The 57,671-nt window shown below is 69.5% G+C and carries 46 protein-coding genes, 1 tRNA gene and 2 pseudogenes (2 of these 49 cut by a window edge); 18 read left to right on the top strand and 31 right to left on the bottom strand.

Annotation, left to right across the window (positions count from 1 at the left end):
- Positions 1-4,483: the start of a type I polyketide synthase gene (locus TPAU_RS06590; RefSeq protein WP_013125982.1), read on the bottom strand. It extends 4,826 nt beyond the left edge of the window; the window shows 4,483 of its 9,309 coding nt (coding positions 1-4,483); the start codon lies at positions 4,481-4,483; its stop codon lies off the left edge, out of view.
- 318 nt (positions 4,484-4,801) lie between these two features.
- Between TPAU_RS06590 and TPAU_RS06585 the strand changes: the two genes are divergently transcribed.
- Entirely contained in the window at positions 4,802-5,623 is an 822-nt protein-coding gene (locus TPAU_RS06585) for an SIR2 family NAD-dependent protein deacylase (protein WP_013125981.1), read from the top strand.
- On the opposite strand, the gene TPAU_RS23695 is transcribed toward TPAU_RS06585, so the two are convergent.
- Positions 5,598-6,863 carry a hypothetical protein gene (locus tag TPAU_RS23695; protein WP_049825795.1) on the bottom strand — a complete coding sequence of 422 codons (1,266 nt, stop codon included), beginning with the start codon at positions 6,861-6,863 and terminating at the stop codon, positions 5,598-5,600. The genes TPAU_RS06585 and TPAU_RS23695 overlap by 26 nt on opposite strands.
- Before the next feature lie 180 nt (positions 6,864-7,043).
- On the opposite strand from TPAU_RS23695, the gene TPAU_RS06575 reads away from it, so the two are divergent.
- From TPAU_RS06575 to TPAU_RS06565, 3 genes are all read left to right on the top strand, one after another.
- Positions 7,044-7,424: a hypothetical protein gene (locus TPAU_RS06575; RefSeq protein WP_013125979.1), complete on the top strand. Its 381-nt coding sequence runs from the start codon at positions 7,044-7,046 to the stop codon at positions 7,422-7,424.
- Positions 7,424-8,005 carry a DUF3558 domain-containing protein gene (locus TPAU_RS06570; RefSeq protein WP_013125978.1) on the top strand — a complete coding sequence of 194 codons (582 nt, stop codon included), beginning with the start codon at positions 7,424-7,426 and terminating at the stop codon, positions 8,003-8,005. Before TPAU_RS06575 ends, TPAU_RS06570 begins: the two co-directional genes overlap by 1 nt.
- Before the next feature lie 66 nt (positions 8,006-8,071).
- Entirely contained in the window at positions 8,072-8,878 is an 807-nt protein-coding gene (locus TPAU_RS06565) for a shikimate 5-dehydrogenase (RefSeq protein WP_041944325.1), read from the top strand.
- Positions 8,879-8,881: 3 nt separating this feature from the next.
- Here TPAU_RS06565 and TPAU_RS06560 read toward each other — a convergent pair whose 3' ends face one another.
- Entirely contained in the window at positions 8,882-10,333 is a 1,452-nt protein-coding gene (locus TPAU_RS06560; protein WP_013125976.1) for an NAD-dependent succinate-semialdehyde dehydrogenase, read from the bottom strand.
- Positions 10,330-11,736: a 4-aminobutyrate--2-oxoglutarate transaminase gene (gene gabT, locus TPAU_RS06555; RefSeq protein ID WP_083773785.1), complete on the bottom strand. Its 1,407-nt coding sequence runs from the start codon at positions 11,734-11,736 to the stop codon at positions 10,330-10,332. Before gabT ends, TPAU_RS06560 begins: the two co-directional genes overlap by 4 nt.
- Before the next feature lie 73 nt (positions 11,737-11,809).
- Here gabT and TPAU_RS06550 point away from each other — a divergent pair, with 73 nt between their 5' ends.
- Positions 11,810-13,285, top strand: a complete 1,476-nt coding sequence (locus TPAU_RS06550; RefSeq protein ID WP_013125974.1) for a PucR family transcriptional regulator — start codon at positions 11,810-11,812, stop codon at positions 13,283-13,285.
- A 1-nt stretch (position 13,286) separates the two neighbouring features.
- On the opposite strand, the gene TPAU_RS06545 is transcribed toward TPAU_RS06550, so the two are convergent.
- Together TPAU_RS06545 and TPAU_RS06540 are read right to left on the bottom strand one after the other, a co-directional pair.
- The gene (locus TPAU_RS06545) at positions 13,287-17,519 is read right to left on the bottom strand and encodes an AAA domain-containing protein (RefSeq protein WP_013125973.1); all 4,233 of its coding nucleotides are present in this window, start codon (positions 17,517-17,519) and stop codon (positions 13,287-13,289) included.
- A 136-nt stretch (positions 17,520-17,655) separates the two neighbouring features.
- The gene (locus tag TPAU_RS06540; protein ID WP_013125972.1) at positions 17,656-19,464 is read right to left on the bottom strand and encodes a DEAD/DEAH box helicase; all 1,809 of its coding nucleotides are present in this window, start codon (positions 19,462-19,464) and stop codon (positions 17,656-17,658) included.
- Between the two features lie 107 nt (positions 19,465-19,571).
- On the opposite strand from TPAU_RS06540, the gene TPAU_RS06535 reads away from it, so the two are divergent.
- From TPAU_RS06535 to TPAU_RS21830, 3 genes are all read left to right on the top strand, one after another.
- A complete protein-coding gene (locus TPAU_RS06535) occupies positions 19,572-21,347 on the top strand; it encodes an AMP-dependent synthetase/ligase (RefSeq protein ID WP_013125971.1) in 1,776 nt (591 codons plus the stop codon).
- Positions 21,348-21,562: 215 nt separating this feature from the next.
- Positions 21,563-23,116, top strand: coding sequence for an endonuclease/exonuclease/phosphatase family protein (locus TPAU_RS06530; RefSeq protein WP_013125970.1), 1,554 nt, complete (start codon positions 21,563-21,565; stop codon positions 23,114-23,116).
- Positions 23,117-23,317: 201 nt separating this feature from the next.
- Positions 23,318-25,009, top strand: coding sequence for an endonuclease/exonuclease/phosphatase family protein (locus TPAU_RS21830; RefSeq protein ID WP_013125969.1), 1,692 nt, complete (start codon positions 23,318-23,320; stop codon positions 25,007-25,009).
- A 61-nt stretch (positions 25,010-25,070) separates the two neighbouring features.
- On the opposite strand, the gene TPAU_RS06520 is transcribed toward TPAU_RS21830, so the two are convergent.
- Positions 25,071-25,448 carry a DUF3817 domain-containing protein gene (locus tag TPAU_RS06520; RefSeq protein WP_013125968.1) on the bottom strand — a complete coding sequence of 126 codons (378 nt, stop codon included), beginning with the start codon at positions 25,446-25,448 and terminating at the stop codon, positions 25,071-25,073.
- A complete protein-coding gene (locus tag TPAU_RS06515) occupies positions 25,445-25,918 on the bottom strand; it encodes a hypothetical protein (RefSeq protein WP_049825950.1) in 474 nt (157 codons plus the stop codon). Before TPAU_RS06515 ends, TPAU_RS06520 begins: the two co-directional genes overlap by 4 nt.
- 79 nt (positions 25,919-25,997) lie before the next feature.
- Here TPAU_RS06515 and TPAU_RS06510 point away from each other — a divergent pair.
- Positions 25,998-26,079: transfer RNA gene (locus tag TPAU_RS06510), tRNA-Leu, on the top strand.
- Between the two features lie 591 nt (positions 26,080-26,670).
- Complete coding sequence (locus tag TPAU_RS22680) at positions 26,671-28,251, top strand: RodZ family helix-turn-helix domain-containing protein (protein ID WP_147291064.1); 1,581 nt, start codon at positions 26,671-26,673, stop codon at positions 28,249-28,251.
- A gap of 68 nt (positions 28,252-28,319) precedes the next feature.
- Here the strand turns inward: TPAU_RS22680 and TPAU_RS06500 are convergent, their stop codons facing one another.
- The 12 genes and pseudogenes from TPAU_RS06500 to clpS all read right to left on the bottom strand — a co-directional run bounded on the left by TPAU_RS06500 (position 28,320) and on the right by clpS (position 36,765).
- Positions 28,320-28,550, bottom strand: a complete 231-nt coding sequence (locus TPAU_RS06500; RefSeq protein ID WP_013125965.1) for a hypothetical protein — start codon at positions 28,548-28,550, stop codon at positions 28,320-28,322.
- Positions 28,547-29,812 carry a S8 family serine peptidase gene (locus TPAU_RS06495; protein ID WP_013125964.1) on the bottom strand — a complete coding sequence of 422 codons (1,266 nt, stop codon included), beginning with the start codon at positions 29,810-29,812 and terminating at the stop codon, positions 28,547-28,549. Before TPAU_RS06495 ends, TPAU_RS06500 begins: the two co-directional genes overlap by 4 nt.
- A gap of 111 nt (positions 29,813-29,923) precedes the next feature.
- Positions 29,924-31,111: an LCP family protein gene (locus TPAU_RS06490; RefSeq protein ID WP_049825949.1), complete on the bottom strand. Its 1,188-nt coding sequence runs from the start codon at positions 31,109-31,111 to the stop codon at positions 29,924-29,926.
- An 84-nt stretch (positions 31,112-31,195) separates the two neighbouring features.
- A complete protein-coding gene (locus TPAU_RS06485) occupies positions 31,196-31,819 on the bottom strand; it encodes a non-canonical purine NTP pyrophosphatase (RefSeq protein WP_013125962.1) in 624 nt (207 codons plus the stop codon).
- Positions 31,816-32,598, bottom strand: a complete 783-nt coding sequence (gene rph, locus TPAU_RS06480) for a ribonuclease PH (protein ID WP_013125961.1) — start codon at positions 32,596-32,598, stop codon at positions 31,816-31,818. Before rph ends, TPAU_RS06485 begins: the two co-directional genes overlap by 4 nt.
- Positions 32,599-32,631: 33 nt before the next feature.
- A pseudogene (locus TPAU_RS06475) lies at positions 32,632-33,391 on the bottom strand (cyclic nucleotide-degrading phosphodiesterase).
- A 28-nt stretch (positions 33,392-33,419) separates the two neighbouring features.
- Positions 33,420-34,076, bottom strand: a complete 657-nt coding sequence (locus tag TPAU_RS06470; RefSeq protein WP_013125960.1) for a rhomboid family intramembrane serine protease — start codon at positions 34,074-34,076, stop codon at positions 33,420-33,422.
- 30 nt (positions 34,077-34,106) lie between these two features.
- On the bottom strand, positions 34,107-35,093 hold the full coding sequence (locus tag TPAU_RS06465) for a PLP-dependent cysteine synthase family protein (RefSeq protein WP_013125959.1): 987 nt from the start codon (positions 35,091-35,093) through the stop codon (positions 34,107-34,109).
- Between the two features lie 7 nt (positions 35,094-35,100).
- The gene (locus tag TPAU_RS06460; protein ID WP_013125958.1) at positions 35,101-35,373 is read right to left on the bottom strand and encodes a MoaD/ThiS family protein; all 273 of its coding nucleotides are present in this window, start codon (positions 35,371-35,373) and stop codon (positions 35,101-35,103) included.
- Positions 35,373-35,798 carry a M67 family metallopeptidase gene (locus TPAU_RS06455; RefSeq protein ID WP_013125957.1) on the bottom strand — a complete coding sequence of 142 codons (426 nt, stop codon included), beginning with the start codon at positions 35,796-35,798 and terminating at the stop codon, positions 35,373-35,375. The genes TPAU_RS06460 and TPAU_RS06455 overlap by 1 nt, the downstream gene beginning before the upstream one ends.
- Positions 35,799-35,826: 28 nt before the next feature.
- Positions 35,827-36,435 (bottom strand): DUF2017 domain-containing protein, encoded by a 609-nt coding sequence (locus TPAU_RS06450; protein WP_013125956.1) that lies wholly within the window; start codon positions 36,433-36,435, stop codon positions 35,827-35,829.
- Positions 36,436-36,765 (bottom strand): ATP-dependent Clp protease adapter ClpS, encoded by a 330-nt coding sequence (gene clpS / locus TPAU_RS06445; RefSeq protein ID WP_013125955.1) that lies wholly within the window; start codon positions 36,763-36,765, stop codon positions 36,436-36,438.
- A 24-nt stretch (positions 36,766-36,789) separates the two neighbouring features.
- Between clpS and TPAU_RS06440 the strand changes: the two genes are divergently transcribed.
- The gene (locus TPAU_RS06440) at positions 36,790-38,151 is read left to right on the top strand and encodes a nicotinate phosphoribosyltransferase (RefSeq protein ID WP_425358566.1); all 1,362 of its coding nucleotides are present in this window, start codon (positions 36,790-36,792) and stop codon (positions 38,149-38,151) included.
- Complete coding sequence (locus tag TPAU_RS06435; protein ID WP_013125953.1) at positions 38,148-38,720, top strand: isochorismatase family protein; 573 nt, start codon at positions 38,148-38,150, stop codon at positions 38,718-38,720. Before TPAU_RS06440 ends, TPAU_RS06435 begins: the two co-directional genes overlap by 4 nt.
- A 27-nt stretch (positions 38,721-38,747) precedes the next feature.
- Here TPAU_RS06435 and TPAU_RS06430 read toward each other — a convergent pair whose 3' ends face one another.
- Genes TPAU_RS06430 through TPAU_RS06420 form a run of 3 tightly spaced genes read right to left on the bottom strand, consistent with a single transcriptional unit; the run spans position 38,748 to position 41,056 of the window.
- Positions 38,748-39,944: an oxygenase MpaB family protein gene (locus TPAU_RS06430; RefSeq protein ID WP_013125952.1), complete on the bottom strand. Its 1,197-nt coding sequence runs from the start codon at positions 39,942-39,944 to the stop codon at positions 38,748-38,750.
- 41 nt (positions 39,945-39,985) lie between these two features.
- Positions 39,986-40,675 carry a TetR/AcrR family transcriptional regulator gene (locus TPAU_RS06425; protein WP_013125951.1) on the bottom strand — a complete coding sequence of 230 codons (690 nt, stop codon included), beginning with the start codon at positions 40,673-40,675 and terminating at the stop codon, positions 39,986-39,988.
- Positions 40,676-40,696: 21 nt separating this feature from the next.
- Positions 40,697-41,056, bottom strand: coding sequence for a nuclear transport factor 2 family protein (locus TPAU_RS06420; RefSeq protein WP_013125950.1), 360 nt, complete (start codon positions 41,054-41,056; stop codon positions 40,697-40,699).
- Positions 41,057-41,126: 70 nt separating this feature from the next.
- Here TPAU_RS06420 and TPAU_RS06415 point away from each other — a divergent pair, with 70 nt between their 5' ends.
- The 5 genes from TPAU_RS06415 (at position 41,127) to TPAU_RS06395 (ending at position 49,103) form a co-directional block, all read left to right on the top strand.
- A complete protein-coding gene (locus TPAU_RS06415) occupies positions 41,127-41,999 on the top strand; it encodes a LysR family transcriptional regulator (RefSeq protein ID WP_013125949.1) in 873 nt (290 codons plus the stop codon).
- A 74-nt stretch (positions 42,000-42,073) separates the two neighbouring features.
- Positions 42,074-44,107, top strand: coding sequence for an ATP-dependent DNA helicase (locus tag TPAU_RS06410; RefSeq protein ID WP_013125948.1), 2,034 nt, complete (start codon positions 42,074-42,076; stop codon positions 44,105-44,107).
- A 63-nt stretch (positions 44,108-44,170) separates the two neighbouring features.
- Positions 44,171-46,171: an alpha-1,4-glucan--maltose-1-phosphate maltosyltransferase gene (locus TPAU_RS06405; RefSeq protein ID WP_013125947.1), complete on the top strand. Its 2,001-nt coding sequence runs from the start codon at positions 44,171-44,173 to the stop codon at positions 46,169-46,171.
- Positions 46,171-48,375: a 1,4-alpha-glucan branching protein GlgB gene (gene glgB / locus TPAU_RS06400; RefSeq protein WP_013125946.1), complete on the top strand. Its 2,205-nt coding sequence runs from the start codon at positions 46,171-46,173 to the stop codon at positions 48,373-48,375. Before TPAU_RS06405 ends, glgB begins: the two co-directional genes overlap by 1 nt.
- Positions 48,375-49,103, top strand: a complete 729-nt coding sequence (locus tag TPAU_RS06395) for an MBL fold metallo-hydrolase (protein ID WP_013125945.1) — start codon at positions 48,375-48,377, stop codon at positions 49,101-49,103. The genes glgB and TPAU_RS06395 overlap by 1 nt, the downstream gene beginning before the upstream one ends.
- Here TPAU_RS06395 and TPAU_RS06390 read toward each other — a convergent pair.
- Positions 49,100-50,496, bottom strand: a pseudogene (locus TPAU_RS06390) (malate:quinone oxidoreductase). The gene TPAU_RS06395 and the pseudogene TPAU_RS06390 sit on opposite strands and share 4 nt — an antisense overlap.
- Before the next feature lie 84 nt (positions 50,497-50,580).
- On the opposite strand from TPAU_RS06390, the gene TPAU_RS06385 reads away from it, so the two are divergent.
- A complete protein-coding gene (locus TPAU_RS06385) occupies positions 50,581-51,456 on the top strand; it encodes a LysR substrate-binding domain-containing protein (protein ID WP_013125944.1) in 876 nt (291 codons plus the stop codon).
- Here the strand turns inward: TPAU_RS06385 and TPAU_RS06380 are convergent, their stop codons facing one another.
- The 7 genes from TPAU_RS06380 to TPAU_RS06350 all read right to left on the bottom strand — a co-directional run.
- The gene (locus TPAU_RS06380; protein WP_013125943.1) at positions 51,457-51,951 is read right to left on the bottom strand and encodes a lipoprotein LpqH; all 495 of its coding nucleotides are present in this window, start codon (positions 51,949-51,951) and stop codon (positions 51,457-51,459) included.
- Between the two features lie 24 nt (positions 51,952-51,975).
- On the bottom strand, positions 51,976-53,394 hold the full coding sequence (locus tag TPAU_RS06375; RefSeq protein ID WP_013125942.1) for an acyl-CoA synthetase: 1,419 nt from the start codon (positions 53,392-53,394) through the stop codon (positions 51,976-51,978).
- Positions 53,395-53,513: 119 nt separating this feature from the next.
- Positions 53,514-54,470, bottom strand: coding sequence for an alpha/beta hydrolase (locus tag TPAU_RS06370; RefSeq protein WP_013125941.1), 957 nt, complete (start codon positions 54,468-54,470; stop codon positions 53,514-53,516).
- A 126-nt stretch (positions 54,471-54,596) separates the two neighbouring features.
- Positions 54,597-55,421 (bottom strand): carbohydrate ABC transporter permease, encoded by an 825-nt coding sequence (locus TPAU_RS06365; protein WP_013125940.1) that lies wholly within the window; start codon positions 55,419-55,421, stop codon positions 54,597-54,599.
- On the bottom strand, positions 55,418-56,284 hold the full coding sequence (locus TPAU_RS06360; RefSeq protein WP_218022106.1) for a carbohydrate ABC transporter permease: 867 nt from the start codon (positions 56,282-56,284) through the stop codon (positions 55,418-55,420). The genes TPAU_RS06365 and TPAU_RS06360 overlap by 4 nt, the downstream gene beginning before the upstream one ends.
- 59 nt (positions 56,285-56,343) lie before the next feature.
- Complete coding sequence (locus TPAU_RS06355; RefSeq protein WP_013125938.1) at positions 56,344-57,582, bottom strand: ABC transporter substrate-binding protein; 1,239 nt, start codon at positions 57,580-57,582, stop codon at positions 56,344-56,346.
- An 80-nt stretch (positions 57,583-57,662) separates the two neighbouring features.
- Positions 57,663-57,671, bottom strand: the end of a protein-coding gene (locus TPAU_RS06350) for a tetratricopeptide repeat protein (RefSeq protein WP_013125937.1). It continues 963 nt past the right edge of the window; only the last 9 of its 972 coding nucleotides appear in the window; its start codon lies off the right edge, out of view — the gene reads right to left on this strand; the stop codon is at positions 57,663-57,665.

The following is a 57,671-nucleotide window of genomic DNA, read 5'->3' as shown; positions in this document are numbered from 1 at the left end:
GCATGATGCGGCCGCGGTGGAACACGGTCTCCAGGATGGTGCCCAGCGGCAGTACCCCGGCCGACGCGAGCGCGTTGTACTCACCCACCGAGTGGCCTGCGATGATCGGATCATCCACGCGGGCACCGATCTCGGTGAGTTCGGCCAGCTGTGCACAGGCCACGGTGGCCATCGCGACCTGGGTGAACTCGGTGAGGTACAGCACCCCGTCGGGATGGGTGTAGACGGTGCCGTTGGCCCGAATCGACAGCGGATTGTCGCGGACCACGGCGAGGATGGAGAAGCCGAGATTCTCGCGGGTGTGCTCGTCGGCGGCGTCCCAGACCTCGCGGGCGGCCTTGCTGCGCGAGCGCTGGGCCAAGCCCATACCCTTGCCCTGAATGCCCTGGCCGGGGAAGACGTAGGCGGTGACGGCCGGGAAGGCCACGGCGGAGGCGGCCATCACCAGGTTCTCGCCCACGCGGGCGCTGATCTCGAGCAGCTCGCCGCCGCGGTCGATACCCACGCGCTCGACGGTGAACTGCACCTCGTCGCCGGGGAGCACCATGCCCAGGAAACGGGTGGTCCAGCCGCGAAGTTTACGGTGCATCACATCGCCGTTGGAGGCGGACGTGACCTGCTGCGCGGCGGCCGAGAGCCACATGCCGTGCACGATCGGGCCGGGCAGGCCTGCGAGCGACGCGGCGACCTGGCTGGTGTGAATCGGGTTGTGATCGCCGGAGACTGCGGCGAAGCCGCTCATGTCCTGCGGGGCCTGCACGGTGACCTGCCGGACCCGCTTGCGCGGCGTCTCGGTGGCGGTCTCACCGCGGGCACCGCCGGCGGGCTGCGGGTCGGCCAGCTCTGCCTCGCCGGTGCGGCCACGGATCGCGAACCGCTCGGTCATGGTGACCGCGGGGGCATCGGTGCCGGCTGCGCGCACATCGATGCCGACGGTGACCACGGTGCCGATGTCGGTGGCGGTCACGTCTTCGAGCGTGGCGGTGGCGCGGTACGAGCCCGGCGCGGGGTTGGCGGCCAGCTCGATGGCGTGATCGAGGTGAACCAGGTCCAGCATGCCCTCGACGACGGGGCGTCCCTCTGCGGTCTTCGCGGCGCCGACCACGGCGAACGACGCCGGCCAGCACAGGCCGACGAAGGCGTCCGGCACGGCCAGCTGCTCGTCTCCGTAGAGGGCGGACAGCCCCACGGGGAGACTGTCCGCGGTGATGGCCGCGTGATCGGCGGCGTCCTCCGCGCGGAAGTCGAAATCGATGGTGGCAGCGCCGTCGTGGACTGCCGGCAGATCGCCGGCGGCGGCCAATGCGACGAGTGCGGACATGGCCTCGCTGGCCTCGCCGAGCTCGATGACGGGGACACCGCCATCGGCGCAGCTGTCCGGAACCTCGATCGGGATCACCAATTCGGTACCCGAGACCGGAATCTCGAGGCGCACCGAGTTCGGGCCGGTCACGCGGACCCGGGCGCCGGTGTCGGGCTGCAGGGCGACGGACTCGTCCCCCTCACCGTGGATCGCCCAGGTGCTGCCCGCACCCAGTCGCGCGATGGGGCTGTGCACGAGCCGTCCGGCCCACAGCACGTTGGTGGCGGCGAGGGCTCGGGCGAGCGGCACGGACTCGACACCGGGCACCACACGGCGACCGGCGACGGCCTCGGCGCGCTCCCCCGCGTTCGTGCGCCGGCGCACCAGTTCGGCCTCGAACCGGTTCAGCAGTTCGCCGACCGGCTCGTCGACGCGGGTGATTCCGGCGACGGCCTCCGGGCCGGGGATGATGCACACCTCGTCGGCGGTGTAGCGAGGCGAGTGCGCCTGCCACAGTGAGTCCGAACGCCACCACCGGCGCACATCCTTGTCGATCACCGGCACGAAGTTGACCGGCTTTCCGGGGGTGCGGCACAGCGAGACGAAGAACGGGACGTCGGCCGGGTGCAGGCGGGTGGACGCGGCGTCCGGATAACGCTGCAACAGAGCGTCGAACGCGGCGTAGGCATCGTCGGTGGCGGTGACATCGGCGAACGCGGTCTCGATCGGGCCCCGGTCCTCAGCGGCGAGGCGGGCCTCGGCGCGGTGCAGCATCGAGAGGAACCGGTCCTGATGGGTGATGTCGAGCCAGCCGTAGTCGCCGAACCGCTCCGGGTCGGCGGCGGCCACCTGGGCGCGGGTGCCCACGGAGAGTTCGAGGTAGCGCTCGAGCCACTGGGCGTAGGTCATGGCGTCGACGTCGCCGAAGAACGGCTTGGCGGTACCGGCCATGGCGGCGACGATCTCGTCGCGGCGCTCGGCCACGGCGTCTCCATCGCCGGCCACCTCGTCGAGGAGGCGGCCGCATGCGGAGGCGGTGTTGTCGATCTCGTGGATGTCGGCACCGAGCTGGCTGCGGCCGGACGCCATGCCACCGCCCGCGTGACCCGCCCCGATCCAGTCGGGGGTGCCGGGGATCTCGGCGAGCATCCGCTTGACGTCGTCGGAGGTGGCGGCTTCCAGGGTGGCCATCGCCGCGGTGCCGACGAGGATGCCGTCGACCGGCATCGCCGGGGCGCCGTACTTGCGCGACCATTCGCCGGACAGGTACTCGGCAGCGAGTTCGGGGGTACCGATGCCGCCTCCCACGGCCAGCACCACATTGCCACGGTCACGCAGCTCGGCGTACGTCGAGAGCAGGAGTTCGTCGAGGTCTTCCCAGGAGTGGTGACCACCGGCCTTTCCACCCTCGACGTGCACGATCACCGGGTAGCGGGGAACCTCGGCGGCGATCCGTGCGACCTGGCGGATCTGCTCGACAGTGCCGGGCTTGAAGGCGACGTACCGCATGCCCGCGTCGGTGAGCTCCTCGACGAGGGCAGTGGCCTCCTCGAGCTCCGGGATGCCTGCGGTGATGATCACGCCGTCGAGCGGGGCGCCCGCGGCGCGGGCCTTCTGCACGATGCGCTTGCCACCGAGCTGGAGCTTCCACAGGTAAGGGTCGAGGAACAGCGAGTTGAACTGCGCAGCGCGGCCGGGCTCGAGCAACGCGGTGAGCTTGGCGATGTTGTCGGCGAAGATGGGCTCGGTGACCTGACCGCCGCCGGCGAGTTCGGCCCAGTGGCCAGCGTTCGCGGCTGCGGCGACGATGCCCGGATCGACGGTGGTCGGGGTCATTCCGGCGAGCAGGATCGGGCTGCGGCCGGTGAGCTCGGTGAACCGGGTGGAGAGCACGGTGCGGCCGTCGGGCAACGCGACCAGCCGCGGCCCGAACTCCGACCAGGCCAGCGGAAGTTCAGGAATACCTCCGGGGGAGAACAGGTTCCGTGCGCCTCGCAGGGTGGTCGCGGGCACCAGTCCCACGCCGCGGCCACGTGCGGGCGCCGCGGCGAGACGGGTCGCCAGATCCTCGGGGCCCAGATCGATCAGCCAGCGCGCGCCCTTGGCGATCGCGGCATCGACATCGGCGACCCAGTCGACCGGCTCGACGAGCACGGCGGCGGCCAGGCGGCCGGCCTTCTCGGCGTCGAGGCCGCAGCGCTCGGCCCACTCGGTGACCAGCGCGACGCCATCGGCGAGCGCGGGATGGTGGAAACCGATGTCGACCGGGACGTCCTCGAACTTGGGGGCGAACGCCGCGCCGCCGGTGAGCTTGTCCTTGCGCTGCGCCTCCTCGGTCTCGGCGACGGACTCGCAGTACTCGCGGAAACCGTTGAGCAGCTTGGGGGTGCCGGTGAGCACGAACGCGGTGCGACTATTACGGACCGCGAGCACGGGGCCGCAGGCGTCGAAAGCGACGGTAGCGGTGAAGTCGGCGAGGAGTTGCTCGAGCTTGTCCTGACGGACGCCGGACACCGACATCATCGGGGTCGCACCGCCGAGCGCGACGAGGCCCTTGCGCCGGGCGACGACACGGCCGGCGGCACCGATCAGTCGAGCGATGGCGAGCAGGTCGCCTTCGGCTCCACGGGAGGCGAACGCGGCGACGGCGAGCTGGCCCTGCGAGTGGCCGATGGCGGCGACCGGCGGAACGTCCCACGGATCGAGGCCCTGGGCCTCGAGGCCGTACAGCGCCACGAGCTGGCTGAACAGGACGCCGGGGACCGAGAAGACGGCACCGTCGACCTGCGGGGCAAGGGGCCGGCGCGATTGAGTGGCAGCCTGGGCGGGCTCGTCGCCCTCCTCGTCGGTGGTCTCGGCCTCGGAGGCGGCGATCGAGGCGTCGCGCCACCGCATCGGGTCGAAGGTGAGGGCTTGGGCGCGCAAGAGCTCGGCCCGCACCGGTTCGAGTGCGCTGTCAGCGCGCGAGACGAAGCCATCGAAGAGCTCGCGGTACTCCGGATCGTCCGCCAGGCCGGTCTGCTCAAGCAGCGAGACGAGACCGGCGAGCCACGGGCCGCCCTGGCCGCCGAAGATCAGCGCGTACTGCTCGCCGGACGCCAGCCTGTCCACGAGCGCATCGTTCGAACGGGGGTTCTTGGCGGTGCGGGCGTGGGCGGTGACGAAGTCGTCGACAGTCATGAATCTCCTCGTGAAGAGCTCGATGCGCGCCAATTCGGCGGCACGTCCGCGACCGGCTCGCGGAAACCCGTATTCCATGAGACCACAGGTTCGACGGTGCCTCTGACGTGCGCGAATGTAACTCCCGGGTATACCCGCCAGTAAGTTATGAAAACCGATTCATGGGTGTATTCGGAGGCCAATACACCCATGAATCAATGCAGGTGAAAACAGCCGTGATGCCGATCACCGATGTTTCCCGCCGGTAGCAGTTGTTATCGAATCGTTACCTTGTGCGCGGGGGTCCGCCGACCCCTCCCCGGTCGGTAGGCTGAACCGATGCAGCCCGGAATGCGCCCTTCCGACCGACCTGCGCCAGTTCCCGTCGATCCAGCCGTCACCGAACTGGTCCGCGACGCGGAATCCATCGTCGTGCTCACCGGAGCCGGGATGAGCGCGGAATCCGGGATCGCCACGTTCCGCGAGGCGCAGACCGGTCTGTGGGCACGCTACGACCCCGAGGAGATCGCCTCGGTGGATGCGTGGACCCGCGACAGCGCACTGGTATGGGGGTGGTACCAGTGGCGCGGATACATCGCACGGCAGGCCGAGCCGAACAACGGTCACATCGCGCTCGCCGAACTGGGCACGCGGCGCAGCGTCTCGATCGTCACCCAGAACATCGATGACCTGCATGAGCGTGCGGGCTCGGAGGTGACAGCGCACTTACACGGCAGCCTCTTCGCGCCGCGGTGTGAATACTGCGGCACGCCCTATCTCGGCTCCGATGCCGAGATCCGGGCGACCGACGGCGAGCCCACCCCGGAGATGCGGGTCACCCCGCCCACCTGCATGCAGTGCCTCTCGCAGGTGCGCCCCGGCATCGTCTGGTTCGGCGAGCCGCTGCCGATGGAGGCCTGGGGCCGCGCGGAGGCCGCGGTGATCGCCGCGGATCTGGTGTTGGTGATCGGCACATCGGGGCTGGTGTACCCGGCTGCGCGGCTACCGGAGATGGCGCTGGAGGCCGGCATTCCGGTGGTGGAGATCAACCCGGAGCCCACCCCGCTGAGCGCGCGGGCCACCGTCGCCTGGAATACGACGGCCGCGACCGGGCTTCCGGCGCTGGTGGCCGCGGTTACTTCCGGCGCGGCTCACCCCTGACCGGAGGTTCCGGCCTGCGCACCACCTCGGCCGCACCATCGGACCGCCACTCCCCGATCACGCCCGGCCCCACCAGCGGCAGTCCACCGATGATCTCCTCGCCGTTCGCTCGGTCGATGAGATAGCCGGGAGTCCGGTGTCGTCCGTCGCCCTGCCCTCGCTGGCCCGCTCCCGCGCCTGCGGGAACGCCGCCGACGGACGTCGACGGACGCGCACCCGTTGTCGACGCACCCGCCACAGCGGCAGGCGCCGTCCCCCGTACCGCGGTGGAATCGGATCGCAATCCGAGTGGAGATGCGGTGGTGCCGCCGACGCCGCCTCGCATCCCGCCCCCGCCGAGTGAACCCCGCCCCGCGGCACCGCCGGTCGACGTCGACCCGGCCGACGAGAGCAGCGGGGCGATTCCGGCGCCGGACTCGTAGGGCTCGGGGTCGGTCGAGGGGTCGTCGGTCGACGTGGGAAGGCCTGCATCATCGAACCCGCCGCCGTCGATGCCGGTTCCGGTGCTCGACGGTGCGCCCGCTCCGCCCGTCGGTCCCCCACCCGGGCCGCTGCCGCCGGAATCGGTGGAACCGGCCAGCGTCTCGTCCTGGGCTGCTGCGGTGCTCCTGCTTCCGCGATCCGTTCCCGCCTCGGCGGCGGGTGTCCCCGCCGTGCCGCCACCCGATTCATCGCCGCCGCCCGGCGCGGACGACCCCGGTGCCGGTATCGACCCCTCCGGTGGTCGCTCGCCACTGCTCGTGCCACCACCGATCCCTCCGGCACTGTCCCCGAGGTCGATACTGGCCGGGACGACCTTGGTTCCCAGTGGCATGGTGCTGCCGTCCGATTGCAGTGGCACCGTGTAGATCGCCCGGATCTCCGGGGCGGCCTGGGCGACGACGCTGTCTCTGCCGAGAATGTCCACGACGCTCACGATGTTCGCGTCCCGCCAGCTGAGCTCGGGTTCGCGGAGATCGCGGAACCGGGTATTGGTTCGACGGGCCGCCTGCCCCAACACGCCCAATTGCGTGACGGTTTGCCGAGCTTCCCGATCCACCTGGTAGGAGTCACGGGCGTAACGACCGAGGTGCGAGTAGATGCCGACGGCCGCGTCACCGGTCCACCGGGGCGAGATCGCCGCGACATCACGTTCGAGCTCCGCAATGCTCTGCGCGTGAGACGCCCCCGCCTGGCCGATCGCGCGAGCGTCCGCATCGACGCCATCGCCGGACATCGCCCGGACGATCTCACGAATCATCCGGGCTGACATCCCCTCCCAGGGCGATGAGCCGATGTCCCGAAATCCCTCCATAACCATTGGACGCACCACGCACCCATCCGGTTCCACGCTCACGAAACACCGGGAACCACCGGGCTGTCTGGTGCGTCCAATTCATGACAGGCGTAGGCAGTGGTGTGCTGATACGGAGGAGCGAGCATGGCTGATGGTGAACTGGCGCAGATCATCGACGCAGCACACGAGGCGATCAAGGGCCGTCCGAGCATGGTGCTCGACGGCAATCCGCACGAGGAACTCGCCCGCGCCCTGGAGCGACATGCCACGAGGCTGGACGAGGCAGCGAAGGGCCTAGAAGAGGTAGGTCAGGTCAACCATCTCGGTCCGACACGGGAAGGTGAAGCGGCCACATACAACATTCGACTCGGCGCCGTCGAGCACGAGCGGTCATTACACCGGACCTACCTCGCCCAGGCCGTCGAGGCCCGATCTTTAGCCTCGAGCATCCGCGAGACCGGCCGCCGCATACTACGCACCGAGGGTTTCAGCCAGGCCGATATCAGCCGCGTGATCGGCAACTAATGCGCTTTCTGCTGATCGCAGTCGCCTGTGCCGCCCTCGTCAGCGGCTGCGCAACCGCAGTTCCGGGTGAGCCCATCGCAACCGGTAGTTCTCGTGCGTCAACGAAACCACTGCCCTTCACTCCCACGATCAAGAACCGCACCAACGATCGCAACGATGGAACCACCTTCGAACCCTGCACCGCCTACACCGACGCAGACCTCCTTCCCCTCGATATCAACCCCGGATCGATTCGTGACGCGGCGCAGGTGGACGCCGCCAATTACCGAGGCTGCCGGTGGAACGCCAACGACTACACAGCCCGCAGCGGCGGCGGTCAATACTCCCAGATCGTGGGCTTGACAATGACTCTCGAGCAATACAAGCGCTCCATGAAGACCCTGCGCTGGCAACCGGACCGACAAGCCCATGGCCGGACCATCGCCTACGCACCGGAGAACAACTACTGCTCGGCCTCGTTCTCCTCGGAACGGGCCATCGTCGTGACCATCGCATCGTCGACCAACCCTTCTCCCGGCAACCAGGCCGAATGCGAGCGCGCGATCGCCTTCGCCTCGCTCGCGGCCTCCAAGGCCCCGTGACGCCGGCGCGCTCCCACATTCGCCCCGGGACGACCTAGGGTTGAGCTCGTGAGCGCCACCGTCGCAATGCCCGACCGCGACACCGTGCTGTGTATGTCGCTGTCCGGCCGCCCCAGCAACATCGGCACCCGGTTCCACAACTATCTGTACCGCGAACTGGGCCTGAACTACCTGTACAAAGCCTTCACCACCACCGACCTACCGGCGGCCATCGGCGGCGTGCGCGCCCTCGGAATCCGCGGTTGCGCGATCTCGATGCCGTTCAAGGAGGCGGTGATCGAGTTGATCGACGTGATGGAGCCCTCGGCCGCGGCGATCGACTCGGTGAACACCATCGTCAACGAGAACGGTGTGCTGCACGCCTACAACACCGACTACGCAGCGATCGCCTCGCTGCTGGCATCGAACGCCGTTGATCCGGCGCTGCCGGTGGCGGTCGCCGGGTCGGGCGGTATGGCGAAGGCGGTGGTCGCCGCGCTGCGCGATCACGGCTGTACCGACGTCACCGTGGTGGCACGCAACCCCGCGACCGGCGGGGCGCTGGCCGACCAGTACGGGTTCCGGCATACGACCGACGCGCCCGACGACGCCCGGGTCCTGATCAACGCCACCCCGGTAGGCATGGACGGCGGGCCCGCGAGCACCGATCTCGCCTTCCCGCAGGCGCTGATCGACACCGCCGACACCGTCTTCGACGTGGTGGCGATGCCGCCCGAGACGCCGTTCGTTCGCGCCGGCCGCGCCGCCGGGAAGACGGTGATCACCGGAGCCGAGGTGATCGCGCTGCAGGCCGCTGAGCAATTCGTGCTCTACACCGGCGTGCGGCCCGACCCGGAGCTGATCCGCACCGCCTCGGAGTTCTCCCGTTCCTGATGCCTACACCGCGGGCAACGCCAGGTACTTGACGTTGAGGTACTCGCCGATACCTTCGGAACCGCCTTCCGCGCCGATCCCGGAGGCCTTGACACCGCCGAAGGGAGCCGCCGGATCGGAGATGAGGCCGCGGTTCACGCCCACCATGCCGGACCGGAGCCCGGCGCCGACGCGCTGCACGCGCGCGGCGTCGCGGGTGTAGAAGTAGGCCGCGAGGCCGTATTCGGTGTCGTTGGCCTCCGCGACTGCGGCGGCCTCGTCGGTGAACCCGCGCACGGTGACGACGGGGCCGAAGATCTCCTCACGCAGGATGCGTGCATCGGCGGGAACCTGGTCGAGCACCGTCGGGGCGTAGAAGTGGCCGGGTCCGTCGATCGCGGCGCCGCCGGTGCGGAGCACGGCACCGTCGGCCACCGCCTCGTCGACCAGCGCGGCAACGGTGGTGCGCTGCTTCTCGGAGATGAGCGGTCCGATCTCGCTGTCCGCGTGGGCTCCCGGCCCGACGGTGAGCGCCGCGATCCGTTCGGTGAGCCGCTCGACGAACTCGGCACGCACGGACTCGTGCACCAGGAAGCGATTGGCTGCGGTGCAGGCCTGCCCGCCGTTGCGCATCTTGGCGAGCATCGCGCCATCGAGCGCAGCATCGAGATCGGCGTCCTCGAAGACCAGGAACGGAGCATTGCCGCCGAGTTCCATGGACGTCCGCAGAACGCCGGGTGCGGCCGCCGCCAACAGCTTCCGACCCACGGCGGTGGAGCCGGTGAAGGTGATCTTGGCGAGGTCGGGTTCGGCGAACAGGGCATCGGAGACGGCGACGGGCGAACTGCACGGCAGCACCGACAGCACCCCGTCGGGCAGACCGGCTTCGGTGAGCACCCGCGCCAGCAGCAGGGCGGTGAGCGGAGTCTCGGCCGCCGGCTTGACGATCATGGTGTTACCGGCCGCAAGCGCAGGTCCCACCTTGCGGGTGATCATGGCCAGCGGAAAGTTCCACGGCGTCACGGCGTAGCAGAGCCCGACGGGCTCGTGCGTCACGACGATCTGGCCGGTGCCCGCGGGAGCCGCTGCGGTGCGGCCGTTGATCCGCACGGCCTCCTCGGCGAACCATTCCAGGAATCCGGCGCCGTAGGCCACCTCGCCACGGCTATCAGCGAGGGGCTTGCCCATCTCCGCTGTGATCACGGCGGCGAACTCCTCCGCGCGATCGGTGACGGCATCGAAGGCGCGGCGCAGAATGCGCGAGCGCTCACGCGCCGGGGTGGCACGCCACTCGTCGGCCACGGTGTGCGCGGCTGCGACCGCGGCGCGGGCATCGTCGGCGCCGGCGTCGGCGACCCGGGCGATCACGGCGCCGGTGGCGGGGTCGGTCACGTCGAAAGTCGCGCCGGTTGCCGCGGGACGCTCCGACCCGCCGAGCGCGAGGCCGTACACGGTGAGGGTCTGCAGATCGGTCACGCGGGCACCCCGGCCTCAGCGCGGATGGCGGCGGCGAGTACGGCGACACCGTCGGCGAGGGTGTCCTCGCCGATCACCAGCGGCGGCAGCAGCCGGATCACATTGCCGTACGTGCCGCAGGTGAGCACCAGCACGCCCTGCTTGAGGCAGGCCGCGGCGACCGCCTTTGTGATCGCGGCATCGGGGGTCACACCGTCCGGGCCGACGAACTCGATCGCGAGCATCAGCCCGCGGCCGCGCACATCGCCGACGGCGGGGACCGTGGCGGCCAGCTCCTGCAGCGTGGCCTTCGTACGGGCGCCGAGCTCCGCGGCGCGACCGGGCAGATCGAGCTCGCGCATGCGGCCGATCGCGGCGAGGGCCGCGGCGCAGGCGACGGGGTTGCCCCCGTAGGTGCCGCCGAGGCCACCGGGATGCACCGCGTCCATGAGTTCGGCGCGGCCCACCACCGCCGACAGCGGCATACCGCCGGCGATGCCCTTGGCCAGTGTGATGAGGTCGGGCACCACGCCCTCCTCCTCGCAGGCGAACCAGCGGCCGGTGCGGCCGAAGCCGGTCTGCACCTCGTCGGCGATGAAGACGACGCCGTTCTCGCGGCACCAGGCTGCGAGGGCGGGCAGGAATCCCGGTGCAGGGTCGATGAAGCCGCCCTCGCCCTGGATCGGCTCGATGATCACGGCGGCCACCTGGTCACCACCGATCTGCTTCTCGATCGCGGTGATCGCGCGGGCGGCGGCCTCGGCCCCGGTGAGCCCCTCGGGATCGCGGAACGGGTACGACATCGGCATCCGGTACACCTCGGACGCGAACGGGCCGAAGCCGTGCTTGTAGGGCATGGACTTCGCGGTGAGCGCCATCGTGAGGTTGGTGCGGCCGTGGTAGGCGTGATCGAAGGCGACCACGGCGTTGCGGCCGGTGGCGTGGCGCGCGACCTTCACGGCGTTCTCCACCGCTTCGGCACCGGAGTTGAAGAGCACCGCCCGGCGCGGACCGTCGCCGGGTGTGAGCGCCACCAGCTGCTCGGCGACGGCGATGTACTCCTCGTAGGGCGTCACCATGAAGCAGGTGTGGGTGAATCGGGCCGCCTGCCGGGCGATGGCCTCGGCGACGGCCGGATCGCTGGCGCCCACATTGGTGACGGCGATACCCGCGCCCAGGTCGATGAGGCTATTGCCGTCCACGTCGACGACCACACCGCCGTCGGCATCCGCGGCGTACACCGGTGCGGTGGATGCGACACCGGCCGGGATCACGGCCGCGCGGCGCTCGGCGAGCGCCCGCGAGGCCGGCCCCGGGAGTTCGGTGCGGAGCTCGCGGACCTGGGGCAGGCGGTGGTCGATCGTGGGCACGGGGCCTCCTGGCGTCGTGGGCTCGCGGGCGGCGAGCACGTTCCCTGTGAGCATCCACCACGTAGGCGGTCCGCGCACCGGACGATTCGTCTATCTAGTAGGCCTCAAACACGCCATGATGTACAGCATGACGACCACCGTGTCCTGGCTCGCCCGCCTGCCCGGTCTGCGCCTACGGGTGCGTGCCGGCAGTCGGTTCCTGCGCCGCGACATCCGACACGTGCAGACGATCGAGCACGCCGAGCCGTTCGAGTGGCTCTCCGGCGGAGAGCTGGTCCTGACCACCGGTGTCAGTCTCGCAGCCGGTGCCGATCGCGTCGAGTACGTGCATCGAATGGCCGAATCCGGCATCGCGGCATTGGGTTTCGGCGTGGGACTGTCGTTTCCGACGATTCCGGACGACCTGCTCGCCGCCGCCGACGAGGTGGGGCTTGCGGTCCTGGAAGTTCCGCGCTCGACACCCTTCGAGGCCGTCTCCCGAGCGGTGCTGGATCAGTTGGCCGTCGCTCGCTACGACGCACTGCTGCGCGCCGCCCGGGCCCAACCACGGATGACCCGAGCCATGCTCGCCGACGGCGCCGGAGCCCTGGTGCGTGAGCTCGCCGGTGCGCTCGACGGTCGCGTCGCGGTGCTGGACGGGTCGGGGGGCATCGTCGCTGCTCATCCATCCGGGTTCGCACCGGACTCCCTCCCTACGGCCACCGCGGACGCGCTCACGAGCACCGACTCCGGCGGCACATCGGTAACGGTGCTGGCCATCGGACGCCGGTCCGAGCACGGCCGGCTCGTGCTCGCCGGCGCACAGCCGCCGGGGCCGGAGAGCCAGATCCTGCTCGGGCATGCCGCGTCGCTATTGGCGCTGGATGCGGCGAAGCCGGACCGGGTGAGAGCCGCGCAGGACCGGGTGGACGCAGCCGCGCTGGCACTCGCCCTGGAGCACGGGAGCACGACGGGACTCGAATCCGCGCTGGGCCCTGACGGACTGGTCCGGGTGCTGACGTTGCGCTCCCCCGACGCGGCGACCGCCCACTCAGTGGCGACCGCCGTGGTCGCCGCCCTCGGCGCCGCACGCCGCCCCGGGTACGTGCACCGCGAGGATGCCCGAGTCCACGTGCTCGGACCGTCGAGCCTCGACGCGGATACCGCCGACCGCGTCCTGTCTGCGCTGCCCTCCGGTGATCGCGCGCGCTTCACCGCCGGCCTCAGCGCCCCCTATCCACCCGAGGCGATCCGGGCCGCCGCCGATGCGGCGACGATCCTCGCCGGCACCGCCGAACGCGGAGGCCCCGTGGCCGATTCGACCGATGGAGCGGGCGCACTCCTGCTCGCCCCCGGACCGGTTCGCGACGCGCTGACCCGGGTGGCAGAGCACCTGCTGCGACCACTGCGCGAGCACGACCAGATGCATGGCACCGCGCTCGTGGAGTCGTTGCGCGCCTATCTGGAGGCGAACGGGAACTGGGAGGCCGCGGCGGCCGCCGCCGGGGTACACCGGCACACGCTGCGCGCCCGGATCGGGCGCATCGAGTCACTGCTGGGCAGCGACCTGTCGTCGGCACGGGTCCGAGCAGAGCTGGTGTTGACGCTCGCCGCCGGGGCCTGACCTACTCGGTGTCGATGTCGAGGCCCACGGGCTCCCATACCTCGACACTGCCGTCGGTCGCCTTCTCCCCCACGGTGAGAGCGCGTTGCAGCGTGAGCGGCTGGACGCCACGGCGATCGAGCGCCTGCAACACCACCGCCATCGCGGCGTCGGGGTCGGTGAGGAACACCGACTCGCGGACCCTCACGAACTCCCAGCCGCAACGGCGCAGCTCGCGCTCGCGCTCGATATCGGAACGGGCCTGCTCCGGCGTCGACGCGAAGTCGGCACCGTCGCATTCCACTGCGAGCCGGCCGTTCTCGCCGGTCACCACGAGGTCGATCACCCGGTTGTTCACGGTGACCTTGGGATTGACGTGGTATCCCATATCGCGCAGCCGGACGAACACCTGCTGCTCGAAGAGATTGTCGAAGGGTTCGACCCGGCGGTCGGTGGGGACATCGGCAGGCATCGGCTGCGCCACCTCGACATCCGCGCGGGTCACGTACCGCAGCAGCGAAGCCCGCAGGTCGTTCGGCTTGAGGTCGTCCTCGCCCACCGACGTGAACAGCCACAACTGGTCGCGGGCGCGCGAGGCCGCGACGTTGAACCGGCGCTGGAAGTCGCGCCCGGTCAGCGCCCGGAACCGGTAGTCCGGCGCGACCACCATCGAGAGCATGACGACATCGCGCTCGTCGCCCTGGAAGTCGGGCGGAGTGCCCACCCGCAGCCGACGGGCGTCCCACTCGTCCGGATCGATGGCCGCGCGCAGCCGCCGATACAGCTCATCGACCTGCCCCTGTCCCTGGAGCGCGATCACGCCGAAGGTGCGCCCGGTGTAGGCCGGATCGGCGAAGCATGCCACCAACTGATCCACGATCGCCTGCGCCTCGCGCGGATTGCTGATCCGAGCTCCCTCGCCGACCACCTCGGCGTCGTCGACATGGGTCACCCGCAGCGGCACCGGGCGGTCGGCACCGTAGTGCCGCACCGGGATCAGCGGTGCGTCGGAATAGAACTGAAGCGAGCTGAAGTCGATGATCTCCGGCATGCAGCGGAAGTGTTCACGCAACCGCACGGTGTGCCCGAACCGGGTGCGTAGCAAGGTGAACAGGCTCGAACGCGGGGTGAGCGAGTCACGCAGGTACGGCGGAATATCGGGTAGCTGCGCGTCCAGGCGAGCGAAAACATCATCGAGGCTGATACCGGTGAACGCCGAGGGGGCGCACTGGTTCTCATCGCCCACCACGATCACCCGCGGGGCGAGCCACAGCAGGAACGAGCTGGTGATATCGGCCTGACTGGCCTCGTCGACGATCACCACGTCGAAGGCGTTGGGCTCGGGCGAGATCGAGGCGACCACCTGCGAGATCGGCATGATCCACGCGGGCACCGCCGATTGCGCCTGGCGCATCGCCTCGCGGGCAGCCACTCGGAAACGCTCGGCGTGACGGCCGGAACCGCGGCCGATCGAGGCAACGTGATCCCGGTAGGCGTGGAGCGCCTGGATCTCCTCGAAGGTCATGCGGCGCAGGCACTGCCGCCACGCACTCGCGGTGGCGATGCGGGTGGTGTAGTGCGCCACATCCTGTTCAGCGGCCTGGAGATCGGCCTCGAGTTGCGCGTCGTCGGCGGGGTGCACGCGGGCGGCGGCCCACATCACCGCGCGTCGCCACGACCAGGCCTTGGTCATCTCGGGAACGCGAGTGTCCCAGACCGGATCGTCGGCGGTGCGGGCCATCAGGTCGAACAGAGCCGGCGCCTTGGTCCGCAAGCGCAGCGCGAGCAGGTCGAGGGCCCCGCGGTCGTCCCGCTCGGTGCGAGCGGCGTCCCACGCGCGCCGGGCGTCGCGGATCGGGCCGTACCGGTACTGCCGCAACGCCGCCACCAGGGCATCGCCCTCGGGCGACGGTCCGCGCTCGACGATCTCCTGCACCCGCAGGCGCACGGTGTCGAGCCGACTGTAGGCCTCGCGGGCGCCCGCGGCAGCCGAGATGGCGACCACCTGTTCGGCGACCGACTCCACCTCATCGAGGTCCTTCGGCCGGGGCGAGTTCTCGGACAGGCGCTGCATGGCTTGCACCATCCGGTCGCGCTCACCCACCAGACGCACGACGGTGCGCGCACGCAGGAGCTGATCGGCGGCCTGACTGAGTCGTTCGCTGCGGCCGCGTGCGGAGCCGTTGCCGGTGGGATCGGCCACCGGTGCCTCGAGTCCCAGAGCCGCGAGCACCGTCGCCACGCGTCCGATCGCGTCCTCCACCACCAGGTGACGCTCAGCGGCGAGCAGGAAGTCGCGGTCCGCCCCCTCGTCGCCATCGACGACGATGCCCAGACCGGTCTGTTCGAAAGCCTTCTGCTCGGGCTTGCGGAACCGCTTGCGCGGCTCGTTGCCGTCCGCGAGGAAGCGGGCGTACCGCTCGATCGCAGCGCGGTCATTGGCGTCGGGGGTGTCACTGAGCTCGACGGCGGCACCGTCGAGCTCGACATCGGCGGCACGGGCGATCGCGATCTGATCCTCGAGCCCGACGAGCCGGGAGGCGAGGTGCGCGCGGGTGCCGATGAGCATGTCCTCGGCGAGCAATTGCGCCGACGGCGGGAACCGCCGGACCCGATCGATGAGTTCGGTGATGATGTCGGCACGGGCCTTGATCACGCTGAGCTGATCGGCGTCGACGCCGCCGAGCACGTGCGCCAGCGCACCCTCGCCGTCGACCGATTCGGCGAGCGGCGAATCGGCGAGCGTCGCGGTGAGCTGCTCGAGGTCGTCCACGTCCGGAACCTCCGCGGAGAGGTCCGGGAGGCTGTGCGCGAGGCGGCGGGAGAACAGATCGTCGTTGCGGCGCAACAGGTCCACGAGTCGACCGAACTCGCGGGTGTCGAGCGGAGGCACCGTCCCGTCGATCGGGCCGGGTAGCCACGAGTACTCGTCGGCGTCGCGGCGCACCTGCGCCACCACGTCGGCGGGCTTGCCCGCGTAGGTCGTGCTCAGGAAGTCGGAGTCCTCCGTCTCCGCGGTGCGCAGTGACCACACCTCACGGAGCAGATCCTCGCGGCGGTCGATCGCGCGGTCGCGCTTGGCGCGCAGATCACGCAACTCAGCGTCGGCGAGGGCCTCGGAATACGTGGACTTGCGGGTCGCGATCTCGGTGACCGAGGCGGCGAGCGAGGCGGATCCGTCTTTGGTGACGTCGGTGACGGAGACGACGAGCTGGCGCAGCTCGGGCGGCAGCTTGTCCTCCAGGACGGCGAGCGCCTGCGCCTTCTCGGACACCACCAGCACACGTTGCCCCTTGGCGAGCAGCGCGGCCAGCAGGTTGGCGATCGTGTGCGTCTTGCCGGTGCCGGGCGGGCCCTCGACCACGACGCCGGTGTCGCCGCCCATGTGCGCGAGGATGTCGCGCTGCTCCACGTTGGAGGGCAGCACGTAGTACGCCTCATCGAGCAGCTCTGCCGGGCTGATCGCCCCGATCTCGTCGAGCATGGCGAGCCGCTCGTCGGCATCGACGGCCTCGACCAGTTGGGCCAGGCCCACCGGCACGGTGCGCCCGGGGTCGGACACATCGGCCTTCATGGCGTCGTAGAAACCGAGCAGCGGCGCCGAACCGCGCGTGCGCAGCACCAGCGCCGGCGCGAAGTCGATGTGCGCGCCGCCGTCACGGGACGCCGCTCCGAGCCACTTCTCGGTGAACTCCTCGCACGCAGGGTCGAGCACGGTACGCACCGACTCGCGGAGCTCGTCCTGCAGTTCGGCGGAACCCGACAGATCGAACGAGGGCAGCCCGGCGAGCAGCAGCGAGTCCTCGACCCGCGGCACCGAGTCGCGCGGCAGCACCACCGAGAGCTTGCGGCCGCGACGGTCGCGTTCGAGGAGTACCGGCTGGGTAAGCAGGTGCGCACGAATGCGGGTGTCTCCGTCGCGGGCGGTGAGCAGACCGGAGGCGAGCACGAGCTCGACCGACTCCGGGTGATCGGTCAGCTCATCGAAGACTCGCAGCAGCCGTGAATGCGGGGAATCCGGGCCGTCGGCCGTCTGACGCGGCACCGTGAAGATGGTGCCGCCCGGCTTGGTATCGGCGTCCCAGCTCTCCGTCAGGGCACCGTCGCCGGTCAGGGGCAGCACGGCGAGGTGGTCGTCGAGATCACGCGCGACCACGGACCGCGACCGGATCAGCTCGTCCAGGTACTGCAGTAGCCGGACGACACGATCCCGACGGCCGCCCGGGCCGTCGCCCTGTTCATCGGCGGCGGTCATCGCATTCCTTCGGTCTCGGGTCGGCGGGTGCCGACACCTGATCGCGACCGGCTACGGAAAGCCGGCCGAGGCGGCCCGCACTGGGACTACACCTTGACTAGAGGTTAATGCATACCGCCGCGAAGCCGACAGGTCATTACCTCTTGCGACCCGCGCGGAACCGCTGCTTGCCGCCGGACGGTCGGCCCGTGGGGGCTCCCGGGTCGACCTCCAGGTTGATCAACTGGCCGGAGATACGCGTGCGCTCGAGGGCGTCGAAGACCTCGCGCGGCAGGTCGTCGGGCAGCTCGACGATGCTGTGGTCGGGCCGGATACTGATGTGCCCGAAATCGCTGCGTCGCAGCCCGCCCTCGTTCGCGATGGCACCGACGATGGCCGAGGGGGTGGCGTGCTGACGCTTGCCCACGGCGATCCGGTACGGCGCCATCGGCCGGCCGGTCTTGCGATGCACCGACGGCTCGCGGTCCCGGTCACGGTCCCGCCGACCCCTGCCGCGGTCGTCGCGATCACCGAAATCACGATCCTTGCGGTCGCGGGAATTGCGCTCGCGCTCGGGCGGATCGGGCTGCAGGAGGAAGGAGGAGCCATCGCGCGATTGGAGCGCCAGAGCGGCGGCCAAGTCGACCAGCGGCACGTCGTTGGCACCCACGTAGTCCTCGATCAGGCGGCGGAACATCTGCAGGTGATCATTGGAGAGGTTCTCGGTGATCGACTCGCCGAACTTCTCCACGCGGTGCGCGTTGACGTCTTCGACCGAGGGCAGCCCGATCTCCGTGAGTGGCTGCCGGGTCGCCTTCTCGATCGCGCGCAGCAGGTGCCGCTCGCGCGGCGTCACGAACAGCAGCGCATCGCCCTTGCGGCCGGCGCGACCGGTGCGGCCGATGCGGTGCACGTAGGACTCGGTGTCGTGCGGGATGTCGTAGTTCACGACGTGGCTGATCCGCTCGACGTCGAGGCCGCGGGCGGCGACATCGGTCGCGACGAGGATGTCGACCTTGCCGTCCTTGAGCTGGCCGATGGTGCGCTCACGCTGGGCCTGCACGATGTCACCGTTGATCGCGGCGGCGGCGTGCCCGCGGGCGCGCAGCTTCTCGGCGAGTTCCTCGGTGGCCGACTTGGTGCGGACGAAGATGATCATCCCGTCGAACTCCTCCACCTCCAGCAGGCGGGTGAGAGCGTCGAGCTTGCGCTGATGCGCGACCTGGAGGTAGCGCTGAGTGATGTTGGAGCCGGTCGCGGTCTTGGCCTTGACGCTGATCTCGACCGGATCATGCAGGTACTTCTTGGCGATCTTGCGGATCGCGGGCGGCATGGTGGCCGAGAAGAGAGCCACCTGCTTGAACTCCGGGGTGTCGGCGAGGATGCGCTCGACATCCTCCTGGAACCCCATGGTGAGCATCTCGTCGGCCTCGTCGAGCACGAGGAACTCGAGGTTCGACAGGTCGAGCGTGCCCTTCTCGAGGTGGTCGATCACGCGCCCCGGGGTGCCGACGATGATCTGCGCGCCGCGGCGCAGGCCGGACAGCTGCACGCCGTAGCTCTGGCCGCCGTAGATCGGCAGCACGGTGATGTTCGGCATGTGCACGGCGTACTTGCCGAAGGCCTCGGAGACCTGGAGCGCGAGCTCGCGGGTGGGTGCGAGGACCAGGGCCTGCGGTGTGCGGCTCTCGCCGTCGATCTTGGACAGCACGGGCACGGCGAACGCCGCGGTCTTGCCGGTACCGGTCTGCGCGAGACCCACGACGTCGTTGCCGGCCAGCAGCGGCGGAATGGTGGCGGCCTGGATGGGTGACGGATTCTCGTAGCCGACCTCGGCGAGTGCACGCAGCACCCGCTCGTCGATCCCGAGATCCAGGAATGTGACGGGTTCGTTCTCGTTGCCGGCCTGCTCGTCGGTGGCGGTGACGGCGGTGGTGGTGCTCTCGGCACCGAATTCTTCAGACATTATTTCCCCAGCATATGTGCTATGCACCGGTCACGCGAAACACAAGCGGAATCGGACATCCTCCGATAGGTTATGGTCACATCCCTATCGGCTTCCAGGAGGAGCACTTGCGCATCGAGGCCACGGCCCCCACCCGCACCCATGCCCCGTCGGACAACCTGACCACCAGGATCCGCACGCTCACGGAGTCGGCCCCCGGAACGGAACTGTTCCTGCGCCCGGACGGTTCGGCGTGGGTTCCGGTGACGGCGGCGCAGTTCAATGAGCAGATCACCGCGATCGGCAAGGGCCTGATGGCCCGCGGCGTGGGCAACGGCACCCGCGTCGCCCTGATGAGCCCGACCCGGTACGAATGGGCCGCCCTCGACTTCGCGAACTGGGCCGTCGGCGGGTCGACGGTAGCGGTGTACGAGTCGAATTCGGCCGCGCAGGTCGAGCACATCCTCACCGACTCCGCGTCGATCGCGCTCATTACCGACACCCGCGGCACCGCGGACCGCATCGCCTCGGGCGTACCCGACGGCGTGCCGGTGTGGGTGATCGACGAGGGGCTGATCGACCAGCTCCGCGCCGACGGGGCCGGCGTCACCGATGCCGACTACGCGGACCGAGTGTCCGCCGTGACTGCGCAGGCCGAGGCCACCCTGGTGTACACATCGGGCACCACGGGCAAGCCGAAGGGCGTGGTGCTCACCCACGAGAACCTGCTTTCCGAGTACGACGCCATTTACGACGGCCTGAGCCAGATGGCGCAACCGGGCGACAGCACGGTGATGTTCCTGCCGCTGGCGCACATCTTCGCCCGTGCCGTTTCCGTGGCCGCCGTCCAGCACGGCATCCGGGTGGCGCACACGGCCGACCTGAGCAATCTCACCGGACTGTTCGCCGAGCTGAAGCCGAGCTACATCCTCAGCGTGCCGCGCGTGTTCGAGAAGGTCTACAACACGATGAGCAGCAAGGCGGAGGAGGGCGGCAAGGGGAAGATCTTCCATGCCGCCGTCGAGACCGCGATCGAGTTCAGCAAGGCGAAGGACACCGGCGGAGCCGGGCTGGTACTCAAACTCAAGCACGCGGTCTTCGACAAGCTGGTGTACTCCAAACTCCGCGAAGCATTGGGCGGGAACTGCACCTGCGCGGTCTCGGGCGGCGCGCCGCTCGGCGCGCGCCTGGGCCACTTCTTCCGCGGCGCGGGCGTTCCGGTCTACGAGGGCTACGGCCTCTCCGAGACCAGCGCGGCGATCACCTGCAACTCCCCCTCCGATCAGAAGGTGGGCACGGTCGGCCGTCCCCTGCCCGGACAGGAGGTGGCGATCGCCGAGGACGGCGAGATCCTGCTCCGCGGCCCCGTCGTTTTCGGTGGCTACTGGGGACTTCCCGAGGCCACCGCCGACGCCCTGCGGGACGGGTGGTTCCACACCGGTGACCTCGGGGCACTCGACGCCGATGGCTACCTGTCGATCACCGGTCGCAAGAAGGAGATCCTGGTGACCGCGGCGGGCAAGAACGTGGCACCGGCGCAGACCGAGGACGCCCTGCGCCAGCACCCGCTGGTCTCGCAGGCGATGCTCGTGGGCGATAAGCAGCCCTTCGTGGGCGCGTTGATCACCCTGGATCCCGAGGCGCTGCCGGGCTGGCTGTCCGCGCGCGGCCTGCCTGAGATGTCACTGGCGGATGCCGCCGCGAACGAGACCCTGCTGGCCGAGATCGGTTCGGCGGTCGCGACCGCGAACTCGTTGGTGTCCAACGCCGAACAGGTGAAGAAGTGGAAGGTACTGACCACCGACTTCACGATCGACGGCGGTGAGTTGACGCCCACGCTCAAGGTGAAGCGCAATGTCGTGATGGACAAGCACGCCGACGACGTGGACGCCATCTACAGCTGACCTCGTACCGCGCACGATCACGGCGCCGGCCCGGTTGTTCGACGGGTCGGCGCCGTTCTCTCCAGACGCGTGAGCTGGGCATCGATGCCTTCGCGACCGATCCGCGGGGATCTGCGACAGACGGTTCACCGGGAGGTCAAGGAGTCAGCCGCGGGCGTTCATCACCGTTCGCTACTGATGAAGTTCCCTCCCCGTCCCGCAGAGAGAACCTCCCCATGACAGGCACCACCCCCGCACGTCGACCGCGAACCGTCAGACGCTTCTCGCTCGGCCTCCTCGCCGCCGCCTTCATCGCCCTCTTCACAGTCGCGACGGCCACCGCCGGCACGACGAATCTGCGCGTCCTGCAGATGAATACGTGGCTCAGCGGAGCCCAGGTGAAGGACGGCGAGAAGCTGCTCGCCGACCAGATCCAGCGCGCGCAGCCCGACGTCGTGATCCTCGCCGAGGCACAAACCGCCACACAGAACGTGACCAAACGGCTCAACCAGAACGGCACGCAGTACTACTCGACGCCGCCGTCCGGCAAGAGCACCGGCATCCTCTCGAAGTATCCCATCGAGTCGACCGAGGAACTGCCCAGCGGCTATGCGACCAAGGCCATCATCAATGTCGACGGCACCCGAGTGGCCGTGTACGCACTGCATCTGAACTACAAGGCCTACTCCGCCTTCCTGCCGCGTGGATACAACGGCGCCTCCGCCGAGTACCCCGGCTGGGGCCAGATCCCGTCAGGCCCCGTGACGGATGTGAACAAGCTGCTCTCGGTCAATGCCGAGTCGGGGCGGCCCGCGGTGATCGCCAAGGTCATCGCCGACGCCGGGCTCGAAGCGGCGAAGGGCCGGCAGATCCTGCTCGGCGGCGACTTCAACGAGCCGTCGAACCTGGATTGGACCGCGGCCACCAAGAACAAGTTCGATCACAACGGCGCGATAGTCCCCTGGCAGACCACGAAGCTGCTACAGGACGCCGGCTTCGCCGATTCCTACCGGACCAGGTATCCGAACCCGGCGACCCATCCCGGGTTCACCTGGTCGGCCGGGAATCCCTTGGCGCCGATCAGCAAACTGGACTGGTCGCCCAAGGCCGATGGCCGCGACCGGATCGACTATCTGTTCATCAAGCCGACCTCGTCGTTCCAGCTCAAGGACATCGGCCTGCTGGGACCGAACACATCGGTCGTCCGGGGCAAGATCGTGGCCGACGGTACTGCGGACAACTTCCTGGACACCACGTCGCCGTCCGCATCCGACCACCGCTATCTCCTCGCGAACTACACCCTCACGACCGGCTCACCGGCCACCCCGACGAGTACGAAGGCCGCCACCCCTGCACCCGCGGGCACCACGATCTCGGGAATTGAAGAGGAGCGCGAGGGCACCGCACCGACCGGCGACCGGTCGCCGCGTCCTCCGCGGCCTGCTCCTTCGCCCCCGGTCTCGGCCCCGGTTACCTTCAGCTTCTCCAATCCGCCTACCGCGACCGGCCCGCGACCGGCTGAGGACACGCGCGCACCAGCCAGCGCCGCGGCCTCGGCCCCAGCAGAGAGCGGATCGAAGACACCCGCCAGCACGTCCACGGCGTCGTCATCGCAATCGTCGGACGGAGCGGCGGCACGGCCGGCCGAGTCGACCTCGTCATCGAGCACGTCGGCGGGATCGAGCAGCTCGGCGGGATCGAGCAGCTCAGCAGGATCGAGCAGCTCGGCAGGATCGAGCAGCTCGGCAGGATCGTCCAGCGATCAGACGACGAGCACGTCGGCGAACTGACGTTCACGACGCACGTCGCCCGGGCCGCGATCGCGGCCCGGGCGAGCGCGCGCCCACGAGATCGACGCGGTCTACGGCTACCCGTCCCCGCATGCGGTAGTTCACTGAACCTTCATTCTGACAACTGTGGTTGTTCACTCTGCGGGGATACGAGTTGATGACTTGCAATTCCACAACTCCGAGCGCACGAAAGAGTGTTCCATGCCCCGAGCAATCCCATCGCCCCCGGCGAGATCGGTCCGGCGCCTCGCGCTCGGCGCTCTCACCGCGGCCTTCATCGCCCTCTTCACGATCGCGACGGCGACCGCAGGAACGCTGAACGTCCGCGTCCTCCAGATGAACACCTGGAACAACGGGCAATCCGTGAAGGGCGGCGAGAAGCTGCTCCTCGAGGAGATTCAGCGCGTGCAGCCCGATATCGTCATCCTCTCGGAGGCGGGAACGGTGACGCAGAGCCTGGCCACGAGCCTGAACCAGAACGGCACCACGTACTACAGCACGCTGAAGACGCGGGACTCCGGGATCCTCTCGAAGTACCCGATCGAGTCGTCGGCGGACCTGGCCGACGGGCGCGCCACCAAGGCGATCATCAACGTGGACGGCACCTCGTTCGCGGTGTACTCCCTGCACCTGAATCCGTCCGTCTACGCCCCGTACCTGCCGCGCGGGTACAACGGCGATTCGTCCGAATACCGCGGGTGGGATCAGATCACCACCGGTCCGGTGACCGATACCGACACGGTGCTCGCGGTGAACGCCGAATCCGGCCGGCCCGCCGCGGTGGCACGGGTCATCGCCGACGCCGCTGCCGAGGCCGCGAAGGGCCGCCAGATCCTGCTGGGCGGCGACTTCAATGAGCCCTCGAACCTCGATTGGACCGCGGCCACTAAGAACACGTTCGATCACAACGGCGCCGTGATCCCCTGGCAGTCGACCCAACAGCTCCAGGACGCCGGTTATCTCGACGCCTACCGCACCAAGTACCCGGACCCGGTCACGCACCCGGGAATCACCTGGGCCGTGGGGAACCCGCTGGCATCCATCGGCGACCTGGACTGGACCCCGAAGGCGGACGGGCGCGACCGTCTCGACTTCCTGTTCACCAAGTCGGGTCAAAAGCTCACGCTCAAGGACATCGGGCTCCTCGGCCCGAACACGTCCGTCGCGAACGGCACGATCGTGCCCGACGGCACCGCGGACAACTTCCTGGATCCGACGAGGCCGTTCGCCTCTGATCACCGACACCTGCTGGCCGATTACACCCTGACCACCGACAAGCAGGTCATCACGCCGCAACCTCCCGCGGACACGACCGGCCTCGAGGCGCGCCGGGCGGTGGCAGAGGCTCTCGCCGCGGCCGCGACGATCCCGGTCCGGATCGCGTTGACGCTCGTAGAGGCCGCCCAGCAGCTGTACGCGACCGTGCGCGACTTCGTGACGGCCGTGCCCGCCGCCCTCTTCGGCGGCGACCGAAGCACTGCGCCGACGCTGTCGGCTCCGACCGTCGGCGACTCGGGACGGTCCACATCCGAGGCACCGGATGCCGGCACCGTGCGGTCCGTGGCAGACACTCGGACCCCGGGCCCGGCGTCCGCCACCCCGGATGACACGGACGGTCCGACACCGACCGCGACCTCGGCAACGACCACCACACCGTCGCCGGCCGCGAGCACGACGCCGACCGCGAGCACCGCATCGTCACCGACGACGAAGACGACTCCCGCCGTCGCACCGGCACCCGCGGCCGAGTCGACGGCGACCCCGACACCCGCCGATTCCACTGCATCGCCGGAGAAGTCGGGGACCACGGACTCGGGCTCGACCCGCGCCACGAGTGCGGAATCGGGCACCGCGACGGCCGACGATCCGAAGGCCCCGTCGACCGACGCGTAACCCCGGACGACGAAACCGCCCCGGCCTGCGGCCGGGGCGGTTTCGCATAGGCGTCGGTTCGCTACAGGTCGAATTGCTCCCGAATCTCGTCGGAGTTCTTCTTCTCGAAGTAGAACGAGGCGAACGGGATCGTGCCGGCGAGCAGGGTGAGCAGGAAGCGCGGTGCGGGCCAGCGCACCTTCATTCCGAGGTCGAGAGTGAACAGCAGATAGATCACGTAACCCCAGCCGTGCACGGCACCGATGTACCAGAGCCACTCCGGCGCAGGGAGATCCCAGATCGCGGCGATCACGTATTTGTAGATGAGCTCGGCACACAGGATGAGCAGGAAGACGCCGGTGAAGTTCGCCATGAAGCGATAGCGGCCGAGCGCGCCCTTGACCTGATCGCGGCGTTTCGCCGCGAGCTGGTCGGCGGTCGGGGTGGGAGCGTCGGTCACTGCTTCTCCTTGACGGTGTCGGTCCGGGGTGCGTCGTTCGCCGCGAGTTCGGCGAGGAGGCGGTTGTATTCGGCGTGCGCCGGGTCGTCCGGCGCGCTCTCGTCGGGCGACGGTGCGGCGCGCCGGCTGGGCAGAAAGCCCTCGGGGATCGCGGTCATGGACCCGGCGCCCCGGTCCACCGGCGCCGGTCGCGCGGCAGCGGCGTCGGCCTGCGCAGCGGGCTCGGCGGCGGCCTCGTCGGCAGCGAGCCGCTCCTGGAGCTCCGCTTCGTCTTCCAATTGCACGAACCGGCGGTAGCCCCACAGGAACGCGAGCGCGAACAGCGGCCACTGCAAGGCGTATCCGAGATTGCGGGCGCTGCCGGCGGTGGACTCGAACCGGCCCCACTGCCACCACCCGAGGGCGAGGCATGCCGCCGCCGCGACCACCACGAACACGATGAGTGCTGGGCGATGGCGACGGCGTTTCACCCCTCCGACGGTACCGGTTCGGGCGCCGGACACCGAAGACAGGTATCGTGACCTGCGCCGCAGCGGATGCGCTGCGTACGCGCCCGTGGCGGAATTGGCAGACGCGCTGGATTTAGGTTCCAGTACCTCAGGGTGTGGGAGTTCAAGTCTCCCCGGGCGCACTCATCAAGGCCTCTCCCCGGGTACCGCAGCGGATACACCACCCGTTCTGATTGCAATCGCATCCATTCATGCAACCAGGTATTGATATTGCGCGAATTCAGTGGATTGCGGCGCGTCGGCGCCGCAATAGCGAGCAGCTGAGAACGTCTACATTTCTTTCAGGTTCCACCCCCTGTGAACTCGCTGAAAAGGCTGCGAATACCTCCAAACCTGCCGCCAAACGCGTGACGCTGCGACACTTGACGCCTGGGTGTACTTGCAATAGCAGCATATTTACGGCGTTCAAAAATACCGTTTCACTGCCACGCAATCCTCACGAGCAAACCTATATCCAGCGACAACCTCTGTAGCCAGCATCGTCCTGCCGACGGCCGGCCCGGTTCGATTTCGCTACTGCGAGGTAACTATGAAGCGTTTCGAAATACCCAATTAACCGGACTAACCGGTAAGTCAAAGTTTTTAAGAGAACGCTGAATAAAACGTGTACAAACTCGTTCTTCGTCCACTAACGTCAGCGACGCAGACGCGAAGAAGACGCTCTGCTTTCCCACTCGGAGGTCCCCATGGCTCGTCATTCAGGTTCCACCGCTTTGACGCGTTCTACCCGTCATCTCACTGCCGTGGCGGGCGCGCTGGCTGCAACCGCCGCGCTCACCACCGGCACCGCGGGTACGGCCGCTGCCGCCACTACCAATCCCCTCGATCCGGCGAACCTCGCCAACCAGCCGGCCGCCGTGCTGCTGGGCCTGGCCCCCGCCGCACCGGGCGTGATTCCGCTCGTGGTCATCCCCGCTACGTCGGCGCAGATCGCGCAGGGCGTCCAGACGTGGAACGGCATCCCGATCGTCGGCTCGTTGTTCCCCGCTACCAGTTCGTCCTCGAGCGGTCTCGGTGCCGTCCCCCACGGCCCGACCGGTTGGACCGGACTGGGCGCCGTGCAGAACGTGGGCATCAGTGCCCCGCTCGGGCTCGGCGGCCTGAGCAACTCCTTCTACGGAGGTGTCACCTTCCCCGCCAGCAGCCTGCCCGCGATTCTCACCGCGATCTCCACCGGCAATCTGGCACCCCTCTCGACCGCCGATCTCGGCAGCGTGATCGGCAACGCCACGGCGATCAACGGACCGCTCGGCAGCTCGCTGAGCCTCGATGCGTGGCTGAGTTCGGTGCGGCAGAACGGCGTCACCACCGTCTCGCCCAACATCAAGGTCGGCGCGGTCGCTCCGCTGGGACTGGGCAATGCGCTCTTCACCTTCTCCCCCGGCGGACTGATCTACGGCAACGGCACCGTCGGACTCGCGGGCCCGACCCTCGGCCTGAACCTGTCCGCTCTGGGCTTCGGCGGCAACATCAACCTCGGACTCGGCAGCATCGCGGTCGGACCGAACGGCCTGGTCATCACCACCCCGACGCTCGGCGGCGGCCTGACCACCCCGATCGGTTCGGCCAATGTCGGCCTCACCGCGGGCACCATCACCGCGGGCCTGAACGGCATCGGCGCCACCATCCCGGTTCTGAGCGGCTCCGTGACCACCCCGATCGGTGCCGTCACGGGCGCGGTCGGCGGCGGCGGGGCGAGCGTCGGCCCGAACGGCGTCGCCGTGACCGGCCCGTCGGCGACCGGCGCCGTCACCACCCCGATCGCGAGCGGCACCGCGACCGTCAACACCGGTGCGGTCTCCGTCGGCCCGAACGGCGCCTCGGTGACCACCCCGTCCGGATCCGCGTCCGTCACCACGCCGGTGGCCAGCGGCAATGTCTCGGTCACCCCGGGCACCGCCACCGTCACCCCCGGCGGTGCCACGGTGACCGGACCGACCGTCGGCGGCGGCGTCACCACCCCCGCCGGCAGCGCGTCCGGCTCGGTGAACACCGGCAGCGGCAGCGTGACCCCCGGCGGCGCGACGGTGACCGGCCCGTCCGGTACCGGCACGGTGACCGCACCGAACGGTGCGAGCACCACCGTCACGGGCAGCACCGGCTCCGCCTCGGTGACCCCGAGCGGCACCTCGGTGACGCCGGGCAGCGTTTCGGTGACCACCACGCCGGGCACCTCGAGCTCCTCCTCGTCGAGCAGCTCGAGCACGTCGAGCAAGGACTCCGCATCGGATTCCTCCTCCAGCTCGTCGAGCTCGTCCTCGTCGGAGGTCTCGAGCGGCAAGGACGCGGCCTGATCCAAGGCCCGTACGACAGCGACCGCCCCGCACATTCCGTGCGGGGCGGTCGTCTCGTCTGTGCCGGGTTACTGAACCGTGTCGTCGGGCGAAGGAGTGGTGAAGCCCTGCGCAGGCTCGACCGCCCCGACTCCGTCCACCTCGCGCAGAGCCGCGATCTTGGTGGGATCGACTTCGCCCGTCACCACACCGAGGTTCCGGAGCACCTGATCCACCCGCAAGCCGGTGGCGCGCACCGCCTCGACGGTGGAATCGAGCGCATCATGCGCGCAGCTCAGGGTAACGGTGACCGGGGTCATGAATCGACGATAGCGCTGTCGCCGCCGGTGCGGGCGAGTCCGCTGCCCACGTCCACCGAGGCGCCGTCGAGCCGCTGCGCCGAGCGGGTCAGCCGGGCCCACAGGTCCTGTCCACGCAGACCGGTGGTCTGCGCGGACACGGCGGCGATACCGGCCACGTGCGGTGTGGCCATACTGGTGCCGCTGATCGTGTTGTACCGCTGCGGCAGCAACCAGGACGAGTAGACGTCGACCCCGGGCGCCGCGATGTCGACCTGCCCGCCCGCGACCGGGTTGCTGGTAGCAGAGAAGGGAGCGACCGCGAGGTCCTGGTCGACGGCGGCCACCGCCATGATCGACGGGCTGTTCGCGGGCACCCCGACGAAGCCCCTGTCGCCCGGGCGCCGGGCGTTATTGCCCGCCGCGGCCACGATGAGCGTGCCCGCGGCGAGCGCCGCGGCACCGGCCCGCTCGTACGCGGCCGACACCTGCCGCACATCGGCGCCGAGCGACATGGAGATCACCTGGCAGCCCTCGCCGAGGGCCCAGTCGATTCCGGCGAGGATTCCGGTATCGGATCCGGTCCCGTTGTTCGCCAACACCTTCCCCACGTACACCTGTGAGGCGAACGCGACACCGTAGCGGCGTCCACCGCCGGGCGGCAGCTTCGGTCCGCAGGCGGTCCCCACGCAGTGAGTGCCGTGGCCGTGCGCATCAGCGGCGTCCTCACCGGGTACGAACGAGCGCGTGACAACACCGCGACCGGCGAAATCCGGGTGGCCGAGCGTGAATCCGGTATCGAGCACCGCCACCTTGATCCCCTCGCCACCTGCGGGTTCCGTGGTCGCCCCGACCGCCTGCAGCCCCCAGGTGAATTCGGAGGTGTCGGCGAACCGCGCCGCTGCACCGGTCGGCGCAGTGTCGGCGACACCGAGCCGCCGGGTCAGATCGGCGACGCCGTCACGATAGCCGGCCACGTAGTCCTGGGAGCCCACGCCGAGCGGGCGGTGTTCGAGCTCGGGCTCCACGGAGAGCACCTCCGACGGGGCGCCCTGCAACGACACGAGCTGATCGGGATCGGCTTGTACCACCGCAATACCCAATCGGTCGAAGACGATCGCACCTGCCCCCGCCAGATCGCTCTCCGATCCCGCCTCGGCCGAGCGGAGCACATCGGAGACGCCCATGACGCGGCGCAGCACACCCGAGTACTCGTTCGCGCCCGGTGGGAACACCAGCACGTACCGTCCGGTCTCGTCGGGCACACCGTCGATGGCGATCACATGTCCTCCTCGTCCCGGCGCCGCGATCGGTGGACCACACCGCGGCGAACTCTTAGATCCGCGTACAACATCGACAGTACCCGCGGAACGCGCCGCCGGCCGGGCTCGTCGTCAGTCCACGCAGGGGATCTGGCCGCCGCGCAAGGTCGTACCCGCATCCGGCGTGGGGCCCGCGGCGGCGGTGGTCGGGGACGCTAGCCGCGTCGCAGCGGCGCCCGGGCCCGATGAATACCCCACCTGGCTCGGAGAGTTCGCGTCGGAGGTGGGCGCGGTGGTGGTCTCCTCGTCGGCCGGCGCGGGCACCGATTGACCGAAGGCTTTCTGCACCTGGGCCCGGATCGCCTTGGGATCCACGATGTTCACCGCCTGCTCGTCGATCGTGTCGTATCCGAGCACCGGCAGTGTGGTGAATGTGAGTGCAGTGCCGGCGATCTTGCCCGCCTGCTTCGCGAACTGCTCCAGATCCCAGCCGCTGGAGATCACCACGTCCTTCTGCGCCACCGAGATCAACGACTGCAATTTCCGCACGTCACCGAACACACCCTGATTCTGCAGCTGCATCATCACTCCGGCGATGAACGCCTGTTGCCGGTGGGTACGGTCGAGATCGCCATCGGCGAGCCCGTGCCGCTGCCGCACGAAGGACAGCGATTGTGCGGCGTTGAGCTTCTGGCGTCCGGCGGGGAAGGCCGCGCCCGAATAGCTGTCACGCACGGGCTTGTTCAGGCACACCTCGACACCGCCGAGCGTCTTGGCGAGGTCGTAGAAGCCGACGAGGCTGACCTCGGCGAAGTGGTCGATCGGCACGCCCACGAGCCGCTCGACGGTAGCGAGGGTGGCCGCGCGGGCGGATTCGCGGCTCTTCGCCTCGAGCTCCTTGCGGTCGGTGACGCCCTGCGCGGCGAGCTGGTCCTGAACCTCGGCCTTACGCAGACCGTAGGCCTCCTTGATCTTGCCCTTGCTGCGCGATTTCACTCCGACCAGAGTCACGTAATCGTCGCGCGGAATGGAGAACGCCACCACCTTCTTCCCGTCCGCGGGCACATGCATCAGGATCAGGGTGTTGGTGTTGTAGCCGCCGTTGCTGCTGTCGCCTGCGTGCAGCTGCTTGAGCACGTCATCGGGGAGGTCGTTGCCGTCCTGATCCTTACGGGTGTCCAGACCCATCAGCAGGATGTTGCGGTCGCCGCCGGTGGACTGGGCCACCTTCGCCTCGGCGAGGGCTCCCGAGAGGTTGAACCCCCCGATCACCAGATTGGTACTCCACCAGAGGGTTCCGGTGACAGCGAGCACGACCATCGAGAGCAGCGCGATAGCCACGCGGCCACCACGGAAACTCGACGATCTGCGATTCACGGGTCGACGCTACACCGGACCGGGGCCCTACTCGGGGACGCGCGCCGCAAGCTCCCGAAGTGGTTCGACGAGCTGTGCCAGAGCCCGGGCCCGATGGCTGACCGCGTTCTTCTCCTCCGGGGTCAGTTCGGCGGCGGTCCGCTCGGATCCCTCGGGCAGGAACACCGGGTCGTAGCCGAAGCCGCCATCGCCGTGCGACTCCCGCAGGAGCGAGCCGCGCCAGGTACCGCGCACGGTCGTCTCGCCCGCTGCACCGGCACCGTGGACCAGTGCACAGGCGGAGACGAACTCGGCCCCGCGACGCTGATCGGGCACGTCCGACGTCTGGGCGAGCAGGAGCGCGGTATTCGCGGGATCGTCGCCGTGTACACCGGACCACCGGGCCGATAGCACTCCCGGCATACCGTTGAGCGCATCGACACAAATACCGGAATCGTCAGCGAGACAGGGTAGCCCGGTCTGCTCGTAGCCCTGCCTCGCCTTGATGAGGGCATTGCCCTCGAAGGTCGGGGCGTCCTCGGGCAGCTCCGCGAAGTGGGGCACCTCGTCGAGGCCCACGATCTCCAGCCCGATGATGCCGGCGTCAGCGACAACCTGCCGTAGCTCACGCAACTTCTTGGCGTTGCGCGAGGCCAGCAGCAGCCTCGTCACTGCCCGAACTTCTTCTTCGGCTCGCCCTCGGTCTCGGGCAGGACGCCCGGGTACGGCGCCGCCAGCGCTTGCTTCTGCACGGCGAACAGCTTCTCGGTACCCGACAGCGCGGAATCGAGCATCCAGTCCAGGGTGGTGCGGGCGAAGGTCGCGCCCTCGCCGGTGCCCTGCACCTCGACCAGGGTTCCGGTGTCCGTGGCCACCACGTTCATATCGACCTCGGCGCGCGAATCCTCCTCGTACGGCAGGTCGAGTCGGACCCGGCCGTCGACAACGCCCACCGACACGGCGGCGATCGCGCACGAGATCGGCTGGGGATCGGTCAGTTTTCCTGCGGCCCCCAGGTAGGTGACGGCATCGCACAGCGCCACGTAGGCCCCGGTGATCGACGCGGTGCGAGTACCGCCGTCGGCCTGCAGCACATCGCAGTCGATGGCGATGGTGTTCTCCCCCAGGGCGGCCAGGTCGATGCAGGCGCGCAACGAGCGGCCGATCAGCCGGGAGATCTCGTGGGTGCGGCCCCCGACCTTGCCCTTGGTGGACTCACGGCGGCTGCGCTCGTGCGTGGCACCGGGAAGCATCGCGTATTCGGCGGTGAGCCAGCCCTGGCCTGAGCCACGCCGCCATCCCGGAACGCCCAGCTCGACGCTCGCGGTGCACAGCACCTTGGTGTTACCGAATTCCACGAGGACCGAACCCGCCGGGTTCTGCGTGAACCCCCGGGTGATGGTCACGGGGCGGAGTTCGTCGTCGGCTCGGCCGTCTGCGCGTCTGCTCACTCCCCCACCCTATCGCCCGTCCGGGACGGCGCTCTACAGGTCGAAGACGTCGCCGCCGTTGACCGCATCGACGGGGCCGTCGTACACCGATGTGGCCTCCTCGACGACCGCTTCCCGGGACGTCCACGGCGGGATGTGTGTGAGCAACAGCCTGCCCACTCCCGCCGCCTGCGCGGCCTCGCCCGCCTCGATGCCCGAGAGGTGCACGCCGAGCGGCCGATTGCCGGGGTCGTGGGTCCAACTGGCCTCGGCCAGAAGTACATCGGCCCCACGAGCGAGTTCGACCAGATTGTCGCAAGCACCGGTATCGCCCGTAGGCGAGCACCCGGCCGCTCGGCGCGGTGATCCGCAGACCGAAGGACTCAGGCGGGTGGTACATCCGGAACGGACGCGCCGTGAATCCGCCGACCGCGATGTCCTGTCCCTCGACCCAGGAACCGAAATCGAAGGTGTCCGTGATGTCGTCGAACAGCGACGCGGTCTCGGCCGAGGCGCGGCCGATCCGCTCCGGGGTATCGGACGGGCCCAGCAGCCGGGCGCGACCGCTCGCCGGCGTCGGGTGGTAGCGCCGCCACACCAACAGCGAGGGGAGGTCGAGGCAGTGGTCCGCATGCAGGTGCGACAGCATCACCGTCGCGGTGTTGGGATCGACGCGCTGTTGGAGCTCACCGAGGACACCGGGCCCGAAATCCATCACCACGGGGTCATGCCCGTCCACCTGCAGGAGGTAGCCGGAACAGGCCGCCTGCGGACCGCCGACGCTGCCCGAACACCCGAGGATGGTGAGTCGCATGCCGCTCATCGTGCCAGATGCAGGATCGTCACGAGGCAATCGAGCCGACCTCACGGGATTTGCCGGACCGCACCGCCCCACGGGACCGGCGACCCAGCCAGACGGCCGCGAGGACGCCGCCGACCGCTCCCCACAGGTGCGCCTGCCACGAGATCCCCGGATCGCCGGGGAAGACGCCCCACAGCATGCCGCCGTACACCACCAGCAGCGCGAGTCCGACCACGACGTCGATGACCTTGCGAGAGAAGAGGCCACGTGCCACGAGGTAGGTCATCCAGCCGAAGATCACCCCGGACAGGCCGACCACGAGCGTGTTGGTACCACCGGTGAGCCATACACCGACTCCCGAGACCAGCCAGATCAGCGCGGTGGCTGCGACGAACCGGGCGGCGCCTGCCACCAGACCGACGAAGCCGAGCACCAGTGCGGGAACGGAGTTGGCCGCGAGGTGCTCCCAGCCACCGTGCAGCAGGGGCGCGAAGGCGATGCCGCGCAGGCCCTCCTCCTGGCGCGGGCGGATGCCCCACTGATCGAGCGCGTTGTTCAACAGGGTGTCGACGCCCTCGAGCACCCACAGCAGCGCCACGAAGGCGACGATCGCGGCCGCGGCGCGGCCCACGCGGCGTCCGGCGAGCCACCCCGGTCCGGAGCGCGCGGGCGTCCCGTCGTTGGTCGACAGCGTCACGGTGGGCCTCCTTAGCCTTACACCCCGGGCCTACGCCCAGAGCTGGCCCTCCAGGGCCTCCTCGGCATCTTCCACGCTACCGTCGTATGCACCGGTCGACAGATACTTCCATCCGGCATCGGCCACCACGAAGGCGATATCCGCCCGGTCTTTCGAGGTCAGCGCCTTGTTGGCGATCCCGAGAGCGGCGTGCAGGACACCGCCGGTGGAGACTCCGGCGAAGATCCCCTCGTGGTCGATGAGCTGGCGCATGCGGCGCACCGCGTCGTAGGCCCCCACCGAGAACCGACGGGTGAGAACCGACTCGTCGTAGAGCTCGGGGACGAATCCCTCGTCCAGGTTGCGCAGCCCGTAGACCAGTTCGCCGTACCTCGGCTCAGCGGCCACGATCTGCACGCCGGGCACGTGCTCGCGCAGGTATCGCCCGGTGCCCATGAGGGTGCCGGTGGTGCCCAGGCCCGCGACGAAGTGGGTGATCTCCGGCAGATCGGCGAGCAGTTCCGGGCCGGTGCCCTCGTAGTGCGCGCGGGCGTTGGCGGGGTTGCCGTACTGGTAGAGCATCACCCAGTCGGGGTGCTCCGCGGCGAGTGCCTTCGCATCGGCGACGGCGCGGTTGGAGCCGCCCTCGGCGGGTGAGCCGATGATGTCGGCGCCGTACATCATCAGCAGCTGGCGACGCTCGGCCGACGTGTTCTCCGGCATCACGCACACCAACCGGTACCCCTTGAGCTTCGCGGCCATGGCCAAGCTGATGCCGGTGTTGCCCGAGGTGGGTTCGAGGATGGTGTCCCCCGGTCGCAGCCGCCCGTCGGCCTCGGCCTCCTCGATCATCCGCAGCGCCGGGCGGTCCTTGATCGAGCCGGTGGGATTGCGGTCCTCGAGCTTGGCCCACAGTCGCACGTGCGGCACCGCCTCACCCTCCGGGCCCGCGCCGTCGTCCCAGCGCGGCGACAGGCGGGGCAGCCCGACCAAGGGCGTGCCGCCGAGCGAATCCAGCAGCGAGTCGAACCTGGCCACTATCCGCCTATCCGCCCGCCACCGCGGGCAACACCGTGACGGTGCCGCCGTCGGCGACAGGGGTGTCGAGGCCGCCGGTGAACCGCACATCCTCGTCGTCGACGTAGACGTTGACGAACCGGTGCAGCTTTCCGTCGTCGACCAGGCGGTCCTTGAGTCCGGGGTGCCGCGACTCGAGATCGTCGATGACGGCGCCCAGCGTGCCGCCGTCGGCGGGGACTCGCTTCTCACCGCCGGTGTGCGGCCGCAGGATGGTGGGGATGGATACGGTGACGGACATCAGGCCTCCAGGATGTGGACGGTTTCTTCGGTGACGGAGCCGCTCGCGATCCGGTAACTACGCACCTCGGCGGCCTCGGGATCGCGGGTCGAGATCAGCACGTAGTGCGCGTTCGGCTCGGACGCGAAACTCACGTCGGTGCGCGACGGATAGGCCTCGGTGGCGGTGTGCGAGTGGTAGATCACCACCGGTTCCTCATCGCGGGCTTCCATCTCACGCCAGACCGCAAGCTGTTCGCCGGAGTCGAAGCGGTAGAAGGTGGGCGAGCGTTCGGCATTGAGCATCTCGATGAAGCGCTCGGGACGATCGGAGCCCTCGGGGCCGGCGATCACCCCGCAGGCCTCGTCGGGGTGGTCGCGGCGGGCATGCTCGATCATCTTCGCCACGAGGTCGCGACGGATCGTCAGGCCGTTCTGCTCGGTCACGTCCAGCTCAACTCCCGCCGCCCGCGCCCTATTCCGGTTCGCGGTCCAGCATCACGGAGACCAAGACGTCGAGCAGGGCCGACAACCAGTGGTAGACGTCCACGTGGCCGGCCTTGGCCGGATCTTCGGACGAGGGCCCGTCGGGCAGGTCGGCAGTGATTCCCAGCAGCGCGCCGAGCGCGAGCCGCAGGTCGTTGATACAGGTGAGCCAGTCTTGCGCTTCGGCCTCGGTGAGGGTGACGGTGCCGGCGCGGTCGGGCAGGGTGGCGAGCACGGTCTGAGCGGCCGCGCGTTTGGCATCGATGACCTCGGGCTCGTTGAGCGAACGCAACGCGGCATTGAGGTCGTGGGCGAACTCGCCCGACGGCGCGTCGACCGCTCCCGGCGCATCGGCACCGGGCCGGTAGAAGTCGGGCAGCAGGCGCCTCAGGACGCCCTCGTCGGGCGGCTCCGAATGACCGGTGCGCAGGCCGGTGAGTTCGGCGAGTTCATCGTGGGGGGCGCAATCCTCGCGTTCGTCGAGGAGCTCGATCAGGGACCCGACCAGCGAGCGGACGAGTCCGACCTCTTCCGGCTCCATCTTCGAGACGAAGCGGACGTCGCCGCGTACGCCCCGCTTGGCCTGCCAGTTACGCACTCAGCTGTCGCGCTGCATCGTCGCCCACAGGCCGGCCGCATGCAGCTTGCGGACGTCGCCCTCCACCTTGTCGCGGTCGCCCGTGGAGACCACGGCCTTACCCTCGGTGTGCACCTGCATCATGAGCTCCTTGGCCTTGGAGGTGCTGTATCCGAACACCTTCCGGAAGACGAAGGTGACGTACGACATCAGGTTCACCGGATCGTCCCAGACCACGGTGACCCACGGCTTGTCGATCGCCCGGTCGGTCTCCCGCTCCAGCGTGGCGGCCGAACCGGGTTGCCCGCTGACGCCCGGGGAGCCCGGTGCGGCTGCGCTGCTGTCGGTCATGGTTCTAGGGTACCCAGTGTGACCGTGGATGACACAGCCCGTTCGAAGAACACCCTGTCCGATTCGAGCGGGCGCGCTCCGGGTAGCTCGGCGTTGCTGACCGACCAGTACGAGCTCACCATGCTCGCGGCGGCGCTGCGCGACGGAACCGCGCATCGTCCGTGCGTGTTCGAGGTCTTCGCGCGGCGGCTGCCCGCGGGCCGTCGGTACGGCGTGGTGGCGGGGACCGCCCGCGTGCTCGAGGCGCTGCAACGATTCCGGTTCGGGCCCGCCGAGCTCGCGGTGGCCGAGCGGTTCCTCGACGCCGATACGCTGGCGTGGCTCCGCGATTTCCGGTTCACCGGCGAGATCGACGGCTACCGCGAGGGTGAGTTGTACTTCCCCGGCTCCCCGATCCTCACCGTGCGCGCGAGCTTCGCGGAGGGCGTGATCCTGGAGACGCTGATCCTGTCGATCCTCAACCACGACAGCGCGATCGCCTCCGCGGCGGCCCGCATGGTCTCGGCGGCCGCCGGCCGCCCGCTGATCGAGATGGGATCGCGGCGCACCCACGAACAGGCGGCGGTCGCCGCGGCTCGCGCCGCCTACTTGGCCGGGTTCACCACCACCTCGAACATGGAGGCGGCCCGCACCTACGGCGTCCCGTCGGGCGGTACGGCGGCGCACGCGTTCACCCTGCTGCACACCGGCCCGGACGGTCCCGACGAAGAGGCCGCGTTCGCCGCCCAGGTGGCCGCGCAGGGCCCGGGCACCACGCTGCTGGTGGACACCTACGACATCACCGAAGGTGTGAACCGCGCGGTCCGTGCCGCGGGTCCGGAACTGGGCGGCGTACGGATCGACTCGGGCGACCTGGGCATCATCACCCGGCAGGTGCGCACGCAGCTCGACGAACTGGGCGCCCGGAACACCAAAATCGTGGTCTCCGGCGATCTGGACGAGTACGCGATCGGCGCGCTGCGCGCCGAGCCGATCGACGTCTACGGTGTGGGCACTTCGGTGGTCACCGGCTCGGGCGCGCCGACCGCGGGCATGGTCTACAAGCTGGTGCAGGTGGACGGTATCCCGGTGGCCAAGCGGAGCTCGCACAAGGAGACTGTCGGCGGCGAGAAGCGGTCCCTGCGGCTGGCTCGGAGCACCGGCACGATCGTCGAGGAGGTGCCGTACCCGGCCGGATCGATGCCGGCGGTGCCCGCACACTTGACAGCGACCGAACTGCAGATCCCGCTGGTCCGCGGCGGCGACACGGTTCCGGGCCTCCCGGGCCTGGAGCAGGCCCGGACGCACCTGCAGAGGGCGATGGTGACGCTGCCGTGGGAGGGCCTGGGCCTCTCGCACGGCGAGCCCGCGATCGCCACCCGGTTCGACGCACAGGCGCGCCGATGAACACCGGGGGCGCCGGCGAGCGCAGCGATGCCCTCATCGTCGTGGACGTGCAGAACGACTTCTGCGAGGGTGGTTCGCTCGCGGTAACGGGTGGTGCGCAGGTGGCCCGACGCATCCACGACGATCTGCTGGAGCGCTACCCGACGATCGTCGCGACGCGGGACTGGCACATCGATCCCGGAGCGCATTTCTCGGCGACACCCGACTTCGTGGACTCATGGCCCGTGCACTGCCGAGCGCGCACCGAGGGCGCACAATTCCACCCGAATCTGCGTCTTCCGCTGCGAGTCCCGGTGTTCAGTAAGGGGGCGTACTCGGCCGCCTATTCGGGTTTCGAAGCGCACGACCCCGACGGGGCATCACTCGCGGAATGGCTTGTTGCACATAACATATCGTCCATCGATGTGGTCGGGATCGCCACCGACTACTGCGTACGCGCCACAGCCCTCGACGCCCGGGCGGCAGGGCTGGCGGTTCGCGTACTCGGCGACTACACCGCGGGCGTGGCGCAGGAGTCCACCCGCGCTGCGCTCGCCGAGTTCTCGGCCGCGGGCATCACCGTGGCGTGACTCGGGCACGGCAGAGCCGCGGCGAAGTCACCGGACCGGGGCCGCCGGCTCGTTGCGGCGCAGCCAGGTAGCGATCTGCTGTTCACCGCGGTCGGTTGCCCAGCGTCGCACGACGGGAGATAACCGGGCGGCGAACTGCACCGGAGCATGCCGCGCCCACGTCACCGCGACAGCCCACGGCAGATCCATGGGGATGCCGAGGTCGCGAGTGCCCCATGGGCCCGCGAAGACGGTCTCGAGGCTACCGAGGTAGCGCTGGTGGACCTTCCTACGAATCCCCTGCAGGACCGGGTAGTTGTGCCGGCCCCAGTTGCCGTAGAGAGCGCGCCCGAGCACGGCGCTGTCGGCGTCGGGGCCCGGGGAGTACTGGCCCACCTGGACCATCCGGCGGCGTCCCTCCCCTTCGGTGGCGGGCAGGACGTGGTCGTCGATGCCGAGAAGCCATCCGACGTAGCGCCACAGAGACATCACGTCGCGCCCTTCCGCGGCCGACACCGGCATGCCGAGCGCCCGCACCGCGACGAGGAACGAGGTGGAGAACAGGCCCAACGTGCCCAGTTGATCGGACTGGTTGATCGGTACTCCCCATTTCGCCCGGTCCCAGTCGGCGCGGCGGGTGAGCGTCGTATTGGCGAGCCCGTGGATCACGCGGACCTTGACCGCCGCCCGCCACGCGGTGTGATGTGGGCGGATCGCGTCTCCGGGCGCGATGATCCGAGCCCACCACTGCGTGGTCTCGTGAATTCGGGCGTCGACGCCCTCGACGAGTCGGCCGGTGGCAACGAGTTGCCGCGTCGTGGCCGACGTCGTGTATCCGGTCATGAGCGACGCGGTCGCGAGGACATCGAGACCGAGCGTGCCTGCGCGACGGCACACCGCGGCGCCGCGGGCGCAGGCGTCGAAGTCCACCCAGTCTGGCGTCTGAGCGACCACGTCGAGAAGCTCGCGCAGCGCGGGGACCTCGGTGCGTCCGGTTTCGAGCGCGGCGTCCAGATCAGCCATCGAGAAAGCGTGCTCATCGATCATGGCCCGGGCCATCCGGTTACCCAGGTCATCGCCGCGGTCGACCGCGCGACGCGCCCATTCGATCTCGTCGGAAGTGAAGGGACGCCGGTCGCGCTGGAGGATGCGGAGCGGCAGAACGGTGCGGGCGGCCCAGGCCGGGTCGCGGTCGAAGCGCTCCGGCGTCGTGACGGCCGGGGTGTTGCTCTGTGCCGTGGTCATGATGCGAGCCTAGAACATTTTGGCCACGGTCTGTAGCCAAATTATTCGGGAACCCTCGCAGACTCCTCCGACATCGCCCTGAGCTGCCGCAACACAACTGCCAGATCGCGATTACCGAGGATCGACGCAACCATGATCTGCTCCACCCGCGCCGGGGAGGCGGCGATCCGGCCGCTACGTGCGGCAATGCCGAGGTGCAGGCCGCCTACCGCGATGAGCCGCGCCGACAGCAGCGCATCCTCGTCGGCGGGCGGATCGTCGAGCACCTCCTTGGCCTGCGCCGCCATCGCAACGGCGAGCAGGTCGACCAGCGCCTCGCGCCGCTCCCGCAGACCGGCGTGGGTGTCGGCGCCGACGAGGAGCGCGGCCCAGCGCGGGTCGGAGTCCATCGCCGCGAGCGAGGCGTGCACTCCCGCCCGGACCCTCCGGACGACGGCATCGTCGGCAGACGAAGGGACCGCGGCCAGTTCCTCGGCCACCGCCGTCATCATCGCGGCCGCACATTCGTCGAAGGCGGCCTCGAGCGCTTCGTCCGACGACACGAAGGCCTCGCGGAAGTAGCGCGCATGCAGTCCGGCCTCGGCGCACAGCGAGCGCGCACTGACCGCGGCGATGCCGTCCCGCGCCGCGACGGTGAGCGCGGCGTCCAGGAAGCGGGAGCGCCGTTCGATGCGACGCGCCTCCGCGGAGACCCCGTTGTATCGGCGGCCGTCGACGGCGGATTCGGTCATTGGTTCAGGGTAGGGCAGGTGTTACGCGGAAGCGGCGAGGATCTCCCGCGGGTCGAAGGTCACGTTCACAGCCGCGATCCGGCCCCCCACGACGTGCGTCCAATTCGCGACGGGAGTGACGGGAGCACCTCCCATCCCGAGTTCGAACCAGGTGATCACATCGGTGTCGTCAGCGACGCGGGCGCGCACGGTGAGGGCATCGGTGGCGGCCGCCATTCCCGTGAGCCCGCGCAGGAACTCGTCCGGTCCGTGCGCGGTGCCGAACACGCCGGTGAAGACGCAATCGGGAGCGAGATGGACGCGTAGCGGCGCGAAATCTCCAGCCTCCCAACAGGCGAAGTAGATCTCGGCAAGGCGACGGGGTGTGGTGTTCTCGGTCATGACTCCAGCCTCGCGGCACACGATGCATAAGTCCAACAGCTAGTTGTGATCAGTACTAGCATCGTTGATTATGGAACTGCACCAGCTGCGATACGTGGTCGCCGTGGCGGATCACGGCTCGTTCACCGCCGCCGCGGCGGCACTGCACGTGAGCCAGTCCGGGGTCTCGGCGCAGGTCGCGAAGCTGGAGCGGGAATTGGGACACCGACTGTTCGACCGCGGAGCACGGACCGTCCGAACCACCCCGGAGGGCGCCGCACTGCTCCCGCACGCCCGGTCGGCGGGTGCCGCCGTCGAAACGATCCGAGCAATCGCGGACGACCTATCCGGCGTGGTTCGCGGCCATATCCGCCTCGGCACGGTGATCGGCTGCACGATTCCCGGCTACCTCACCGGCTTCGCCGCCTTCCGGCACGCCCACCCGGGCGTCACCGTCGCCGTGACCGAGGGCAACTCGGATGACCTGCTCTCCGCGCTCGTCGGCGGCGGACTGGACGTGGCACTGGTTGCGCACGCCCGGCCACTGCCCCCGGACTTACTGGGACACACAGTAATCCGCGAACCACTCACCGTTACCGTCCCGAACCATCACCCGTGGGCGGCCCGCACATCGCTCACGTGCGCCGAGCTCGCCGGCGAGACGGTACTGTGCCTGCCGCCCGGTACCGGCGTGCGCACGGCCTTCGAGATCACCTGCGCCGCCGAGCGGATCGAGATCGCGCCGGCGGTGCAGGCACATTCTCCCGAGGCACTTCTCGCGCTCGCCGATCGCGGTGCCGGAGCCGCAGTACTCACTGCGTCGATGGCGGCCGGCCGGCCGGACAGCGCGACGATTCCGCTCGCCCGATCCGCCCGAACCCAGCTCTCGCTCGCCACCCGGATCGCACCGTCGGCCGCCGCGGGTGCGATGTCCCGGACCCTCCTCGATCACCTGACGAGCTGAGCGCGGTCGCGCACGCCGGCGGGGCACCGGCGCGCCCCGCGTCCGACGGGGCGCCCACCGGTAGACTCCTCGCGGTGACTGAACCGCCGATCGTGCCGAAACTCCTCGACACCGCGGTCACGGCACTGGGCGGGAGCAAGCGCGACGGGCAGGTCCGCATGGCCGCCGCCGTGGCGCACTCGCTGGACACGGGAGAGCACCTCGCCGTGCAAGCCGGTACCGGCACCGGCAAGTCCCTCGCCTACCTCGTGCCGTCCATCCGACACGCCGTGACCACCGGCAAGACCGTGGTGGTGAGCACCGCGACCATCGCGCTGCAGCAGCAGCTGGTGGACCGCGACCTGCCACGGCTGTCCAAGGCCCTGAAGAAGGACCTGGGCCGCGAGCCCGAATTCGCCATCCTCAAAGGTCGCGGCAACTATCTGTGCCTGAACAAACTGCACAGCTCCGTGGCCTCCGAGCCCGACAGCGAGGAGCTGTTCGACCCGTTCGCCGCGTCACGCCTGGGCCGCGAGATGAAGCGGATCCGGGAGTGGAGCAGCGACACCGAGACCGGTGATCGCGATGAGCTCTCCCCTGCCGTCACCGATCAGTCATGGCGCCTGGTGAGCGTGGGCGCGCGGGAATGCCTGGGCGCCACCAACTGTGCGTACGGGCAAGACTGCTTCGCCGAGACCGCGCGCAAGCGCACCGGTCAGGTGGATGTGGTGGTCACCAATCACGCGCTGCTCGCCATCGACGCCATGACCGAGGTCAATGTGCTCCCCGATCACGATGCGGTGGTCGTCGATGAGGCACATGAGTTGGTCGACCGGGTCACCTCGGTGGCCACCGCCGAACTCACCGGGGCCACGGTGGCCGCCGCTGCGCGTCGGGCCGGGAAACTGGTCGAAGAGGAGATCGCCGACAACCTGGTCGCCGCCTCGGAAGGGCTCACCGCGCTCCTGGAGGAGTCGGGTTCGCGTCGCTGGCTCGGTCTGCCCGACGGTGCCGGCCCCGCCCTCGCTGCGGTCCGTGATGCCGCCTGGGCCACGCGGACCGCAGTCGGGCCGGCGCGCGGTGCCAACCTCGACCCCGATGCGGCGGCAGCACGCAGCGCCGCGATCACCGCCCTCGACGAGGTGCACGACACCGCGGTCCGCGTCCTCACCGCCTTCGACGAGCCCGATGAGGCCAAACGCCGCGATGTGGTGTGGACCTCGGACGTCCCGGTGCGCGGCGGCGGCTTGAGGCGCACGCTGCACGTCGCGCCGCTCTCGGTGGGCGGACTGCTGCGTTCGCGGCTGTTCGGGGAGTCCACCGTGGTGCTCACCTCCGCGACGCTGGCGGTGGGCGGCGCCTTCGATAGCGTCGCGGGCTCGTGGGGGCTGCCCCGCGCCGGCGGCGGCGAACCGGACCGTGACCCCGATCTGGCGTCGGGGAAGAAAGCCGATGCGACGGTGGAGTGGAGCCACCTCGACGTGGGCTCGCCCTTCGACTACGCCCGCTCGGGCATCCTTTACGTGGCGACCAAGCTGCCGCCTCCCGGCCGCGACGGCACCAATCCGGTGATCCTCGATGAGATCGAGACGCTCATCAAGGCCGCGGGCGGGCGCACTCTGGGACTGTTCAGCTCGACCCGGGCGGCCAAGGCCGCGGCCGAGGCGCTGCGCGAGCGACTCGACACCCCGATCCTGTGCCAGGGCGAGGGCAACACCGGCCAGCTGGTGCGCGATTTCGCCGCGGATCCGGCCACCTCTCTGTTCGGCACGCTGAGCCTGTGGCAGGGTGTCGACGTACCGGGGCCGTCGCTATCGCTGGTGCTGATCGACCGGATCCCGTTCCCACGCCCTGACGATCCGCTACTGACCGCCCGGCAACGCGCCGTGGAATCTCGGGGCGGCAATGGATTCATGGCCGTGGCCGCGACCCACGCGGCATTGCTGCTCGCGCAGGGAGTCGGGCGGCTGTTGCGCTCGACCGACGACCGGGGCGTCGTGGCGGTGCTGGATTCACGGCTCGCGACCGCCCGCTACGGAGGATTCCTGCGAGCCACGCTGCCACCGTTCTGGGAGACCGCGAACCGCGATACCGCGGTCGCCGCCCTCCAACGGCTCGCCGAGTCCTGAACAAGACGGAGCCGGGTCTCGGTACTCCCCCGCGGCTCCCGGCGGTGCACTACCGTTGACCCGGTGACAGGGCGCATCGGTATCGACGACATCGAACCCGTGGTGTCGTGCGGGCAGTACCCGAGCAAGGCCGTGGTGGGCGAGGTGGTCCCGGTCTCCGCGACCGTGTGGCGCGAAGGCCACGACGCGGTCGCCGCCACCGTCGTACTCACCGGCCCCGACGGAACGTCCCGGCCAGTGCGGATGTCCCCCGCGGCCGAACCCGACCGGTTCCACGCACTGGTGCGGCCCGATCTCACCGGGTACTGGTCGCTACGGATCGAAGGCTGGTCGGATCCGATTTCCACGTGGCGCAGCGCGGTCGAGAAGAAGCTCGCCGCGGGCCAGGGACCGGCCGAGCTGGCGAATGATCTGGAACTCGGGGCGCGGCTGCTCGACCGCGCGGCGGGCGGTGTACCCGAACTCGCGCGGCCCGCTGTCGCGGCCGCCGCGGCGGCGCTGCGCGATACCGACCGCAGCCTGGTGGAAAGAACCGGCGCCGCATTGCATCCCGAGATCGCTCGGGTGCTGGACGAGCATCCGGTGCGGGATCTGGTGACCAAATCGCGGACGGTGCGGATCTGGGTGGACCGCACACGCGCACTGTTCGGATCCTGGTACGAGCTCTTCCCCCGGTCCACCGGCGGCTGGGACGGCAACGGGGTCCCGGTGCACGGGACCTTCCACACCGCCGCGGAAGACCTACCGCGCATCGCCGATATGGGCTTCGACATCGTCTATCTACCCCCTATCCATCCGATCGGCACGGTGAACCGCAAGGGCCGCAACAACACCCTGACTCCGCAGGCGCACGATGTGGGCTCGCCCTGGGCGATCGGCGCAGCCTCCGGCGGGCACGACGCGGTACATCCGGCGCTGGGCACACTGGACGACTTCGACTACTTCGCGCAGCGTGCCCGCGATCTGGGGATGGAGGTGGCGCTGGACCTGGCGTTCCAGGCCGCACCCGATCACCCGTGGGCGGCGGAGCACCCGGAGTGGTTCACGGTGCTGCCCGACGGCACGATCGCCTACGCCGAGAACCCGCCCAAGAAGTATCAGGACATCTACCCGATCAACTTCGACGACGACCGCGTGGGCATCTACCGGGAACTGCTGCGCGTCACGCTGTTCTGGGTGCGGCGTGGAGTGCAGGTGTTCCGGGTGGACAATCCGCACACCAAGCCGCCGGACTTCTGGTTCTGGCTCATCAACGAGGTGAAGAAGGTCGATCGGGACGTGCTCTTCCTGGCGGAGGCGTTCACTCGGCCAGCGCGGATGTACGGCCTGGCCCAGGCGGGGTTCACCCAGAGCTACACCTACTTCACCTGGCGCACCGCGAAGTGGGAGCTCGAGGAGTTCGCCCGCGAACACGCCGCGAAGGCCGATGTGTGCCGCCCCAACCTCTGGGTGAACACCCCGGACATCCTGCACGAGAGCCTGCAGCACGGCGGCCCGGGCATGTTCGCGATCCGCGCCACCCTGGCGTCGACTCTGTCTCCGAGCTGGGGAATGTACTCCGGCTTCGAGCTGTTCGAGCACCAGGCGGTGCGTCCGGGCAGCGAGGAGTACTCGGACTCGGAGAAGTACGAGCTGCGCCCGCGCGACTACAAGGCGGCGCAGAGCCGCGGCGAGTCGTTGGAGCCGTGGATCACCCGGCTCAACGAGATCCGGCGCCGGCATCCCGCGCTGCAGCAACTGCGCAACCTGCACTTCCACCACGTCGACAACGACGCACTGATCGCCTACAGCAAGCACGACGCGGTCACCGGCGACCTGGTGCTGATCGTGGTGAATCTCAACCCCTTCGGCGCCGAATCGGGAGTGGTGTGGCTCGACTTGCCCGCGCTCGGGCTCGATTGGCATGAACGATTCACGGTGCGCGATGAGGTGTCGGGAGAGGTGTATCAGTGGGGCCAGGCGAACTTCGTCCGGTTGGAACCGTGGCGCAATGTGGCGCACATCCTGGCGCTGCCGCAGCTCAGCCCGCAGGCGCGGGAGAACCTTTCGTACCGGGAGGCATGATGACCGACGATCCCGCCCAGCAGAATTCGCCGGCAGCGTCCGTGGACCCCGAAGCCCGGGCCCGCCTGCTCACCGGGCGCTATCACGATCCGCACGCCATCCTCGGCGCCCATCCGACGGCCCGCGGCACGGTGCTGCGCGCACTCAAGCCCGGTGCCACCGCCGTGTCCGCGGTGATCGGCGGCGAGCGGTACCCGCTGGCCCGGATCGATGGGGCACTGTGGGGCACCGAGGTGCCGATCACCGATCTCGTGGACTACCGCTACGAGGTGCTTTACCCGGCCGGCACGATGACCGTGGCGGACGGCTACCGGTTCCTGCCCACGGTGGGCGAGATGGACCAGCACCTCATCTCCGAAGGACGGCATGAGCGGCTCTGGGACGTGCTCGGTGCACACCTGCGCAGCTACACCACCCCGGACGGTGAGGTGACCGGCACCTCGTTCGCGGTGTGGGCCCCGAACGCCAATGGGGTCACCGTGATCGGCGACTTCGAGTACTGGGCGGGCGAGTCGTACCCGATGCGCACGCTGGGCTCGTCCGGGGTGTGGGAGGTATTCGTCCCGGGCGTCGCCGACGGTGCGGCCTACAAGTTCCGGATCTTCACCGACAACGGCCCCGTGGAGAAGGCCGATCCGATGGCCCGGCGTACCGAAGTGCCCCCGGCCACCGCCTCGATCGTCACCCACAGCACGCACGAGTGGCGCGATGCCTCGTGGATGGCCGAACGCGCCAAGCGATCCCCCACCGACCGGCCCATGAGCACCTACGAGGTGCACCTCGGATCCTGGCGGCAAGGGTTGAGCTACCTCGACCTCGCCACCGAGCTGGCGGACTACGTGACCGAGACCGGCTTCACCCACGTGGAACTGCTCCCGGTGGCCGAGCATCCGTTCGGCGGGTCGTGGGGATACCAGGTGACCTCGTACTACGCGCCCACTTCTCGGTTCGGCACTCCGGATGAGTTCCGTGAGTTCGTCGACGTGCTGCATCGGCGCGGCATCGGCGTGATCGTGGACTGGGTGCCGGCGCACTTCCCCAAGGACGCCTGGGCGCTGGCCCGGTTCGACGGCACGCCGCTGTACGAGCACGGTGATCCGCAGCGCGGCGAGCAATTGGACTGGGGCACCTACGTCTTCGACTTCGGCCGACGCGAGGTCCGGAATTTCCTGGTGGCCAACGCCCTCTACTGGTTCGACGAGTTCCACGTGGACGGACTGCGCGTCGATGCGGTGGCCTCGATGCTGTACCTGGACTACTCGCGGCCCGACGGCGGCTGGACCCCCAACGTGTACGGCGGCCGGGAGAACCTCGAAGCGGTCGAGTTCTTGCAGGAGATGAACGCAACAGTGCACAAGCTGTTCCCGGGTGTCGTCACCGTGGCGGAGGAGTCCACCAGCTGGCCCGGAGTCACTCGCCGCACCGATCTCGGCGGGCTCGGCTTCACGATGAAGTGGAACATGGGGTGGATGCACGACACCCTGGGGTATCTGGGGCGTGATCAGGTGCACCGGTCCTTCCACCACCACGAGGTGACCTTCTCGCTGATGTACGCGTGGAGCGAGAACTTCGTACTGCCGATCAGCCACGACGAAGTGGTACACGGCAAGGGCACGTTGTGGACGCGGATGCCCGGCGACGCCCACACCAAGGCCGCGGGCGTACGCGCGTTGCTGGCCTACATGTGGGGCCATCCCGGCAAGCAGTTGCTGTTCATGGGGCAGGAGTTCGGCCAGGTCCGGGAGTGGTCCGAGGAGCGTTCACTGGATTGGGACTGTATGGACGGCTGGGAGGGCGAGCTGCACAGCGGCATCCGATCGCTGACGCGGGACCTCAATGCCGCCTACCGCTCCCATCCGGCGTTGTGGAGTCAGGACACCACCCCGTCCGGGTACGAGTGGGTGGATGCGAACGACTCGCAGAACAACGTTCTCAGCTTCCTGCGCTGGGGCAGTGACGGTTCCGTCGTGCTGTGCCTGTACAACTTCTCCGGGCAGACGCACGAGCGGTACCGGGTGGGCGTCCCCTTCCCGGGTTCGTGGCGTGAGATCCTCAACACCGATTCCGCGGAGTACTCGGGCTCCGGTGCCGGCAACATGGGCGGCGTGAGCGCGGAATCTCGTTCCTGGCATGGCCGTCCGGCGTCGACCGAGGTGGTCCTGGGTCCCAACTCGGCTGTCTGGCTCACTTTCGACGGTGCGTGATGCGCGAGCTGGAGCGGGGCGTGTGGTTCGGAGCCGGGACGCATGTCAACTTCCTCGCGCTGGTCGACGGCGATGATGTGACTCTCATCGACGCCGGTTGGACCGGCGATGCCGACCGGGTCGAGGCCGAGCTGGCGTCGATCGGCCGACGGCCGCAGGACGTACGGGCGATCCTGGTGACGCACGCGCACATCGATCACGTGGGCGGCGCCGCGGCACTCCACGAGCGGCACGGCATCCCCGTGCTGGCGCACCCGGACGAACTGGCGCACGCCCGGGGAGAGACACACGAGCAGGCAACGCCGCTGGACATCCTGCCGATCGCCTGGCGCCCACGCACGCTGCGCTGGATGGCCGATGTGGCGCGCGTCGGAGTGCTGAGCCACGTCGCGATGCCGTACGCACAGGCCTTCTCCCCCGGCTCGGACACCGCGCTCGATCTGCCCGGCGCACCGATGCCGGTGGCCTGCCCGGGCCACACCTCGGGTCACACCGCGTTCGCACTCCCCGGCGGGGTGGTGGCCACGGGCGACGCCCTGGTGACCGGCCACCCGCTCTCGGCGACGACGGGGCCGCAACTGCTCCCGGAGTTCTTCAGCCACGACGTGCCGCGCACGATCGCGACGCTCGACGCGATCGCGACGCTCGACGCCGGCCTCCTCGCCCCCGGTCACGGTGCGCCGTGGCGCGGGAGTCCCGCCGAGGCGGTGGCCCGGGCCCGCGGCTAACCGTTCGCCGGCGCGGTCTCGGCGGCGAACGCAGGACGTTCGATACCCCAGCGCTCCAGCAGGTCGAGCATGATCGGGACGGCCGTCGAGGCGCCGGGCGAGGCCCCCAAGAGGCCGGCGATAGTGCCGTCGCCGCCGCTGACCAATTCGGTGCCCTGCTGCAGCACGCCGATCCGCCGGCGGTCCGGAGTCACCAGCTGGGCGCGCTGCCCCGCGGCGATGAGCTCCCACTGGTCCGGATCGGCGTCCGGGTAGAACCGTTGCAATTGAGCGAACTTCGTCCGCTTGCTCGCCACGAGTTCGGTGACCAGGTACCGCACCAGGGCGAGATTCTGCACGGCCGCGGCGGCGATCACATGCAGATTGCCCGGCCGCAGCGTGGTGAAGAAGTCGGTGAGCCGGCCGCCCTTGAGCAGCTTGGTGCTGAAGGTGGCGTACGGGCCGAACATCAGGTGGTCGCCACCGTCGACGTAGCGGCGGTCCAGATGCGGCACCGACATCGGCGGGGCACCGATATCGGCGGGGCACCGATATCGGCCTGGCCGTACACCTTCCCGTCCAGCGAGCGGGCCACATCGGGATCGGAGCAGCGCAGGAAGGCGGCGCCCACCGGCAGCACCGCGTAGCCGCGCACCTCGGGGATGCGGGCGCTCTGCAGCAGGCGCAGCGCCATCCCGCCGGCACCGACGAAGACGCGCCGGGAACGGATCTCGAACCGCCCCTCGGGGTTACGGCCGCGCACCGTCCACCCCGCGAGGGTGCGGCGCACCCGTCGCACCTCGTGGTTCAGGCGCACCTCGCCGCCGGCGTCGGTGACGATCGCGGTGAGCCCGCGGGTGAGCACGCCGAAGTCCACATCGGTGCCGCCGGGGTGCCGGGTCGCGGCCATCGGTTCCGCGGTATCGGCGCGCCCGGCCATGACGAGCGGCGCCCACTGTGCGATGACCGCCGGGTCCTCGGTGTACTCCATCGCGGCGAATGCGGGGTGCGCACTGAGTGTCGCGTGCCGGCGCCGCAGGTGGTCGACATCGCGCGCACCGAAGACCACGTCGAGGTGCGGTGTGGCGTGCAGGAAATCGCCGTCGAGGCGTCCTTGCCGGACGAGATCGTCCCACCAGCGGCGGGTGCGTTCGAACTGCTCGACCATGTGCAGGGGTTTCGCCGGGTCGGCGGGATCGGGCATGTAGTTGAGCTCGCAGAATCCGGTGTGCCCGGTGCCCGCGTTGTTCCACGGGCCGCTGCTCTCCTCGGCGAGCGCGTCGCCGCGTTCGAGCAGCACGACGCGCCAGTGGGGGCGCATATCGGCGAGCATCGCGCCCAGGGTAGCGGACATGATGCCGCCGCCGATCAGGACGAGGTCGGCATCGAATTCTTCGGTGGTGGGGTGAGACATCGGGTCCTCCAATCGCTGATGCCTCCAGCCTCGTCCCGCAAAATTGATCCGTCCAATGAAATATTGCGCTTGTATGATCCGAATATGGATCATTGGTTGGGCGTCCTCGCGCCGCAACTCCAGGCGCTCGTCGTGCTCGCCGACCACGACGGGCACATGACCCGGGCCGCCGCCGCCCTCGGTGTGCCTCAATCGTCCATGAGCCGCCGCATCCACGCGCTGGAGACCGAACTCACGCTGCCCCTGCTCGTGCACGCCGGCCGCACCGTGCGCCTGACCCCCGCGGCACGCGGACTCGCGCAGCGGGTCCGCAGCCCCCTGCGCGACATCGAGCTCGCCGTCGAGGAGGCCGTCGGCGCGGCGGACGCGGACCACGGCACCGTCCGCTTCGGCTTCCCGCTCACCATGGGCACCGGCCGCATCCCCGACCTCATCTCGGACTTCCGCCGCGCGCACCGCGGGATCACGGTGACCTTGAAGCAGGCCCCCGGCAGCGAACTGGCCGACGATCTGGAGGCCGGCCGGCTCGATCTGGCGGTGACGATCCCGCCACCGGCACGGCTGCACCACAGCGTGATCGGCGCGCAGGAGGTGCTCGCCGCGCTGCCCCGGGGGCACCGGCTCGCCCGCGCCGGCCGGATCGCGCTGGCGGATCTCCGGGACGAGACCTTCATCGCGAATCCGGCGAGCTATCACCTACGCGGCGCCACCGAACAGTGGTGCTCCGCGGCGGGTTTCACTCCGGCCGTCGCCTTCGAGGTGACGGAGTTCGGAACCATCCGCGAGCTGGTCGCGCGCGGCCTCGGCGTCGCACTTCTCCCGCACGACGACCGCGCACCGTCGGGCGTGGTCGAGGTGCCCCTGCGGGGCGATCATCGCCGCGCGGTGGCCCTGGCCTCGGCCACCGCGCTGCTCGCCCCCGCGGCGCGGCGCCTGCGCGACTTCATCGTCGCGCGGTGATCAGCAGGTGACCGTGATCTTCGCGGTGCGCTCGGGATCGTCCGATCCGAGCCCGATCAGTTCGCCCTCCAGGCGATAGGTGCGGCCGTCGGCGGTGACCGCGAAGGATTCGTCGTTGGTCAGGGTGCCGGCGTCCGGATCGAGGATCGTGAGCATCGTCAGGCTCGGGGGCGGCGTGGTCTGCAGCGAGATCGTGAGGATGATCGGCAAGTCCTTCGCCATCACCATGAGCGAGCCGCCGCCGAGGTCGTCGCACACCACCGGAATCCGGTCCCCTCCCTCCGGAAACCGCCCGTCGATCTCCAGGGTGGCCGTGCCGGTGGTCTCGGCCGGTTCCCGCGAAGGCGTGCTGGTCGCGGGCGCCTCGGACGCCCCGGCATCGGCCGGCGCAGCGCTACCGGCCGGCGTCGCGGTGCCGGCGACGGTCGTGCTGCAGCCCCCGATCGATGCCGCCGCGACCCCGCACAGCACCGCCGAACAGATCCCCCGATTCATTCTGCGATCTCACCACACCCGCGGCTACAGCAGGAGCTTCTTCTGCACCTTGCCCATCGGATTGCGCGGCAACTGGTCGACGAACCGGATCTCACGCGGCCGCTTGTGCTTGGACAGGGTCTGCCCGACGAATTCGACGATCGCGACCGCGGCGCTGTCATCGCGGGCACCGTCTGCCACGACGAAGGCCACCACCCGCTGCCCCAGATCATCGTCGGGGAGCCCCACGACCGCGGCCTCGCGGACATCGTCGTGCCCGAGGAGGGCCGCCTCGATCTCGCCCGCGCCCACCCGGAAGCCACCGGTCTTGATGAGATCGGTCGAGGCGCGCCCGACGATGCGATGGAATCCCGTGGGATCGATCACCGCGACGTCACCGGTGTCGAACCACCCCTCGCCGACCCAGGATTCCGCGGTGGCGTCGGGCCGCCCCAGGTACTCGGTGCCCACCATCGGACCGCGCACCTGCAGCGCGCCGACGCTCTCACCGTCGTGCGGCACCGCCTCCCCGGTATCGCTGACCAGGCGGGTCTCGACCCCGGCGAGGGGCAGGCCGACCCAGCCCGGACGCCGATCACCGTCGGCGCGGGCGCTCACGGTGATCAACGTCTCGGTCATGCCGTAGCGTTCGACGATCTCATGCCCGGTGAGATCGCGGATCCGGTCGAAGACCGGCGCCGGCAGCGGCGCGCTGCCCGAAACCAGTAGTCGCGCATCTTTCAGCGCGGCAGCGGATTCCGGATCGCGGGCGATCCTGGACCAGACGGTGGGCACGCCGAAGTAGAGCGTGCCGCGCGCCGCCGCATACGCCTCGGGAGTCGGCTTACCGGTGTGCACCAGAGGGCTGCCGGCGCGCAGCGCACCCAGGACCCCCAGGATCAGGCCGTGCACGTGGAACAGCGGAAGGCCGTGCACCAGGGTGTCGTTCGCGGTCCACCCCCACGCCTGCGCCAGCCCGTCCAGGCAGGCGGCGATCGCTCCGCGGCGGATCGGGACACCCTTCGGAGCCCCCGTGGTACCCGAGGTGTACATGATCAACGCGATCGCCGAGGCGGGCGGCTCGGGGAGCGCGTGCCACCCGCGGGCGTGCTCGCGCACCGGCACCGCAGGCAGCCCCTGCGGGTCGTCAGGGGTGACGCCCAACCAGGCCTGCACCCCGGCGTCAGCGAGCACATGCGCGACCTCCGCGCTGCCCGAATCCGGCGGGACGGGTACGGCCGGTACGCCCGCGCGCAGCGCACCGACGAAAGCGATCACGGTGGCCACCGTCGGTTCGGCCCAGACCGCGACGGGGCCACGCACACCCAGCCCGCGTAGCCGTTCCGCCACCGCCGTCGAGGCGCCGATCAGGTCGGTCCGGGAGAGCGTCCGGCCGCCGACGGTCACGGCGGGCTCGTCGTCGGAGCCGGGCGGGACAGGGGTCACGGTGTGGGGCAGCAGCATAGGCTCAGCCTAGGCCGCTCAGCCACGCCGGTACCCCGGTCCGGTGACGTGATCCTCATTGCAGTATTTCGCATAGGCAACTGTTGGGGGATGCATTACCGGTCCCCCGGACACCCGATTTAAGCGGCGCGGTGACTGCGGTGCGCGTCGAATGCGGCGGCCAGGAAGCCCGCCGTGAGGCGCAGCGCCGCGGCACTCTCCGGGGTGGCCCCGGCGAGCACCGGGAAGGCGTGCACGCCGCCCTCGAACACGTGCAGCTCACAGGCGTTGCCGGCGGCATCGAGGCGGGCGTGCAACCGCTCCACGTCCACCCGCAGCATCTCGTCGGCGCAGGCCACCATCAGCGCCGGCGGGAAGGCGGCGGGGGCGATCGCCGAGGCGTCGTCTTCGCCGCGCAACGCCTCGGGGCCACGATCGAAGAAGCGCCGCAGTCCACGGAGCTTGCCCACGGTCAGGTAGGCGTCGTCGATGTCGTAGCGCGGGTCGCCGTCCTGGACTGTCGGTATGAGCAGCGGCGAGAAGCCGAAATACGCGCTGGGGCGGCGAGCATCGTCGAGGTGGGCGAACTCGACCACCTTCGCCGAGACGTACCCTCCGGCGGAGTCCCCGCCCACCGCGACGTGCCGGTAGCGCCCGGAATCGGCCACCGCGCGGTACACCCGGTACCCGTCGTCGACCGATGTGGCGACACCGACATCGGGCAACTGCCGATAGTCGACGTTGTACACCGTCACGCCCAGTGCTCGTGCCAGCCCACTCGCGACCCGGCGATGCGTCCCCGGGCCGCCGGAGAGGAACGCCCCACCGTGGTAGTAGCAGATCGCACTGTCCGCGCGATGCTCGCCCGAGGCCGGCACCAGGCGTTCCACCGGCACGCCCGCCACCTCGATGTGCTCGGCCCGCACCCCGCGGGACGGCCGGGCGATGCGGTTCGCAATGCTCTCGATCAGCCCCAGCGGACCGAACGACCACGACCGGACCGGATAGAGACCGATCACGGGTTTGATCACGAGCCGAGCTCCCGCGATCGCGATCGCGGACTGCGCGCTGACGCCTCGGTGTTCGACGACGGACATCTGATCTCCTCTCGCCCGACCTCCGGGATCGAGCAGAACCGATTCAGACTATGCCGTATCGCATCGCCTATCCGACGAAAGTGAAGATCCGTGTCGCCCGTCCCTGGACGCGGCCCTGGTCGACCTTCAGCCGGAGATCCCGGTGCGCTCCACACCTGCAGCGATCCACCGCTGGGCTACCAGGAAGAACACCAGCAACGGGGCGATCGACACCGCGGCGGCGGCGAACATCGCGGGGACGTTCACCGTCTGCGCCGTGATGTAGCTCGACAACACCAGCTGCACGGTCCACGACTGCGGGTCCTGCCCGATCACCAGCGGCCACAAGAACGCGTTCCAACTGCCCACGAAGGTGATGGTGGCGACCGCCGCGGTCACCGGACCCGCACCGGGAAGCGCGACCCGGGCGAAGGTGCGGGCCGGTCCGGCACCGTCGAGCAGGGCGGCCTCTTCGAGCTCCCGGGGAAAGCCGAGGAAGTGCTGCCGGAACAGGAACACCGCGGTGGCCTGGAACAGGCCCGGCACCACCAGACCGCGCAACGACGACACCCAGCCCAGCGATGACACCATGAGGAACGTGGGCACGAAGGTGATCGCCGCGGGCACGAGCAGCGTGGCGAGCACGACGCCGAAGACGGCGTCGCCGTATCGCACGCGGATACGGGCGAAGGCGTAGCCGGCGGGCAGCGAGATCGCGACCACGCCGACTGTCTGGAGCACGGCGATGATCGCCGAATTCGCCAGCGCGCGGGCCAGCGGCCGCGACTCGTCGGAGAAGATCTCGCGGAAGCTGTCCCACGCCGGCACCCGCGGTAGCCACGCCCCCGTCGCGACCTCGGCCGAGGTCCCGGTCGCGCCGCGGACCAACAGGTACAGCGGCAGCAGGAACAGTGCGGCCAGCCCGACCAATACCAGGTACCGGACGACGCGCGCCCCGGTCGAGGAGATCATGCGTGCCCTCGCTTGCGGGTCAGGCCGGTGAGTCTGCCCTGCGCCAGCGCGAAGGCAGCGATGAGCAGCGTGAGGATGATCCCGCCGGCGCCACCATGGCCGAAATCCTGGCCGTTGCCCAGCGCCGCGTAGTACAGATACACCAGCGGCGGGCGCGCGTACGGCGGGTAGCCCTGAGCCGTCGCCATGACCCCGTAGAACTCGTCGAACGCCTGGAAAGCATTCACCGTGGCGAGCAGAAGCACCGCCACGGACACCGCGCGCAGTTGCGGGAGGGTGATCCTCCGGAACGTGGTCCAGCCGGAGGCGCCGTCGAGCGCCGCGGCCTCGTACAGGTGATGCGGCACCCGCTGCAACGCTGCCAGGAACAGCACCATGTAGAAGCCGAGCTGCAACCACAGCCGCACCGTCACCAGGACCAGCCAGTACCACGGCGGATCGACCACGGACAGCCACGCGACCGGCTCCACACCCACTGCTCGTAGCGCCGAATTCGCCACGCCCGTAGGCACTCCCGGGAAGATGGAGCCGCGCCAGATGAGCGAGGCCGCGACATACGAACAGGCCATGGGCAGGAAGAACACCGAGCGGAAGAATCGCTGGAACGAGCGCACCCCGTTCACCAGCACCGCCAGCGCCAGGGAACCGGCGAAGGTCAACGGCACCACCCCGGCCGCGAACACGACGAAGGTCAGCAGGCTGGACCGGAAGGCCGGATCAGCGAGCATGTCCCGGTAGTTGCGCAGTCCCACGAACACCGTCGGAGTCACGGTGTTGTGCGCCTCGAACAGGCTCAGCCACAGGCTCCACCCGATCGGGACCACGACGAACACGGCAAGACCCGCCAGGAAGGGTCCCGTCATCAGCCAGAACCACAGGTGCGGCGACTCTCGCCAGGCGCCCCGCGTGATACTGCGCGACATCAGGCGGGGAACCGGTCCAGTTCTCGTTCCACCACGTCCGCCACGCCGCGCAACTCCGTCATCGGGTCGGCACCGCCGCGGATCACTCGGTCCAACGCGTCCCGGTAGGCCGTCGAGCTCCGCGGGGTCCACAGCAGCGGGGTCTGCGGGCGGCCCACCGAGTAGACGAGCTTGGACGCCTCGTTGTAGACACCGGTCGAGAGTTTGTTCGCCTGTGGAACCAGCGAACGCCGGGCGGGCACATGCAACCCGTAGCCCTGCGCCCAGTCCAATTGCAGGTCGGAGCGTTCCACCCACAGCCACTGCACGAACTTCTTCGCCTTCGCGAGATCCCCCTTCGTGCTCACCGCGGAGCCGTACGCGCCGAACGGCACACTGTCGCCACCGTTGGTGCCGATCGCGGGGAACGCCCGCACGCCGACATCGTCGCCCAGGGCCTCCGTGATCGCCGGCAACGCCCAGAGTCCGGTCCATTGCATGGCGGTCAGGCCCGCGATGAAGGCTCCCGGATCCGACCAGTCCTGCGGCGCGCCGAGCAACAGGTTTCCCGAGGTGAACAGCTTGCGCATCGTGCGCAGGCCGGACGCCACATCCTCATTGACGAAACCGGGCTTGCGGTCCGGGGTCAGGTAGTCGTGCCCCGACGACCACAACAGGACCCCGCCGAGGACATCGGCGCCACCGTTGTTACCGAGGAAGAGCCCCTTGGTGGTGCCCTGATTCAGCTCCTCGGCCGCCGACACCAGCTCATCGACGGTGCGCGGCGGACGCACGCCCGCCTTCTGCAACATCGACTTGCGGTACACCAGCACCTGGACATCCATCACCTGCGGGATACCGTAGACCTTCCCGCGATAGGTCATCCGGTCCAGGAGAGCTGGATTGAAATCGGAACGGGCATCGCCGAGCAGATCGGTGAGATCGGCGACCTGACCCGCGGTGATCATGTCGATCGTGGGGCCGTTCGCGAACTCGAAGACGTCCGGCCCACTGTCTCCGATCAGCGCCGATGCGACCTTCTGATCGTAGTCACCGGGGAAGGTGAGCGTGGAGACACCGCCGCCCGGGAACCCCGACGCATACCGCCGGAGCGCGGTCCCGGTTCCCTTCTCGCCGTACTCGTGGAACCAGACCGTCAGGTCACCCGACGAACCGCGTCCGGTGTTCGACCCGCACGCCGCCAACACTCCGGACGCCGCGAACGCGCCGAAGCCCGCAAGCGCGGCGCGTCGCGACATTCCGCGACCGTAGATCCCAGACACCCGATGATTATCGCAAATCGGAGACCGGACGATCGTGCGGGCGCACCGGCGCACCGTCAGAACAG

The organism is Tsukamurella paurometabola DSM 20162 (assembly GCF_000092225.1).
Lineage (GTDB): Bacteria > Actinomycetota > Actinomycetes > Mycobacteriales > Mycobacteriaceae > Tsukamurella > Tsukamurella paurometabola.
The sequence above is the reverse complement of the archived record's forward strand: the minus strand, read 5'-3'. Positions and strand labels throughout refer to the sequence as shown.

Bases quoted from the DNA above. Each gene is read 5' to 3' on its own strand.
- TPAU_RS06585 (WP_013125981.1), top strand. From the start codon at position 4,802: ATGCAGCCCGGAATGCGCCCTTCCGACCGACCTGCGCCAGTTCCCGTC.
- TPAU_RS23695 (WP_049825795.1), bottom strand. From the start codon at position 6,863: ATGATTCGTGAGATCGTCCGGGCGATGTCCGGCGATGGCGTCGATGCG.
- TPAU_RS06575 (WP_013125979.1), top strand. From the start codon at position 7,044: ATGGCTGATGGTGAACTGGCGCAGATCATCGACGCAGCACACGAGGCG.
- TPAU_RS06570 (WP_013125978.1), top strand. From the start codon at position 7,424: ATGCGCTTTCTGCTGATCGCAGTCGCCTGTGCCGCCCTCGTCAGCGGC.
- TPAU_RS06565 (WP_041944325.1), top strand. From the start codon at position 8,072: ATGCCCGACCGCGACACCGTGCTGTGTATGTCGCTGTCCGGCCGCCCC.
- gabT (WP_083773785.1), bottom strand. From the start codon at position 11,736: ATGCTCACAGGGAACGTGCTCGCCGCCCGCGAGCCCACGACGCCAGGA.
- TPAU_RS06550 (WP_013125974.1), top strand. From the start codon at position 11,810: ATGACGACCACCGTGTCCTGGCTCGCCCGCCTGCCCGGTCTGCGCCTA.
- TPAU_RS06545 (WP_013125973.1), bottom strand. From the start codon at position 17,519: ATGACCGCCGCCGATGAACAGGGCGACGGCCCGGGCGGCCGTCGGGAT.
- TPAU_RS06540 (WP_013125972.1), bottom strand. From the start codon at position 19,464: ATGTCTGAAGAATTCGGTGCCGAGAGCACCACCACCGCCGTCACCGCC.
- TPAU_RS06530 (WP_013125970.1), top strand. From the start codon at position 21,563: ATGACAGGCACCACCCCCGCACGTCGACCGCGAACCGTCAGACGCTTC.
- TPAU_RS21830 (WP_013125969.1), top strand. From the start codon at position 23,318: ATGCCCCGAGCAATCCCATCGCCCCCGGCGAGATCGGTCCGGCGCCTC.
- TPAU_RS06500 (WP_013125965.1), bottom strand. From the start codon at position 28,550: ATGACCCCGGTCACCGTTACCCTGAGCTGCGCGCATGATGCGCTCGAT.
- TPAU_RS06490 (WP_049825949.1), bottom strand. From the start codon at position 31,111: ATGGTCGTGCTCGCTGTCACCGGAACCCTCTGGTGGAGTACCAATCTG.
- TPAU_RS06460 (WP_013125958.1), bottom strand. From the start codon at position 35,373: ATGTCCGTCACCGTATCCATCCCCACCATCCTGCGGCCGCACACCGGC.
- clpS (WP_013125955.1), bottom strand. From the start codon at position 36,765: ATGACCGACAGCAGCGCAGCCGCACCGGGCTCCCCGGGCGTCAGCGGG.
- TPAU_RS06435 (WP_013125953.1), top strand. From the start codon at position 38,148: ATGAACACCGGGGGCGCCGGCGAGCGCAGCGATGCCCTCATCGTCGTG.
- TPAU_RS06430 (WP_013125952.1), bottom strand. From the start codon at position 39,944: ATGACCACGGCACAGAGCAACACCCCGGCCGTCACGACGCCGGAGCGC.
- TPAU_RS06425 (WP_013125951.1), bottom strand. From the start codon at position 40,675: ATGACCGAATCCGCCGTCGACGGCCGCCGATACAACGGGGTCTCCGCG.
- TPAU_RS06420 (WP_013125950.1), bottom strand. From the start codon at position 41,056: ATGACCGAGAACACCACACCCCGTCGCCTTGCCGAGATCTACTTCGCC.
- TPAU_RS06415 (WP_013125949.1), top strand. From the start codon at position 41,127: ATGGAACTGCACCAGCTGCGATACGTGGTCGCCGTGGCGGATCACGGC.
- glgB (WP_013125946.1), top strand. From the start codon at position 46,171: ATGACCGACGATCCCGCCCAGCAGAATTCGCCGGCAGCGTCCGTGGAC.
- TPAU_RS06395 (WP_013125945.1), top strand. From the start codon at position 48,375: ATGCGCGAGCTGGAGCGGGGCGTGTGGTTCGGAGCCGGGACGCATGTC.
- TPAU_RS06385 (WP_013125944.1), top strand. From the start codon at position 50,581: ATGGATCATTGGTTGGGCGTCCTCGCGCCGCAACTCCAGGCGCTCGTC.
- TPAU_RS06380 (WP_013125943.1), bottom strand. From the start codon at position 51,951: ATGAATCGGGGGATCTGTTCGGCGGTGCTGTGCGGGGTCGCGGCGGCA.
- TPAU_RS06375 (WP_013125942.1), bottom strand. From the start codon at position 53,394: ATGCTGCTGCCCCACACCGTGACCCCTGTCCCGCCCGGCTCCGACGAC.
- TPAU_RS06370 (WP_013125941.1), bottom strand. From the start codon at position 54,470: ATGTCCGTCGTCGAACACCGAGGCGTCAGCGCGCAGTCCGCGATCGCG.
- TPAU_RS06365 (WP_013125940.1), bottom strand. From the start codon at position 55,421: ATGATCTCCTCGACCGGGGCGCGCGTCGTCCGGTACCTGGTATTGGTC.
- TPAU_RS06360 (WP_218022106.1), bottom strand. From the start codon at position 56,284: ATGACGGGACCCTTCCTGGCGGGTCTTGCCGTGTTCGTCGTGGTCCCG.
- TPAU_RS06355 (WP_013125938.1), bottom strand. From the start codon at position 57,582: ATGTCGCGACGCGCCGCGCTTGCGGGCTTCGGCGCGTTCGCGGCGTCC.